This window comes from Sinorhizobium fredii NGR234 (assembly GCF_000018545.1).
GTDB lineage: Bacteria > Pseudomonadota > Alphaproteobacteria > Rhizobiales > Rhizobiaceae > Sinorhizobium > Sinorhizobium fredii_A.
On the sequence record NC_012587.1, the window covers coordinates 2,760,001 to 2,817,210 of the forward strand.

52 protein-coding genes and 1 tRNA gene (2 of these 53 cut by a window edge) are annotated in these 57,210 nt (G+C 63.3%); 28 read left to right on the top strand and 25 right to left on the bottom strand.

The window, feature by feature from the left end; genetic code table 11:
* On the top strand, positions 1-679 hold the 3' end of the coding sequence (locus tag NGR_RS24405; RefSeq protein ID WP_012709160.1) for a M23 family metallopeptidase. It extends 1,277 nt beyond the left edge of the window; 679 of the gene's 1,956 nt are visible here — the last part of the coding sequence; its start codon lies beyond the left edge, outside the window; its stop codon occupies positions 677-679.
* 70 nt (positions 680-749) lie between these two features.
* Here NGR_RS24405 and clpB read toward each other — a convergent pair whose 3' ends face one another.
* From clpB to NGR_RS24435, 6 genes are all read right to left on the bottom strand, one after another.
* Entirely contained in the window at positions 750-3,356 is a 2,607-nt protein-coding gene (clpB, locus tag NGR_RS24410) for an ATP-dependent chaperone ClpB (protein WP_012709161.1), read from the bottom strand.
* A gap of 288 nt (positions 3,357-3,644) precedes the next feature.
* Positions 3,645-4,283, bottom strand: a complete 639-nt coding sequence (locus NGR_RS24415; protein WP_012709162.1) for a DUF4167 domain-containing protein — start codon at positions 4,281-4,283, stop codon at positions 3,645-3,647.
* A 316-nt stretch (positions 4,284-4,599) separates the two neighbouring features.
* Positions 4,600-5,496, bottom strand: coding sequence for a peptide chain release factor N(5)-glutamine methyltransferase (gene prmC, locus NGR_RS24420; RefSeq protein WP_012709163.1), 897 nt, complete (start codon positions 5,494-5,496; stop codon positions 4,600-4,602).
* A 7-nt stretch (positions 5,497-5,503) separates the two neighbouring features.
* Positions 5,504-6,586: a peptide chain release factor 1 gene (prfA, locus tag NGR_RS24425; RefSeq protein WP_164924465.1), complete on the bottom strand. Its 1,083-nt coding sequence runs from the start codon at positions 6,584-6,586 to the stop codon at positions 5,504-5,506.
* Between the two features lie 85 nt (positions 6,587-6,671).
* Positions 6,672-8,939 (bottom strand): phosphoenolpyruvate--protein phosphotransferase, encoded by a 2,268-nt coding sequence (gene ptsP, locus NGR_RS24430; protein ID WP_012709165.1) that lies wholly within the window; start codon positions 8,937-8,939, stop codon positions 6,672-6,674.
* A 92-nt stretch (positions 8,940-9,031) separates the two neighbouring features.
* Positions 9,032-10,306 (bottom strand): aspartate kinase, encoded by a 1,275-nt coding sequence (locus tag NGR_RS24435; protein WP_012709166.1) that lies wholly within the window; start codon positions 10,304-10,306, stop codon positions 9,032-9,034.
* Positions 10,307-10,596: 290 nt separating this feature from the next.
* On the opposite strand from NGR_RS24435, the gene NGR_RS24440 reads away from it, so the two are divergent.
* Positions 10,597-11,142 carry a dihydrofolate reductase family protein gene (locus NGR_RS24440; protein WP_012709167.1) on the top strand — a complete coding sequence of 182 codons (546 nt, stop codon included), beginning with the start codon at positions 10,597-10,599 and terminating at the stop codon, positions 11,140-11,142.
* 122 nt (positions 11,143-11,264) lie between these two features.
* Positions 11,265-12,011: a bifunctional 2-polyprenyl-6-hydroxyphenol methylase/3-demethylubiquinol 3-O-methyltransferase UbiG gene (ubiG, locus tag NGR_RS24445; RefSeq protein ID WP_012709168.1), complete on the top strand. Its 747-nt coding sequence runs from the start codon at positions 11,265-11,267 to the stop codon at positions 12,009-12,011.
* 19 nt (positions 12,012-12,030) lie between these two features.
* Here ubiG and NGR_RS24450 read toward each other — a convergent pair whose 3' ends face one another.
* From NGR_RS24450 to NGR_RS24465, 4 genes are all read right to left on the bottom strand, one after another.
* A complete protein-coding gene (locus NGR_RS24450; protein ID WP_012709169.1) occupies positions 12,031-12,459 on the bottom strand; it encodes a DUF1178 family protein in 429 nt (142 codons plus the stop codon).
* The gene (locus NGR_RS24455; protein ID WP_012709170.1) at positions 12,456-13,313 is read right to left on the bottom strand and encodes a carbon-nitrogen hydrolase family protein; all 858 of its coding nucleotides are present in this window, start codon (positions 13,311-13,313) and stop codon (positions 12,456-12,458) included. The genes NGR_RS24450 and NGR_RS24455 overlap by 4 nt, the downstream gene beginning before the upstream one ends.
* A gap of 101 nt (positions 13,314-13,414) precedes the next feature.
* Complete coding sequence (gene grxC, locus NGR_RS24460) at positions 13,415-13,699, bottom strand: glutaredoxin 3 (protein ID WP_193377886.1); 285 nt, start codon at positions 13,697-13,699, stop codon at positions 13,415-13,417.
* 21 nt (positions 13,700-13,720) lie between these two features.
* The gene (locus tag NGR_RS24465) at positions 13,721-14,566 is read right to left on the bottom strand and encodes a ComF family protein (protein ID WP_012709172.1); all 846 of its coding nucleotides are present in this window, start codon (positions 14,564-14,566) and stop codon (positions 13,721-13,723) included.
* Between NGR_RS24465 and NGR_RS24470 the strand changes: the two genes are divergently transcribed.
* Positions 14,556-15,455, top strand: coding sequence for a methyltransferase domain-containing protein (locus NGR_RS24470; protein ID WP_164924467.1), 900 nt, complete (start codon positions 14,556-14,558; stop codon positions 15,453-15,455). The two genes, NGR_RS24465 and NGR_RS24470, sit on opposite strands and share 11 nt — an antisense overlap.
* A gap of 36 nt (positions 15,456-15,491) precedes the next feature.
* Here the strand turns inward: NGR_RS24470 and NGR_RS24475 are convergent, their stop codons facing one another.
* From NGR_RS24475 to NGR_RS24500, 6 genes are all read right to left on the bottom strand, one after another.
* Complete coding sequence (locus tag NGR_RS24475) at positions 15,492-15,665, bottom strand: Flp family type IVb pilin (RefSeq protein ID WP_164924468.1); 174 nt, start codon at positions 15,663-15,665, stop codon at positions 15,492-15,494.
* A gap of 72 nt (positions 15,666-15,737) precedes the next feature.
* Entirely contained in the window at positions 15,738-16,058 is a 321-nt protein-coding gene (locus NGR_RS24480; RefSeq protein ID WP_012709174.1) for a hypothetical protein, read from the bottom strand.
* A 266-nt stretch (positions 16,059-16,324) separates the two neighbouring features.
* The gene (gene mutT / locus NGR_RS24485) at positions 16,325-16,738 is read right to left on the bottom strand and encodes an 8-oxo-dGTP diphosphatase MutT (RefSeq protein ID WP_012709175.1); all 414 of its coding nucleotides are present in this window, start codon (positions 16,736-16,738) and stop codon (positions 16,325-16,327) included.
* A gap of 3 nt (positions 16,739-16,741) precedes the next feature.
* A complete protein-coding gene (locus NGR_RS24490) occupies positions 16,742-17,551 on the bottom strand; it encodes a GNAT family N-acetyltransferase (RefSeq protein ID WP_164924469.1) in 810 nt (269 codons plus the stop codon).
* A 134-nt stretch (positions 17,552-17,685) separates the two neighbouring features.
* Positions 17,686-18,927, bottom strand: a complete 1,242-nt coding sequence (argJ, locus tag NGR_RS24495) for a bifunctional glutamate N-acetyltransferase/amino-acid acetyltransferase ArgJ (RefSeq protein ID WP_012709177.1) — start codon at positions 18,925-18,927, stop codon at positions 17,686-17,688.
* A 136-nt stretch (positions 18,928-19,063) separates the two neighbouring features.
* A complete protein-coding gene (locus NGR_RS24500) occupies positions 19,064-19,918 on the bottom strand; it encodes a peptidylprolyl isomerase (protein WP_012709178.1) in 855 nt (284 codons plus the stop codon).
* Between the two features lie 248 nt (positions 19,919-20,166).
* Between NGR_RS24500 and secA the strand changes: the two genes are divergently transcribed.
* From secA to NGR_RS24515, 3 genes are all read left to right on the top strand, one after another.
* Positions 20,167-22,872, top strand: a complete 2,706-nt coding sequence (gene secA / locus NGR_RS24505) for a preprotein translocase subunit SecA (RefSeq protein WP_012709179.1) — start codon at positions 20,167-20,169, stop codon at positions 22,870-22,872.
* Between the two features lie 171 nt (positions 22,873-23,043).
* The gene (locus tag NGR_RS24510) at positions 23,044-24,438 is read left to right on the top strand and encodes a lipopolysaccharide biosynthesis protein (RefSeq protein WP_193377887.1); all 1,395 of its coding nucleotides are present in this window, start codon (positions 23,044-23,046) and stop codon (positions 24,436-24,438) included.
* On the top strand, positions 24,435-25,709 hold the full coding sequence (locus NGR_RS24515; protein ID WP_012709181.1) for a GNAT family N-acetyltransferase: 1,275 nt from the start codon (positions 24,435-24,437) through the stop codon (positions 25,707-25,709). The genes NGR_RS24510 and NGR_RS24515 overlap by 4 nt, the downstream gene beginning before the upstream one ends.
* 9 nt (positions 25,710-25,718) lie before the next feature.
* On the opposite strand, the gene NGR_RS24520 is transcribed toward NGR_RS24515, so the two are convergent.
* Complete coding sequence (locus tag NGR_RS24520; protein ID WP_012709182.1) at positions 25,719-27,368, bottom strand: AMP-binding protein; 1,650 nt, start codon at positions 27,366-27,368, stop codon at positions 25,719-25,721.
* Between the two features lie 401 nt (positions 27,369-27,769).
* Between NGR_RS24520 and NGR_RS24525 the strand changes: the two genes are divergently transcribed.
* From NGR_RS24525 to NGR_RS24545, 5 genes are all read left to right on the top strand, one after another.
* The gene (locus NGR_RS24525) at positions 27,770-28,441 is read left to right on the top strand and encodes a CBS domain-containing protein (RefSeq protein WP_012709183.1); all 672 of its coding nucleotides are present in this window, start codon (positions 27,770-27,772) and stop codon (positions 28,439-28,441) included.
* 66 nt (positions 28,442-28,507) lie between these two features.
* Positions 28,508-29,536 (top strand): alcohol dehydrogenase AdhP, encoded by a 1,029-nt coding sequence (gene adhP, locus NGR_RS24530; protein ID WP_012709184.1) that lies wholly within the window; start codon positions 28,508-28,510, stop codon positions 29,534-29,536.
* Positions 29,537-29,601: 65 nt separating this feature from the next.
* On the top strand, positions 29,602-33,474 hold the full coding sequence (locus tag NGR_RS24535) for a GH36-type glycosyl hydrolase domain-containing protein (protein WP_012709185.1): 3,873 nt from the start codon (positions 29,602-29,604) through the stop codon (positions 33,472-33,474).
* 2 nt (positions 33,475-33,476) lie between these two features.
* On the top strand, positions 33,477-33,620 hold the full coding sequence (locus NGR_RS24540) for a hypothetical protein (RefSeq protein ID WP_164924470.1): 144 nt from the start codon (positions 33,477-33,479) through the stop codon (positions 33,618-33,620).
* 52 nt (positions 33,621-33,672) lie between these two features.
* A complete protein-coding gene (locus NGR_RS24545) occupies positions 33,673-36,021 on the top strand; it encodes an ethanolamine ammonia-lyase (RefSeq protein ID WP_012709186.1) in 2,349 nt (782 codons plus the stop codon).
* A 172-nt stretch (positions 36,022-36,193) separates the two neighbouring features.
* Here the strand turns inward: NGR_RS24545 and NGR_RS24550 are convergent.
* Positions 36,194-36,279, bottom strand: a tRNA-Leu gene (locus NGR_RS24550).
* A gap of 210 nt (positions 36,280-36,489) precedes the next feature.
* Here NGR_RS24550 and NGR_RS24555 point away from each other — a divergent pair.
* Positions 36,490-36,999, top strand: a complete 510-nt coding sequence (locus NGR_RS24555) for a disulfide bond formation protein B (RefSeq protein ID WP_164924672.1) — start codon at positions 36,490-36,492, stop codon at positions 36,997-36,999.
* Between the two features lie 93 nt (positions 37,000-37,092).
* On the opposite strand, the gene NGR_RS24560 is transcribed toward NGR_RS24555, so the two are convergent.
* Positions 37,093-37,650, bottom strand: a complete 558-nt coding sequence (locus tag NGR_RS24560) for an HNH endonuclease (RefSeq protein WP_012709188.1) — start codon at positions 37,648-37,650, stop codon at positions 37,093-37,095.
* A gap of 106 nt (positions 37,651-37,756) precedes the next feature.
* Positions 37,757-38,404, bottom strand: a complete 648-nt coding sequence (locus tag NGR_RS24565) for a DNA-3-methyladenine glycosylase family protein (protein ID WP_012709189.1) — start codon at positions 38,402-38,404, stop codon at positions 37,757-37,759.
* A gap of 156 nt (positions 38,405-38,560) precedes the next feature.
* On the opposite strand from NGR_RS24565, the gene gluQRS reads away from it, so the two are divergent.
* On the top strand, positions 38,561-39,457 hold the full coding sequence (gluQRS, locus tag NGR_RS24570; protein WP_164924673.1) for a tRNA glutamyl-Q(34) synthetase GluQRS: 897 nt from the start codon (positions 38,561-38,563) through the stop codon (positions 39,455-39,457).
* 7 nt (positions 39,458-39,464) lie between these two features.
* Here the strand turns inward: gluQRS and NGR_RS24575 are convergent, their stop codons facing one another.
* On the bottom strand, positions 39,465-40,352 hold the full coding sequence (locus tag NGR_RS24575) for a YihY/virulence factor BrkB family protein (RefSeq protein WP_012709191.1): 888 nt from the start codon (positions 40,350-40,352) through the stop codon (positions 39,465-39,467).
* 154 nt (positions 40,353-40,506) lie between these two features.
* On the opposite strand from NGR_RS24575, the gene NGR_RS24580 reads away from it, so the two are divergent.
* The 7 genes from NGR_RS24580 (at position 40,507) to NGR_RS24610 (ending at position 46,048) form a co-directional block, all read left to right on the top strand.
* Positions 40,507-41,340, top strand: a complete 834-nt coding sequence (locus NGR_RS24580; RefSeq protein ID WP_012709192.1) for an SDR family oxidoreductase — start codon at positions 40,507-40,509, stop codon at positions 41,338-41,340.
* A gap of 78 nt (positions 41,341-41,418) precedes the next feature.
* Complete coding sequence (locus tag NGR_RS24585) at positions 41,419-41,622, top strand: twin transmembrane helix small protein (RefSeq protein ID WP_012709193.1); 204 nt, start codon at positions 41,419-41,421, stop codon at positions 41,620-41,622.
* 18 nt (positions 41,623-41,640) lie between these two features.
* Complete coding sequence (locus tag NGR_RS24590; protein WP_012709194.1) at positions 41,641-42,219, top strand: cob(I)yrinic acid a,c-diamide adenosyltransferase; 579 nt, start codon at positions 41,641-41,643, stop codon at positions 42,217-42,219.
* Between the two features lie 31 nt (positions 42,220-42,250).
* Positions 42,251-43,042 (top strand): rhomboid family intramembrane serine protease, encoded by a 792-nt coding sequence (locus tag NGR_RS24595; protein ID WP_164924471.1) that lies wholly within the window; start codon positions 42,251-42,253, stop codon positions 43,040-43,042.
* 286 nt (positions 43,043-43,328) lie between these two features.
* Positions 43,329-44,078 carry an electron transfer flavoprotein subunit beta/FixA family protein gene (locus NGR_RS24600; RefSeq protein ID WP_012709196.1) on the top strand — a complete coding sequence of 250 codons (750 nt, stop codon included), beginning with the start codon at positions 43,329-43,331 and terminating at the stop codon, positions 44,076-44,078.
* 25 nt (positions 44,079-44,103) lie between these two features.
* On the top strand, positions 44,104-45,033 hold the full coding sequence (locus tag NGR_RS24605; RefSeq protein ID WP_012709197.1) for an electron transfer flavoprotein subunit alpha/FixB family protein: 930 nt from the start codon (positions 44,104-44,106) through the stop codon (positions 45,031-45,033).
* Positions 45,034-45,175: 142 nt separating this feature from the next.
* Positions 45,176-46,048 (top strand): 3-hydroxybutyryl-CoA dehydrogenase, encoded by an 873-nt coding sequence (locus NGR_RS24610; RefSeq protein ID WP_037394722.1) that lies wholly within the window; start codon positions 45,176-45,178, stop codon positions 46,046-46,048.
* A 25-nt stretch (positions 46,049-46,073) separates the two neighbouring features.
* Here NGR_RS24610 and tlpA read toward each other — a convergent pair whose 3' ends face one another.
* Positions 46,074-46,748, bottom strand: a complete 675-nt coding sequence (gene tlpA, locus NGR_RS24615; RefSeq protein ID WP_012709199.1) for a thiol:disulfide interchange protein TlpA — start codon at positions 46,746-46,748, stop codon at positions 46,074-46,076.
* A 26-nt stretch (positions 46,749-46,774) separates the two neighbouring features.
* Here tlpA and argH point away from each other — a divergent pair, with 26 nt between their 5' ends.
* From argH to NGR_RS24635, 4 genes are all read left to right on the top strand, one after another.
* On the top strand, positions 46,775-48,178 hold the full coding sequence (argH, locus tag NGR_RS24620; RefSeq protein WP_012709200.1) for an argininosuccinate lyase: 1,404 nt from the start codon (positions 46,775-46,777) through the stop codon (positions 48,176-48,178).
* Positions 48,179-48,432: 254 nt separating this feature from the next.
* A complete protein-coding gene (gene lptM / locus NGR_RS24625; RefSeq protein ID WP_012709201.1) occupies positions 48,433-48,627 on the top strand; it encodes an LPS translocon maturation chaperone LptM in 195 nt (64 codons plus the stop codon).
* A 14-nt stretch (positions 48,628-48,641) separates the two neighbouring features.
* Positions 48,642-49,910 (top strand): diaminopimelate decarboxylase, encoded by a 1,269-nt coding sequence (gene lysA, locus NGR_RS24630; protein WP_012709202.1) that lies wholly within the window; start codon positions 48,642-48,644, stop codon positions 49,908-49,910.
* 159 nt (positions 49,911-50,069) lie between these two features.
* A complete protein-coding gene (locus tag NGR_RS24635) occupies positions 50,070-52,685 on the top strand; it encodes a TIGR02302 family protein (RefSeq protein ID WP_012709203.1) in 2,616 nt (871 codons plus the stop codon).
* 127 nt (positions 52,686-52,812) lie between these two features.
* Here NGR_RS24635 and NGR_RS24640 read toward each other — a convergent pair whose 3' ends face one another.
* The 3 genes from NGR_RS24640 to NGR_RS24650 form a co-directional block, all read right to left on the bottom strand.
* Positions 52,813-53,172 (bottom strand): response regulator, encoded by a 360-nt coding sequence (locus NGR_RS24640; RefSeq protein WP_012709204.1) that lies wholly within the window; start codon positions 53,170-53,172, stop codon positions 52,813-52,815.
* Positions 53,173-53,510: 338 nt separating this feature from the next.
* Positions 53,511-54,056: a hypoxanthine phosphoribosyltransferase gene (hpt, locus tag NGR_RS24645; protein ID WP_012709205.1), complete on the bottom strand. Its 546-nt coding sequence runs from the start codon at positions 54,054-54,056 to the stop codon at positions 53,511-53,513.
* Positions 54,057-54,221: 165 nt separating this feature from the next.
* Positions 54,222-54,875 (bottom strand): hypothetical protein, encoded by a 654-nt coding sequence (locus NGR_RS24650; protein WP_012709206.1) that lies wholly within the window; start codon positions 54,873-54,875, stop codon positions 54,222-54,224.
* Between the two features lie 497 nt (positions 54,876-55,372).
* Here NGR_RS24650 and ftsE point away from each other — a divergent pair, with 497 nt between their 5' ends.
* From ftsE to NGR_RS24665, 3 genes are all read left to right on the top strand, one after another.
* Positions 55,373-55,996, top strand: a complete 624-nt coding sequence (ftsE, locus tag NGR_RS24655; protein ID WP_240545215.1) for a cell division ATP-binding protein FtsE — start codon at positions 55,373-55,375, stop codon at positions 55,994-55,996.
* Positions 55,989-56,996 (top strand): cell division protein FtsX, encoded by a 1,008-nt coding sequence (locus NGR_RS24660; RefSeq protein ID WP_164924473.1) that lies wholly within the window; start codon positions 55,989-55,991, stop codon positions 56,994-56,996. The genes ftsE and NGR_RS24660 overlap by 8 nt, the downstream gene beginning before the upstream one ends.
* A gap of 110 nt (positions 56,997-57,106) precedes the next feature.
* Positions 57,107-57,210, top strand: the start of a protein-coding gene (locus tag NGR_RS24665; RefSeq protein ID WP_240545171.1) for a YdcF family protein. 595 nt of this gene lie beyond the right edge of the window; the window shows 104 of its 699 coding nt (coding positions 1-104); its start codon is at positions 57,107-57,109; its stop codon lies beyond the right edge, outside the window.

Below are 57,210 nucleotides of genomic sequence, written 5' to 3' on the forward strand. Positions count from 1 at the left end.
TTCACTGGAAGCCTTCTTCTCCGTCACCGATGAGAGTGGGCAGGCGACGGAGGAATCCGAGCTTCTCTATGTCGATGCCAAGTTCGGCGATGCCGAGACGCGGTTCTACCGCTTCCAGGATCCGGACGACAATTCGATCGATTATTTCAACGAGGACGGCAAGAGCATCCGCCAGTTCCTGTTGCGCAATCCGGTTCCAAACGGCCACTTCCGGTCCGGCTTCGGCATGCGCCGCCACCCGATCCTCGGGTTCTCGCGCATGCATACGGGCGTCGACTGGTCGGCGCCGCGCGGAACACCGATCATCGCCGCCGGCAATGGCGTCGTCGATAAGGCCGGCTGGGACTCCGGCGGCTATGGCAACCAGACGCTGATCCGCCACGCCAACGGCTATGTCTCGTCCTACAACCACCAGAGCGCCATCGCCAAGAACGTCAAGCCGGGCGCAAAGGTCGTGCAGGGCCAGGTAATCGGCTGGGTTGGCACCACCGGCCTGTCGACCGGCCCGCACCTCCATTACGAACTGATCGTCAACGGCAACAAGGTCGACCCCTTGCGCATCCGCCTGCCGGGCGGCAAGTCGCTGTCCGGCGACGTCCTTGCCAAGTTCGAGATCGAGCGCGCGCGTATCGACGAACTCCTCGGCAAGGACGATCCGAGTGAGGTCGCAAGCCAATAAAGTCCTTCGCAACGGACCAAAGAGAAAGGCTGCCGTCTGACGGCAGCCTTTCTTACTTCGAGAAACAGGACTACGCGGCTTCCTTTGCAGCCGGCGTGCCGCGCTTGAAATTCAGCCGGTCGGAGCCGGCGATGATCTTGATCGCCGATCCGTCCGGGAACTCGCCCTGCAGCATTTTCTCCGCCAACGGGTCCTGGAGATATTTCTGGATCGCCCGCTTCAAGGGCCGCGCGCCGTAGGCCGGGTCATACCCCTTGTCGGCGAGGAAGGCGCGGGCCTCGTCCTCGAGTTCCAGCGTGATCTTGCGCTCGCCGAGCAGCTTGCGCAGTCGTTCGAGCTGGATATCGACGATCGCGCCCATTTCCGAGCGGCGCAGCCGATGGAACAGGATGATCTCGTCGACCCGGTTCAGGAACTCCGGCCGGAAAGCGGCTCTGACCACCTCCATGACCTGGTCGCGGACAGCGTCGCTGTCCTCGTTCTCGCCGAGCCCGGTCAGGTATTCCGCACCGAGATTCGACGTCATGATGATCATCGTGTTCTTGAAGTCGACGGTGCGGCCCTGGCCATCGGTCAGGCGTCCGTCGTCGAGCACCTGCAGCAGCACGTTGAAGACATCCGGATGCGCCTTTTCGATCTCGTCGAACAGCACGACCTGATAGGGTCGGCGGCGGACGGATTCGGTGAGCGCGCCGCCCTCCTCATAGCCGACATAGCCGGGCGGTGCGCCGATCAACCGGGCGACCGAGTGCTTCTCCATGTATTCCGACATGTCGACGCGCATCAGCGCCGTCTCGTCGTCGAAGAGGAAACGGGCAAGCGCCTTGGTAAGCTCCGTCTTGCCGACGCCCGTCGGGCCGAGAAAGATGAACGAGCCGATCGGCCGGTTCGGATCCTGAAGCCCGGCGCGGGCGCGGCGGACGGCACGGGACACGGCCTGGACGGCGTCGCCCTGGCCGACGACCCATTTCGCCAGCTCATCCTCCATTCTCAGCAGCTTTTCGCGCTCGCCTTCGAGCATCTTGTCGACCGGAATGCCGGTCCAGCGCGAGACGACATGGGCGATGTTGTCGGGTGTGACCACCTCCTGCACCATGGCATTGGCGCTCGATCCATCCTGGCTCTCCGCCTCGGCAAGCTCCTTCTCGAGCGTCGGGATGACGCCATAGGTCAGCTCGCCCGCCCGCTGGAATTCACCCTTGCGCTGGACGATCTGAAGCTCGTTGCGGGCCTCGTCGAGCTGCTTCTTGAGGTCGGCAGCTCGCCCAAGCTTCTGCTTCTCCGCCTGCCAGCGGGCCGTCAGCGCCGCCGCTTGCTCCTCGAGCGCCGCAAGGTCGAGCTCCAGCTTCTCCAGGCGGTCCTTCGAGGAGGCATCGGTTTCCTTCTTCAAGGCCTCGCGCTCGATCTTCAGCTGGATGACGCGCCTGTCGAGCTCGTCGAGCTCCTCCGGTTTGGAATCGACCTGCATCCTGAGCCGCGATGCCGCTTCGTCCATGAGGTCGATCGCCTTGTCGGGCAGGAAACGGTCGGTGATGTAACGGTTGGATAGGGTCGCGGCGGCGACCAGAGCCGAATCGGAGATCCGTACCTTGTGATGCTGTTCGTATTTTTCCTTGAGACCGCGCAGGATGGAGATCGTGTCCTCGACCGTCGGCTCCTCGACCATCACCGGCTGGAACCGGCGGGCCAGCGCCGCATCCTTCTCGACATGCTTGCGGTATTCGTCGAGCGTCGTCGCGCCGACGCAGTGCAATTCGCCGCGCGCCAGCGCAGGCTTCAGGAGATTCGAGGCGTCCATCGCCCCATCCGCCTTGCCGGCGCCGACCAGCGTATGCATCTCGTCGATGAAGAGGATGATCTCGCCCTCCCCGGCGCGCACCTCGTTGAGCACCGCCTTCAGCCGCTCTTCGAACTCGCCGCGGTATTTCGCGCCGGCAATCAGCGCGCCCATGTCCAGCGCCATCAGGCGCTTGTCCTTGAGGCTCTCCGGCACGTCGCCATTGACGATCCTCAGCGCCAGCCCTTCGGCGATCGCCGTCTTGCCGACGCCCGGTTCGCCGATCAGCACCGGATTGTTCTTGGTGCGGCGCGACAGCACCTGGATCGTGCGGCGGATTTCGTCATCGCGGCCGATCACCGGATCGAGCTTGCCGTCCCGCGCTTCCTCGGTGAGGTCGCGCGCATATTTCTTCAAAGAATCGAAGCCCTGCTCGGCATTGGCGCTGTCGGCGGTCCGGCCCTTGCGGATCTCGTTGATGACCTGGTTGAGTTTCGTCGGCGTGATGCCCGCCTTCGCGAGAATCGTCGCCGTCGCGGCCGAGCTCTCGATCGCCAGCGCCAGAAGCAGCCGCTCGACGGTCACGAAGCTGTCGCCGGCCTTCTTGGCCGCCTCTTCCGCCGCGGTGAAGACCTTGGCAAGCGGTTGCGACAGATAGACGGAACCGCTGCCGCCCGTCACCTTCGGAAGCTTCGCCAACGCCGCGGCCGTGCCGGCACGTGCCTCGCGCGCATCACCGCCGGCGCGCTCGATGAGCGAAGCCGCCATGCCTTGGTCGTCGTCTAGCAAGACCTTCAGCACGTGCTCCGGCGTGAATTGCTGGTGCCCTTCGGCCAACGCATGGGTCTGCGCGGATTGAAGGAAGCCGCGGACGCGCTCGGAATATTTCTCGATATTCATTCTTACCTCCATGGCCCGGCTAGCCCATCGTTGTGGCACTGGCCGGCGTTTCAGGATCAGGCTCCCGCATTCGGCAAGCCTGTGACTGATCTCCCGTGGCGAGGGATCAGGTCTTCGAAGCGAATATGGGGCGATATTTTCGGAAATTAAAGGGCGTCGGAAGGTGGCGTTCGGCGAAATCCCTTCTCACCGAACCGCGCCGCTGCGCACGTTTGGGCGACATTGAAAAGCGCGAAGCCCGGCCGTGGGGCCGGGCTTCGAAAAGAAGAAAATCGGAAAGCCTGCTGTTTATTCCGATGCCGCCAGGGCGGCAGCGTCGCCGGCCGGTTGCCCTTCCGCGGCAGGCTCGTCCGAGGCATTGCGGCGCGGCTGGCGGCGCGGCCGGGAGGCGCTGCGGCGCCGGGATGCCGAGCGGCCGGAAGCCGCAGACGTTTCCTCGTCCATGGCGACTTCGGCGGGCATGCCTTCGATCACCGGCTGCGGGCCGGAGCCGTCGATAACCGGTTGCGGCTCGCCGGCTGTCGGCGCCGCCGCAGGCTGAGCCGCCGCCGGAGCCGGTTCGGCATAGACCTGGTCGAGATCATCCTGATCGCGGTCGATATCGCGATCCTGGTAGTCCTGGCGCTCTTCGCGCTGGAAGCGGTCCTGCATCTGGGCCTGTGCCGCCGCAATGATGCGGTTGTAGTGCTCGGCATGCTGCAGGTAGTTTTCCGCGATCACACGATCGCCGGAGCTCTGGGCATCGCGTGCAAGCGCTGAATATTTCTCGGCGATATGCTGGGCGGTACCGCGAATCTTCACGTCCGGACCGGAGCTGTCGTAGGTCCGCGTCAAGGGATTGGATCCCTTGCGGTTGTTATTGTTGTTATTGTTTCCGTTGTTGTTATTCCGCCCACGGCCGCGCTTGTTCTGCTGTCCTGGCCTCATAGTCCATTCACCTGAATTTTCTTGCTAATGATGATCATATGGTTCCGTATCCCGGCCGGATTGTCCGCGCCCGAGAAAACACGCGCCACGGCAGACCGCCTGTTCGCGATCCCGGCGCCGGCTGACGTCAAATTAACAGGTACCCGCACAAGGCACTGTCGAACCCTAGCAACTCTTTCTTGAGAGCAATCCCCGTGGCCAGGTCATACTGGAACGAATCCCGGTCCATGACCTTCTGCCCAGTGCGTGGCCAGAAACTAGCCCGCTTCCTTGGGGATTCCAAGCCCTTTTCTTCGCTCGTCCAGAAAAGAGGGCGCTAGTGCAGCATTTTTTCAACGGTCGTGCTGCCTTTGACGTCCTGCTCGAATATCAGGACCCGGTCGTTGCCGCCGAGATCCATGGCGCTCTCAAGCAGGCGGAAGCCCTGCGCTTGAAACAGCGCGGTCACTGCGTGCTTTTGGTCGAAACCGATTTCCAAGCCTACTACACCGTCCGTCTCAAGATGGCGGCCGGCGTGTTGTGCGATGGCACGGTAAACATCAAGCCCGTCATTTCCGCCATCCAGGGCGGCAGCCGGATCATGATATCTTACCTCCGGCTCAAGCTCACCGACGACACTGGACCGGATATAAGGCGGATTTGAGACGATGATGTCGAACCGCCCTTCCACCGTTTCGAACCAGTCGCTTCGAAGGGTCTGGAATCGATCGGCGAGCCCGTTCCTTTTCGCGTTTTCGCGTGCCGTCGCCAAAGCGTCTTCGGATATATCGGTGCCGAAGCCTCGCGCTTCAAGGGCTGCGGCAAGAAGAGCGAGGCAAATCGCCCCGGTGCCTGTGCCCATGTCGATGAGCCGGCAGCATCCTTTCCGGGCGGCAATCCGCCGCACATAAGGTATCAGGCAATCGACGAGCGTTTCGGTGTCCGGCCGCGGTTCCAGCGTCTCCTTCGAAAGCCTGAAAGTCAGTCCATGGAACTCCCGCTCGCCGAGGATGCGATAGACCGGCTCGCGGGCCGCGCGGCGCTCAATCGCGGCACGGATACGTGCTGCATCTTGCGGGCTGACCGGTTCCCCTCCCCTCGCCATCAGGCCGGCGAGCGAGAGGCCGAGGAGACCGGAGATCAGGTGCCGGGCGTCGATCGCCGCTCCTTCGATGCCGGCTTCCTTCAATCGATCGCGGCTCTCGGCAAGCAGGCTATCCAGTGTCTCGGGCATCGCCGGCTCAATTCTGGCGCTCGCCGAGCAGGGCGAGCTGGCTTGCCTGGTGGTCCGCAAGCAATGCGTCAACGACCTCGTCGATCTCGCCCTCCATCATCCGGTCGAGCTTGTAGAGCGTCAGGTTGATGCGGTGGTCGGTCAGGCGGCCCTGCGGGAAATTGTAGGTGCGGATGCGCTCCGAGCGGTCACCGGACCCCACCTGGCTCTTGCGGTCGGCGGACCGCTCGCTGTCGGCGCGCTGACGCTCCATGTCGAACAGCCGCGAGCGCAGCACCTGCATGGCCTTGGCGCGGTTCTGGTGCTGCGACTTCTCCGAGCTCGTGACGACGATGCCGGTCGGCAGATGGGTGATGCGCACCGCCGAGTCCGTGGTGTTGACGTGCTGACCGCCCGCTCCCGAAGAACGCATCGTGTCGATGCGGATATCCTCGGCCCGGATCTCGATGTCGATCTCCTCGGCCTCCGGCAGGACGGCGACGGTCGCCGCCGAGGTGTGGATGCGGCCGCTCGCTTCCGTCTCCGGCACGCGCTGCACCCGATGAACGCCGGACTCGAACTTCAGCCGCGAGAACACGCCGCGCCCGGAAACCGTCGCGATGATTTCCTTGTAGCCGCCGGCTTCCCCCTCGCTCGCCGAGAGCACCTCGACGCGCCAGCCCTTGGCTGCTGCGTAGCGCTCATACATGCGGAATAGGTCGCCGGCGAAGAGCGCCGCTTCCGAGCCGCCGGTGCCGGCGCGGATTTCGAGGATCGCGCTCTTTTCGTCGGCGGCGTCCTTCGGCAGGAGCAGGATCTGGATCTCCTCCTCGAGCGCCTCGATCCGCTCCTCCACCTCGGGCCTTTCCATCTCCGCGAGGTCGCGCATCTCCTTGTCGGTGGCCCGGTCGGAGAGCAACACTTCGATGTCGGCAAGCTCGGCGGTCGCCTTCTCGTAGGCACGGATTTTCGTCACCACCGGCTGCAGCTCGGAATATTCGGAGGCGAGCTTGACATAGACATCGGCCGAGGGACCTGCGGACATCCGCGCCTCGATCTCTGCGAACCGCCGTTCGAGCTCGCGCATCTTTTCAACGGGAAGCTTTGCCAACTCTCACCTCAAACACATGTCGCTCCGAACGCCTCCGCCCCGTCCGGAACTGGGCCGAACGAGGACAAAGACCCTCTCAATCAATCTATAACGGTATGCCGTTGGCCGCAGCGAAATCGACCAGAAGCTGGCGGACCGGCGTCTCGGATCTCACGTCGTCCAGGGCGGCGTTCAGGACTTCGGCCAGCTTGCCCGCATCGAGCGCAAGCAGCATGGCCTTGACCGGGCCGACGGCGGTCGGCGCCATGGACACCGAGCGGAAGCCGAGCCCGAGCAGCGCCATCGCCGAAAGCGGCTTGCTCGCCATCTCGCCGCAGAGCGTCACCGGCGTATCGTTGCGTTCGCCGGCGCGCACGATGTCACGCAGGATCCTCAGGAACGGGCGACCGAGAGTGTCGAACCGGTCGGAAACGCGCGCATTGCCGCGATCGACGGCCATGGCGAACTGGAACAGATCGTTCGAGCCGACCGAAACGAAATCCACCTCGGCCATCAGCTCGTCGAGCTGCCAGAGCAGGGCCGGCACCTCGAGCATCGCCCCGAACTGCAGCTTGCGCGGCAATTGCTCGCCGATCTTCGACTGCCGCTCGATCTCCTTCTGCAGGAGTTCACGCGCGACCTTTAGCTCCGTCACCTCCGTCACCATCGGCAGCATCAGCTTGAACTCGGCGCCGGCCGCCGCGCGCAGCATCGCCCGGAACTGGGTGCGCAAGAGACCCGGCCGGTCGAGCGAAAGCCGGATGGCACGCCAGCCGAGCGCCGGATTTTCCTCTTCCGCGGCACGGAAATAGGGAACCACCTTGTCGCCGCCGATATCGAGCGTGCGGAAGGTCACCGGCTTACCGCCCGTCTGCTTCAGGACGTTGCGGTAGAAGGCTTCCTGTTCTTCCGCCTTCGGCATCGTCGAGGCGATCATGAACTGCAGTTCGGTGCGGAACAGCCCGATGCCTTCGGCGCCCGCTTCGTTCAAATGCGGCAGGTCGACCAGGAGTCCGGCATTCATCTGCAGCGTGATGCGCTTGCCGTCCTTCGTGAGCGGCTCGACGTCCTTGAGGGCCCGGAACTGCGCTTGGCGGCGAGCGCGGAAGCGCACCTTTTCCTCGTAGGAGCGCTGCAGGTCGGCGACCGGCCGCATATGCACCTTCGCGTCGTCGCCGTCGACGATGATCGCATCGCGGTTTTCCGCAAGCGCCACGGCGCCGGCCGCCTGCCCGACGACCGGAATGCCCATGGCGCGTGCAACGATCACCACGTGGCTGGTGACGGCGCCTTCCTCCAACACCAGGCCGCGGACGTTCTCGCGCGGATAATCGAGCAGTTCGGCCGCACCCATGGCGCGCGCCACGATGATCGCGTCGCTCGGGAAGTCGGCTGCAGAGAGCTTGGCGCCGTAGCCGGAGAGCTGGCGCAAGAGCCGATTGGCGAGGTCGTCAAAATCGTGCATCCGCTCGCGCAGATAGGGATCCGTCAGGCGGATCATCCGCGCCTTAGTTTCGCTCTGCACCCGCTCGACCGCCGCCTCCGCCGTCAGACCGTTGCGGATCGCTTCCTCGAGCTTTCTCACCCAGCCCCGGTCATGCGCGAACATGCGGTAGGTCTCGAGCACGGCGCGGTGCTCGCCCTCCATCGACACGTCGCGCCGGGACAGCATGTCGTCGATCGAGATGCGCAGCGACCCGAGCGCCTCGGCGAGACGCTGAAGCTCGTGCTCCGTGTCCTCGTTGAGCAGGTTGGTGACGACGATCCTCGGCTCGTGCAGCACCACATAGCCAAGGCCGATGCCTTCGCCATAGCTGTTGCCCTCGATCGAGACGGGGCGCGAAAGGTCCAGTTCGAGGCCCGGCTTGGTGATCTTCTTGAGCTCGCCGGTCGCAACCATCTCGGCCAGCACCATGGCGGTCGTCTCGAGCGCCTCGACCTCGTCCTCGCGATAGTTGCGCATCGCCTTGTTTTGCACGACGAGAACGCCGAGCGCGCGCCCGGTGCGCAGGATCGGCACGCCGAGGAACGAGTGGTAGATTTCTTCGCCGGTCTCCGGAAGATAGGTGAAGGCGGGATGCGCCTGCGCGTCGGAGAGATTGAGAGGGCGCGCCGAAGCGGCGATGGTGCCGACGAGGCCCTGGCCCATCTTCAGTTGTGCCAGGTGTACGGCGGTCTTGTTCAGACCTTTGGTCGCGTAAAGCTCGAGCACCCCGTCGGAGCGCAGCACGTAGACCGAGCACACTTCCGCGACCATGTTCTGCGCGATCTGGCGCACGATCCGGTCAAGGCGCTCCTGCGGCTCGAGCGGTTCCGCCATGAGCTCGCGTAACCGCTTGAGGAGAACGCGCGGACCCGCGGAAAGGTCTCTCATCGCGTAGGGTCTCCCGAATAAGAATAAACGACGGCACGTGACGGGAAGCGCGGCCTTTGCCGACCGCGAATCCCCAATCGAATGCCTGCTGTCTAACTCTTATCCAGACCGTAGGCGGAATGCAAAGTGCGAACCGCCAATTCCGCATATGGACCGTCGATCAGGATGGAAATCTTGATCTCGGAGGTGGTGATCGCCTTGATGTTGATGCCCTTCTCGGCAAGCGCGCGGAAGGCGGAGGCGGCAACGCCCGCATGGCTGCGCATGCCGATGCCGATGACCGAGACCTTGACGAGGCCCGATTCCGACTGGACGACGTCGTAGCCGATCTTCTCCTTGTTGTCGGAGAGCACCTTCAGCGCCTTGTTGACGTCACCGGACGGCACGGTGAAGGTCATGTCCGTCTTCGAGCCGTCTTCGGAAATGTTCTGGACGATCATGTCGACGTTGATATGGGCTTCGGCAAGCGGCCCGAAGATCGCGGCGGACACGCCCGGCCGGTCGGCCAGGCGGCGCAGCGAGATCTGGGCTTCATCCTTGGCGTAGGCGATGCCGGTTACGACTTCCTGTTCCACGATCTCATCCTCATCACAAATCAGCGTACCGGGCGGGTTCAGAAGGTCACCCATGCCCGGCGCATCGGGATCCTCGAAAGAAGAGCGCACGAAGGTGCGCACCTTGTGCACCATGGCGAGTTCGACGGAGCGGACCTGCAGGACCTTGGCGCCGAGGGAGGCCATTTCCAGCATTTCCTCGAAGGCGATCTTTTTCAACCGCCGCGCCTTCGGTTCGATGCGCGGGTCGGTGGTGTAGACGCCGTCGACGTCGGTGTAGATATCGCAGCGGTCGGCCTTGACGGCCGCCGCGATAGCGACGGCCGAGGTATCGGAGCCGCCGCGACCGAGCGTCGCCATACGATTGTCCGGACCGAGCCCCTGGAAGCCGGCGACGACCGCCACCTGGCCCTCGCCCATGCGGCGGATGATGTCGGCGCCGTCGATATCGAGGATGCGGGCTGCGCCATGGGCGTTGTCGGTCTTGATAGGCAGCTGCCAGCCCTGCCAGGAGCGGGCATTGATACCCATCGACTGCAGGGCGATCGCCAGCAGGCCGGAAGTCACCTGTTCGCCGGAGGCGACGACAGCATCATATTCCCGCGCGTCGTAGAACGGCGCATTCGAGCCAGCGACCTTCGGCATGTTCTCGACCCAGCCGACCAGTTCATTGGTCTTGCCGGACATCGCGGAAACGACGACCGCGACCTCGTGGCCGGCGTCGACTTCGCGTTTCACATGGCGGGCGACATTGTGGATGCGGTTCAAATCTGCGACGGAGGTTCCGCCGAATTTCATCACGATGCGTGCCATTTCGCCTCTACCGTACCAACATGTTTCGCGACCTGCACCCGACAGTGCCCCCGCCGGCGCTGACGATCAAAAAGCAGAGACTTCTCGGACATCGGCCAGCCACCGCTTCGGGGAGCGGAAAGTCGCGGCGTCTCTTAGCGGATCAGGGAGCGGCGTGCAATGGGAGGAAGCAAGACAACAGAGCGTGTGATCCATTTATAAAACCACTTGCAAAACTGGTTCAGTCTGGCAACATTGGATGCACGGGCGGTGCGAAACCGGAGCGGCCGCTCCCCACGGGAGGAAGGACAATGCGCAAGGTCATCATGTGGGACATGGTCAGCGTCGACGGGTTCTTCGAGGCACCCGGGCACGACATCGACTGGTTCGTCTTCGAGGACGAGCTTGCCGCCTATATCGGCGAGACGCAGCTGGAAGCCGGGACGCTGCTCTTCGGCCGCGTGACCTACGAGATGATGGCGGCCTATTGGCCCTCGGCCGAAGGCGACATCGCCACGTTCATGAACGGCGCCGAGAAGTTCGTCTTCTCCAGGACGCTTACGAGCACCGATTGGAACAACACGACGCTCGTCTCCGGCGACGCCGTTGCCGAGGTCGAGCGTCTAAAGCGGCGCGATGGTGGCACGATCTTCATCTTCGGCAGCGCCGACTTCGCCGCCACGCTCATCGCCAGGGGATTGGTCGACGAGTACCGTCTTGGCATCAATCCGGTGCTGCTCGGCAAAGGCACGCCGCTCTTTCAGAACATTCCCGAACGCACCAAGCTGGAGCTCACCCACGTCCGCCCGCTGAACTCCGGCGTCGTCATCCTGCACTACCGGCCTGCCAAGGCTTGATCCGGTCGGACAGCCGCCCCTTGACATCGCCGGTCGATCGTCCGACTTCACGGACAGATGAGGCGAGGGTCGGGCAAGTCAGGCTGCCCCGCGCCCGAACTGGACAAGGCGAGGAGGCTCCGATGAGCGAGACGGCACGCACGACGATCGACCAGAGCGAGGTGGACCGTTTCTCGGCGATGGCGGCCGAATGGTGGGACCCGACCGGCAAGTTCCGCCCGCTGCACAAGTTCAATCCGGTGCGCCTCGCCTATATCCGCGACAAGGTGTGCGAGCAGTTCGGCCGCGACCCGAAGAGTCCGCAGCCGCTGAAAGGCCTGCGTCTGCTCGACATCGGCTGCGGCGGCGGGCTGTTGTCCGAGCCGATGGCCCGCATGGGAGCCGACGTCTTGGGGGCGGACGCTTCGGAAAAGAACATCGGCATCGCCAGGACGCATGCGGCGGGCAGCGGCGTCAACGTCGACTACCGCGCCGTGACCGCCGAGGCCCTGGCCGAGGCCGGCGAGAGCTTCGATATCGTCCTCAATATGGAAGTCGTCGAGCATGTCGCCGATGTCGATTTCTTCATGACGACCTGTGCCCATATGGTGCGGCCGGGCGGACTGATGTTCGTCGCGACCATCAACCGCACACTGAAGGCCGCGGCGCTCGCCATCTTTGCGGCCGAGAACGTGCTGCGCTGGCTGCCGCGCGGCACGCACCAATACGAAAAGCTGGTCCGCCCGGAAGAACTTGAAAAGCCGCTCGAAGCCAGCGGCATGCAGGTCACCGACCGCACCGGCGTGTTTTTCAACCCGCTCGCCAATCAGTGGAACCTGTCGAAGGACATGGACGTCAATTATATGATTGTCGCCAAACGGCCGCTCTGAAGCGGTCCAGAACGCACCGTCAATTCGTGTCGTCCGGAAGAACCGGCAACGGCGCGATCTCGATGCCCTCCTCAATTAGCGCGCTCGCCTCATCCGCGGTCGCCTTGCCGATCAGGCCGCGCTGCTCGGCCTCGCCGTAGTGGATCTTGCGGGCCTCCTCGGGAAAGCGCTCGCCGACGTCTTCGGCATTGGCGCGGATCGTCTTCACCATGTCCCTGAGCTTGGTGATCGTTTCCTTCTGCGCCTGGTCCATGACGAGGGCCTGCCGGGCATCCTTCTTGCGTGCGGTGGAAACGGTCGGCGCCATCAGCTGCTTGCCGACGGAAGCGGAACCGCAAGTCGGACAGGTGACGAGATGACCCTTGGACTGCCGGTCGAAGTCGTCGCTCGACGAGAACCAGCCTTCGAAACCGTGGCCGTTGTCACAGGAGAGATTGTAGCGGATCAAGCTGCAACGCCCCCCTTCCCCGCCGCGACGACTTGATCGAGCACGAAATCGCGGGCGTTCCTGAGATTGGGAATGCGCGCCCGTGCACCGTTGACCGCCGTCACGTCGATCTCCGCGATGAGGACCGCTTCACCAGTCGGGCCAGCCTGGGCGAGCACCCTGCCCCAGGGATCGACGATCATCGAATGTCCGAAGGTCTCTCGCCCGTCCTCGTGCTGCCCGGCCTGTGCTGCGGCGATGACGAACAGGCCGTTCTCGATGGCACGGGCCCTGAGCAGGATTTCCCAATGCGCCTCGCCGGTCTGGCGCGTGAAGGCGGCCGGCACCGACATGACCTCGGCGCCGGCGACCGCCTGCTGGCGGAAGAGCTCCGGGAAGCGGACATCATAGCAAATCGCGAAACCGAGTTTGCCGAAGGGGAGGTCGACCATGCGCGCCGTCGCGCCGGGGCGATAGACGGCGCTCTCGCGCCAGCTCTCGCCATTGTCCAGATCCACGTCGAACATGTGAATCTTGTCGTAGTCGCAGATTTTCGCCCCATCCGGCCCGAACAGGAAGCCGCGGTTGGCAACCTTGCCGTCCTGAAGATCGATCGGCGTGGAACCGACATGTAGATATACGCCCAGTTCGCCGGCAAGACGCGCCGCCTCCCGGACGATGAGGTCGTTGGCTTCGTCTCTCAGCACCGAACGCAGCCCCGCCCGGTCCCGCTGGATGGCCCCGGTCATTTCCGGCGTCTGGATGTAGCTGGCGCCTTCGGAAGCGGCCTTGCGCACCAGCCTCGCCATCGTTTCCGCGTTCCTTGCCGGATCGACGCCGGAGCACATCTGAACGGCGGCAGCCCTGAAAGTCATTGTCCTTTTCTCCCGAGCCGAAGGATCAGGTCGACGCGACCCGGATCATGCCTTCTGGCCCTCCTGCAATACTGAGCGCCGTTCAGGCACATCACCTTAACTCAAGCCGCGAGCATCGCGTCGAGCTTGCCGGCACGATCGAGCGCATGCAGATCGTCGCATCCGCCGACCGGGACGTCGTTGATGAAGATCTGCGGAAAGGTCCTGCCGCCATTGGATTTTTCAATCATCGTCTGGCGAAGCGACGGGTCGTAGGTCGCGTCATGCTCGACGAATTCGACCCCCTTGCTCTCCAGAAGGTTCTTCGCCCTTGTGCAATAGCCACAGAACTGACGCGTATAAATGACCACCGAAGCCATGATTTCGAACTGCTCCTTCACCGGCATTTCTTGCCGGACATTTTTTCGTCATATAGGCCCGGACAGCGCCATTGCAAAGGTCAAAACCGTGATGTCGCCGGCTCTCGCCCGCTTCAAGGCGCGGGTGGCGGCCGAGACAGTTGCGCCCGTCGTATAGACGTCATCGACGAGCACGATGCGTTTTCCCTCGATGCCGGACCTGGCGCTTTCAGGTACGGCAAAGGCGCCGCGGACGTTCTCCTCGCGTGCCCGCGCCCCAAGCCCGATCTGCCGGCGGGTGCGCCTGATACGGCGAAGCGCCTCAGGCCGGTAGGGCTTGCCGGCGCGCTCCGAGATGCAGCGCGCAAGCTCCGCCGACTGATTGAACTTTCGCCGCCAGAGCCGAAATGCGTGGAGCGGGACCGGTACGATCATGTCCGCCGCCGCGACGGCACCGTCGCTGGCCCGGATCATCCATTCGGCCATCATCGGGGCGAGATCGGTGCGGTCGCGATATTTCAGGCCATGCACCAGATCGCGGGCAATCCCCTCGTGAAGCGAAGCCGAACGCAACCGGTCGAAGTCCGGCGGGTTGGCTATCGCTTGGGGCGAAACGGCGCCCGGCCCGGGATCGAAGGCGAAGGGTGAGCCGAGTATTTCGCAATAGGGTCGCTCTATCAGGCGCAGCCCCGCCCAACAGGAGGGGCAGACGGCGTGCGCGTCGCCGGTCAGCCGGCCGCAGCCGCAGCAGACAGGCGGAAAGACGAGATTGACCGCTGCCGCACCCAATCCCCCGAAAAGGGATCGCCAGCGCTTCGCCCGATTTCTCCAACCGTCCCGTTCCATAAGGTTGACTTTGTCCCCTTCAGGGTTTCTTTGCATCCGTGATTTCGGAGAGAGTATCGTGGAAATCATCTTTGACCAGAGCCTCGTCGAGGCGCACCGCCGCCGCGCGCTCCAGGGTGGCGACGCCAAGGCGACCTTTCTGCTCGATATCGTCGCCCAGGAGCTGGCCGACCGTGTCGCCGTGGTGGAACGGCATTTCGACAAGGCCATGGAATTGCACGGCTATACGGGCGCCACGGCGGCCCGCCTTGCCGAGACCGGCAAGGTCGGCACCATTGAGCGGGTGGAAACGGACGAAGGCTTCGGATCGTCCACTACTCCGGTTACCGTGGCCCCGCTCGAGCGCATCCCGGCCGAAGCGCAATCTCTCAATCTGCTGGTGTCGCCGCTGTCGCTGCATCTGACCAACGACACGCCCGGCGTCTTCATCCAGGCGCGCCGCGCCCTGAAGCCGGACGGGCTGTTCCTTGCCGCGATCCCGGGCAACGGCACGCTGCAGGAGCTTCGCGAATCGCTGCTGGCGGCCGAAGCGGAACTGACCGGCGGGGCAAGCCCAAGGGTGGTTCCCTTTGCCGACGTGCGCGACATGGGCGGGCTTCTGCAGCGGGCGGGATTTGCCCTGCCGGTCGCCGATGCCGAGACCTACACGGTTCGCTACGATTCGCTCTTCGGGCTGCTCAAGGACCTGAAGGCGATGGGGATGGGCAACCCGCTCGCAGCGCGAAGCCGCAGGCCGATGCCACGCCGCTTCTTCCTGAGAGCGGCCGAAATCTATGCGGAGCGCTTTTCCGACCCGGACGGCCGGATCCGCGCGACCTTCTCGATCATCTTCGTCTCGGGCTGGGCACCGCACGAAAGCCAGCAAAAGCCGCTGAAGCCGGGATCGGCGAAGCAGAGGCTGTCGGAAGCGCTCGGGGCAAGCGAGCACGCGCTGAAGGATTCGGGGAAGCCGTCTTGATCGGCGGTACGTTCGGCTAATTCCTGTCGAATTCGCTCAGGTCCACGAGTCTTCGATCGCATCGGCGATCAAGTTCAGGACATTCAGCAGTTCGTTCGAGAAGCCTTGGAGGCCGACGAGGAGGGCGACGGAAATCAAGGCCGCAAGGAGCCCATACTCCACGATGGTGGCGCCGTCTCGGTTGCGAACGAGAGATCTCAGCTTGTCCATGCGTCCTCCGGCCCCTCACGGTGGCCCGTTAATGGAGAGCGAAAGACGCCGGCCTGCACCTATTCGCTCGAACTAGCACCCGCTCTTGCTGCCGTTTGCATCGATGATGCAGACGGCGCCCGGCATTTCCTGAAGCACGCTGCGGCGAACGGTGTAACGCTTCGCGCTGCCGCCGGAGGGAATCGAGCCGGTGGAGATATTGTCGTAGTCGATCGGCGTATTTGCGAGCATCCGCTTGTCGCTCTTGGACGAAAGCATCGGCGTCAGGATCAGCGTCAGCGCGAACACTGCCGTTCCGAACAGCAGCGACAGATTGAGCACGCCCGTCCGGCGGGACTGGCTCGCCACCAGATCCTTGTCCTGAACTGTCCTCCAGAAATCCTCGTCAACCATTCCAGCCTCACAAACACCTCAGAGAGCGGGGCGAAGCACCCTTCCCAAGCTTCGACCTCACCACAGCTGCTCGAAACCGGCGCGGCCGGATGGCCGGTGCGCCGAAACTGATAGGCTCGATTGTGGATGAGGGTGATAAACTTTTGATTAATAAATCTTAGAATTTAGGGGAATTGATCGTCTGGATTGTCGGATTCTCCGCCGATCACAGGCAAATTTATTAATGAGAAGCCGGCCGCGGCCGGACGGGCTTGCGCCACTGCTTCTCACAGCAAATCCATCAGGAAGGGGATCAACGGTTCGTCCGCCGGCGGCATCGGGTAGTCCCGGAGCGCCTTGGGACGGACCCATTTGATCACCTGACCCTCCCGACCCTCGGCAAATCCCTCGTAGCGCCGGCAGACATAGAGCGGCATCAGCAGATGGAAATCGTCGTAGCTGTGGCTCGCGAAGGTCAAGGGGGCGAGGCAGGCGACCTTGGTGCGAATTCCAAGTTCCTCTTCGAGTTCGCGGATCAGCGTCTCCTCCGGCGTTTCGCCGGCCTCGACCTTGCCGCCCGGGAACTCCCATAGACCGGCAAGCGACTTCCCCTCGGGCCTTTGCGCCAGGAGAATACGCCCGTCCGAATCGACCAGCGCGCAGGCAGCAACGAGCACGATCTTCTTGCCTTGCATATCCATGCCCTACACCCTTGGCGTGCGATAAAGATATCGATAGACCTCGACGAAGCCGGCCTTGCGGTAAAGCGCGATTGCCGCCTCGTTGGCAGCCTCCACCTGCAGCCAGGCTTTTCTTGCGCCGCGAAGGCGCGCCCAACGCAGCGACGCGTCGAGCAGCGCCCGACCGACGCCCTGGCGCCGGACGGACTCGGCAACCGAAAACTGCATGATGCCGGCAAGATCGTTGTCGTGAACGACGAGCGACACGGCCGTCGGCCCGATGTCGCGATCCTCGAACAGAAACAGTCCGCATTCGGGTTTGATCGCGGTGATGATTTCGGTCAGCGCCGGCTTTGTCGCCGGATCCTCCTTGCCGATCTGAATCCGGGCGTCGACGAAACGGCCGAGATCCTTGATCGGCAGATGGTCCATGCCCTCGCCGAGCTCGCCCTGCGCCAGATCGCGCTCCAGCACGAGACTGTCGCTGAACCCTGTCCAGCCTTCGCCGTCCATGTAGGCAATGAGCTGCGGCGGCGTCAGCGGCGTTTGCCGAACCGTGAGCGGGCGGTCGTGCTCGGCAAAGCGCCGCGCCGCCTTCTCGAGCCGGATGGCAATGTCGCGGGAATCCGACGGATCGAGCGGATTGATCGAGTTCAGGCGCTTGGAGGAATGTCCGGCTGTGAGCCGGATCAGCCAGCTGCCGTCATAAAGGACCGTCGAGGCGGGCCAGGCGCGGAAGCCCACCGCTTCCAGTCGCCGCACACTGGGAAGATCAACCATGCTTGCTCCAACCGCCCCGCCATCGACCGGCGGCGGTCTGTCGTTCGATGTCATGTTCCTACAGCGCCGCGCGTCTCATCAGACGCGCAAAGGTCGCTGTAGCGCTTTGAATTGCTGCACGTTTCTATCCATTGACCGGCTACGATTTAAGGAAAACATGCAGCAGCCTCGATGCCGGCGCGGACGCGTCAGCTTCTGTAGTCGCCGTTGATCTCGACATATTCCTTGGTGAGGTCGCAGGTATAGACCGTGGCCCGGCCCGGGCCGAGGCCGATATCGACGCGGATCGGAATGTCCTCACCCTTCATCACGGCGGTCGCTGCCGCTTCCGAATAGGCCGGATCGCGCTCGCCCTCGACGGCGACGCGCACGTCGCCGAACCAGATCGCCAGCCTGTCGCGCTCGGCCATCTCACCGGACTTGCCGACCGCCATGACCACGCGGCCCCAATTGGCGTCCTCGCCGGCAACGGCCGTCTTGACGAGCGGCGAATTGGCGATCGAAAGGGCGATGCGCTTGGCCGCAGCGTCGTTCTCGGCCCCCTCGACGGTCACTTCCACCATCTTGCGTGCCCCTTCGCCGTCGCGCACCACCTGCAGCGCCAGGTCGCGCAGCAGATCGTTGAGAGCGACCCGGAATGATTGAAGGCGCGGATCCGCTGCATCTTCGACCTTTGCCTGGCCGTCCTTTGCCGCGGCGCCGGTCGCAAACAGCATCAGCGTGTCCGAGGTCGACGTATCGCTGTCGACCGTCACGGAATTGAAGGTCGGGCCGACGCCGGCCGAAAGCAGCGCCTGAAGTGCCGCCGGTGCGATATCGGCATCGGTGACCACGAAGGAGAGCATGGTCGCCATGTCCGGCGCGATCATCCCCGCACCCTTGGCGATGCCGTTGATCGCCACCCTGACGCCGCCGATCTCGGCGTTGCGCGTTGCAACCTTCGGATAGGTGTCCGTGGTCATGATCGCATTGGCCGCCTCGAACCAGAAGTCCTCCTTGGCCGATGTCGCAAGCCCGTCGAGCACGCCGGCGAATTTGGTGGCATCCAGCGGCTCGCCGATCACCCCCGTCGACGCTAGGAAGACCTCGCCCTCGCCGCAGCCGACGGCCCTGGCCGCGGACTGCGCGGTGAGCTCGGTCGCTTCCCTTCCCTTCTTGCCGGTGAAGGCGTTGGCATTGCCGGAATTGACGACGACGGCGCGCGCACGGCCGCCGGCAAGATTCTTGCGGCAGAAGTCGACCGGCGCGGAAGGGCACTTCGAGCGCGTGAACACGCCGGCCACCGCCGCCGGCTGGTCGAAGACCATCATCAGCACGTCGGTGCGGTTCTTGTACTTGATCCCGGCAGCCGCGGTCGCCATGCGCACACCGCGGAGAGCCGGCATTTCGGCAAAGGTTTTCGGAGCAAGCGGAGAAACGGTACCGGACATGGCGAACCCTGTTTTGAAAGCGTCGTTGGGTGCGAGAAATGCCCGAACGGCATTCAGCCGCCGGGCATCCCGATCGTCGTTCTTCAATGAGCGGGAGGCGGCGGCGAACGCCTCCGTTCCGCTCTGGCGCCCGAGCCTATTGGGCCGCGCGCGCCTTGCCGGCCTCGTCATAGGCCTTCTTCAGCGCCGGATCGGAAATCTCGACGCCGGTCGCCTTTTTCGCGGTATCGAGCAGCGCAAGGTACTTGTCGCGCATGATCAGCTGACGAACCTGAGGCTCGACCTGCTCGAGCGGCGGCGGTGCCTGCGGGCGCTTGTCTTCGACCAGGATCACATGGAAGCCGAACTGGGACTTGACCGGCGTCTTTGTATAGGTGCCCTTCTCGAGCGCGAAAGCGGCCGTCTCGAATTCCGGTACCATCCGGCCCTTGGTGAAGTAGCCGAGATCGCCGCCATCGTCCTTGTTCGGGTCGGTGGACTTGGCCTTGGCGAGTTCGACGAAGCTCTTGCCGGCGTCCAGTTCCTTGATGATCGCCTTCGCCTCGTCCTCGGTCTTGACGAGGATGTGACGCGCCTTCACCTCTTCCTGGGCGGGAATGGCGGCGATTTCCTTGTCGTAGCGTGCCTTTACCTCTTCCTTCGTCACCGCATCGACGACGTGCTTCTTGAAGAAGGCATTGTGAAGTTCACGCTCGGTGAGAAACGCGACGCGCTGCTTGAAGACCGCGTCGTTCTGCAGCCCTTCCTTCTCGGCATCCTTGACGAGCAGCTTGACGTCGATGACGGCGGAAAGGGCAGCGGCGCGCTTCTGTTCCTCGGGCATCCGCTGGAGTTGCGGATCGAGGCTGGTAATCGCGAGATCAAGCTCCGACTGGCGGATTTCCTGATCGCCGACCTTGGCCACGACCGGATCGGTCCCTTCGGCACGGACGACGCCTGCGGCCATCATCGCGACCAGTGCCGCAGCCGCCAGGGTCTTGTATCTAGACATGTTTCTTACCTTTCACCATTGGCCGCCAGCGCATTGCCTCAGGCCCTTCGAGCGGGCTGCACAACACCAGAATGTGGCGGTTCTGTAGCCGTCCGGCCGCGCAAGTGCGTTGACATAATCCGACCCCCCTCTTATCTGTCACGCAACCTCGCGTCCAGAACAGTTTCCGGGCGTTTCACGGCGTCAGACGGTTTTTCGAGCCGGAACCTGAAACCCCCAGGGCGATAAATAAGGAAAGGACCATTCGGATGGTCAGTCTCGGCGGCCTTGCCCGCAAGTTGTTTGGTTCCGCCAACGATCGCCGCGTCCGCGGCTACCAGGGTCGGGTGGATGCGATCAACGCTCTCGAAGCCGAAATGAAGGCGCTGAGCGACGAAGCGCTGGCTGCCAAGACGGTAGAGTTTCGCCAGCAGCTCGCGGAAGGCAAGACCCTCGACGACCTTCTCGTACCGGCTTTTGCCGTCGTGCGCGAGGCCGCGCGCCGCGTCCTCGGCCTCAGGCCCTTCGATGTCCAGCTCATCGGCGGCATGATCCTGCACGAGCGCTCGATCTCCGAAATGAAGACCGGCGAAGGCAAGACGCTCGTCGCCACCCTGCCCGTCTACCTCAACGCGCTCGCCGGCAAGGGCGTGCATGTCGTCACCGTCAACGACTATCTCGCCCAGCGCGACGCCGGGATGATGGGACGGATTTATGGCTTCCTCGGCCTGACCACCGGCGTCATCGTCCACGGTCTGACCGACGAGCAACGCCGCGACGCCTATGCCTGCGACGTCACTTACGCGACCAACAACGAACTCGGCTTCGACTATCTGCGCGACAACATGAAGTACGAACGCGCCCAGATGGTGCAGCGTGGTCACTTCTTCGCGATCGTCGACGAGGTGGACTCGATCCTGGTCGACGAGGCGCGCACGCCGCTGATCATCTCCGGCCCGCTCGACGACCGCTCCGACCTCTACAACACCATCAACGATTTCATTCCGCTGCTGTCGCCGGAAGACTACGAAATCGATGAAAAGCAGCGTTCGGCCAATTTCTCGGAGGAAGGCACCGAGAAGCTCGAGAATCTGCTGCGCCAGGCCGGGCTCCTGAAGGGCGAGTCGCTCTACGACATCGAGAATGTCGCGATCGTCCACCACGTCAACAACGCGCTGAAGGCCCACAAGCTCTTCACGCGCGACAAGGACTATATCGTGCGCAACGACGAGATCGTCATCATCGACGAGTTCACCGGCCGCATGATGCCGGGGCGCCGTTATTCCGAGGGCCAGCACCAGGCGCTGGAAGCGAAGGAGAAGGTGCAGATCCAGCCCGAGAACCAGACGCTCGCCTCGGTAACCTTCCAGAACTATTTCCGCATGTACGAGAAGCTTGCCGGCATGACCGGTACGGCGGCGACGGAAGCCGAGGAATTCGGCAATATCTACGGCCTCGAAGTGGTCGAAGTCCCGACCAACCTGCCGATCAAGCGCGCCGACGAGGACGACGAGGTCTATCGCACCGCGGGCGAGAAGTACAAGGCGATCATCGACGAGATCAAGGCGGCCCACGAGCGCGGCCAGCCGATGCTCGTCGGCACCACCTCGATCGAGAAATCCGAGTTGCTCGCCGACATGCTGAAGAAGAGCGGCTTCTCGAAGTTCCAGGTTCTCAACGCCCGTTACCACGAGCAGGAAGCATTTATCGTCGCCCAGGCCGGCGTGCCGGGCGCCGTGACGATCGCCACCAACATGGCCGGTCGCGGCACCGACATCCAGCTCGGCGGCAATCCGGACATGCGCATCCAGCAGGAACTGGCCGAGGTCGAGCCCGGCCCGGAGCGCGAGGCCCGCGAAAAGGCGATCCGCGAAGAAGTGCAGAAGCTCAAGGAGAAGGCGCTCGACGCCGGCGGTCTCTACGTTCTGGCGACCGAACGGCACGAAAGCCGCCGCATCGACAACCAGCTGCGCGGCCGGTCCGGCCGCCAGGGCGATCCGGGCCGTTCGAAATTCTTCCTGTCGATACAGGACGACCTGATGCGCATCTTCGGCTCCGACCGCATGGACGGCATGCTGCAGAAGCTCGGCCTCAAGGAGGGCGAGGCGATCGTCCACCCGTGGATCAACAAGGCGCTCGAACGCGCCCAGAAGAAGGTCGAGGCCCGCAACTTCGACATCCGCAAGAACCTGTTGAAATATGACGACGTCCTCAACGACCAGCGCAAGGTCATCTTCGAGCAGCGTCTCGAACTGATGGACGCGGAAAGCGTCAGCGATACCGTCGCCGACATGCGCAACGAAGTGATCGAGGACATCGTCTCCAAGCGCATCCCCGAGCGCGCCTATGCCGAGCAATGGGACGTGACGGGCCTCAAGGCCGACGTCCAGCAATATTTCAACCTTGACCTTCCGGTCCCCGATTGGGCCGCCGAGGAAGGGATCGCCGAGGACGACATCCTGGAGCGCGTCACCGCCGCCGTCGACGCGGCTGCCGCCGAGCGCGCCGAGCGCTTCGGACCGGAGATCATGCAGTATGTCGAGCGCTCGGTCGTGCTGCAGACGCTCGATCACCTCTGGCGCGAGCACATCGTCAACCTCGACCATCTCCGCTCCGTGATCGGCTTCCGCGGCTATGCCCAGCGCGATCCGCTGCAGGAATACAAGTCCGAAGCCTTCGAGCTCTTCCAGGCCCTGCTCGTCAACCTGAGACAGGCCGTATCGGCACAGTTGATGCGCGTCGAGCTGGTGCGCGAGACGCCGCAGGAACCGCAGCCGCTGCCGCCGATGCAGGGCCATCACATCGACCCGCTGACCGGCGAGGACGATTTCGCCGAGGCGCCGCTTCTCGCCGTCGCACCGGCCGATCGCAATCCGGCCGAGCCTTCCAGCTGGGGCAAGGTGGCACGCAACGAGCCCTGCCCCTGCGGTTCGGGCAAGAAATACAAGCATTGCCACGGTATCTACGAAGCCTGACGAAATGCCGCCTCCGGGCGGCATTTCCACATCCGCGAACTGTGACGCCGTGCAGCGCCTCAGCGGCTTGCGGAACCGTTTGTTAACGCTGTTCTGGCAGAAGTGATGCCCTGTATTGCGTAATCTCAGGGTGTCTTCGTGTTGATGGCGGTATGTCAAACGGCCGGACGAATGCTGCCGTCGGCGCTGAGGCACCGCCTGTCCCCTTCGTTGCAGCGGCTTCTCACCGCTCTCACCGGCTCCGATGCCCGCAGCCGCGCCCAGCGCATGGCCGTGATCGCCTTCGTGATCCGCATCCTCAGCGCGGCAATAGCCTTCGTTTCGCAGATCTTTCTCGCGCGTCTGATGGGCGAGTTCGAATACGGCATCTTCATTTTCGTCTGGGTAATGGCGGTCCTGTTCGGCAATCTCTCCTGCCTCGGACTTCACGCGGCCGTCATCCGTTTCCTGCCGGAATACAGCAGCACTTTCGCGCTTGCGCAAATCCGCGGCCTGACGACGACGGCGCGCATCTTTGCGCTCCTTTCCGCCAGCGCCTTTGCCGCGATCGGCACAGCCGGCCTCTGGCTCTTCGGGTGGGCGATCGAAGGCTACTACCTCGTCCCGCTCTATCTCGGTCTCGTCACCCTGCCGATGATCGCGCTGGGCGACGTGATGGACGGCACGGCCCGTGCACATAGCTGGCCGGTCGCCGCAATGAGCCCGACCTTTATTGTGCGGCCCTTGCTGATCCTCGCCTTCATGGTACTGGCGACGGTCGCCGGCCTGCCGCACGACGCAACGACGGCAATGACCGCAGCGCTCGCGGCGACCTATGTGACCACGCTCGGGCAGTTCGCGGCGATGGTCTGGCGACTGGACCGGCACTACGTTCGTGGCCCGATGAAGATCGATCTCGGGCGCTGGCTGCGCGTCGCCATTCCCGTATTCCTCGTCGACGGGTTCGGCTTCCTGCTGACCAATTCCGACGTCGTGATCGTCGGCCTCTATCTGAAGCCCGACGAGGTGGCGATCTATTTTGCCGCGGCGAAGACCATGGCGCTCGTCCATTTCGTCATGTTCGCGGTCAAGGCAGCCGCCGGCCCGCGCTTTTCGGCGGCCATGGCCGCGCACGACCGGCACCAGTTGGCGGAGATCGCCATCGAAAGCGCCCGCTGGTCTTTCTGGCCGTCACTGGCGATCGGCTGCACCGTGGTGCTGGCAGGCCCGCTGCTATTGTCGCTGTTCGGCCCGGCCTTCCCTGCAGGCGCCCCCTTGATGGCGATCCTGCTCACCGGCATCCTCGCCAAGGCCTTCGTCGGCCCCGCCGAGACCCTGCTGACGATGGCCGGGCGGCAAAAGCTCTGCGTTATTCTCTATGCGGCCGCGCTCGGCGCCAATGTCGCACTGAACGTCACGCTCATTCCGCGCTTCGGCCTGACCGGAGCGGCCTCAGCGACCGCCGGCGCGATGTTCGCGGAGGCGGCGATCCTGCATGTCGCGGTCAGACACACTTTTGGTTTTACGCTCCTGGCACTTGCCGGCGCAGGGAGCGGTCATGACAAGAACGAGGCGATCAAGCCATGAGCGGCAATATCCAGTACCCGGGAGATTCGAACGGAAGGGCAAACCGCCTGCTCGGCGGATTGGCGCAACCGGGCTTCGACCCGGCTGAAGCCGAACGGACCTTGACGGTCGGACGGCCCGGTCGCCATCTCGCCATCTACTCGGCCCGTTCCGGCTACGAGCTGCAGCGAGAGCTCGATTTTCTGTCCAACCGGGCGATCGAGCCGAATGTCTTCTTCACCGGCCGCTTCCTGGCCCCTGCCATGCCGCGGCTGGAGGACCGGGTCATCCGGCTCGCCGTCATCCGCGACAACAATGAGCGCAGCAGCCGGCTGCGCTTCCTGATGCCCTTCTCGATCGAGAAGCCGGGCTTCTCGATCGGCGCGCCGATCATTCGCGGCTGGTCCAATCCCTTCGGCCCCCTGGGCGTGCCGCTTCTCGATGCGGAAGGCGCCGCCGAGACGATCAGCAACCTCTATGCAGCGCTTGCCGCTCCCTCCTCCGGCCTGCCGCAGGTGCTGGTGCTCCCGGACGTGCGCCTCAAGGGCAAGTTCGCGCAGCTTGCCCGCGCCGTGGCGATCGGCGAGAACCTGCCGCTGACGGTCACCGACACCTTCGAGCGGCCGATGCTCGAAAGCCTGCTCGACGGACCGACCTACCTGCGCCAGGCGATCAGCCGCGGCCATTTCAAGGAATTGAGACGGCAGTGGAACAATCTCGAAAAGTGCGGCGATCTCGCCTACAGCGTCGCGCGCCAGCCAGAAGAAATCCGCTGGCGCCTCGAGGAGTTCCTGGCACTCGAGGCGTCCGGCTGGAAGGGCCGCGAGCGCAGCGCCATGATCATGGACCGCTTCCGCGCCGCCTTTGCGCGGGAAGCGATCACCAATCTCGCCGAGGCCGACGGCGTCCGCATCCACACGCTCGATCTCAACGGCAAGGCGATCGCCGCGATGGTCGTCCTGATGATGGCCGGCGAGGCCTATACATGGAAGACCGCCTATAACGAGGACTACGCGAAATATTCGCCGGGCAAGCTGCTGCTGGCGGAACTCACCGAATGGCACCTCGACGACGCCAATATCGCCCGCTCCGATTCCTGCGCCGTGCCCGACCATCCGATGATCGCCCGCTTCTGGCAGGAGCGCGACGAGATGGGCACTCTGGTGATCGGCCTGCAGCAGAACCGCGACCGCGACGTACGCCAGGTCGCCGCACAGCTCCACCTCTACCGCAACACCCGCAACATGGCGCGGCTGCTGCGCGAGAAAATACGGGCGCTGGCGGGGCGCTGATCGGCGGAATCAACGCTCGCGCGCTGCCTCCGTCGCTTCAGCAGCCGCCCGTTCCCGTAGCAGCCGCCGGATCACCTTGCCCGAGGTGGTGAGCGGCAGGCTGTCGACGAACTCGATCTCGCGCGGATATTCGTGCATGGAGAGCCGGTTCTTCACCCAGCCGCGGATCGCCGCCGCGATCTCGTCGCTGGCGGCGACACCGGGCTTCAGCACCACATAGGCCTTGACGATCTCGGTGCGGATCGGATCCGGCTTGCCGATCGCCGCGGCCATCTGGACGTCCGGGTGCCCCACCAGGCAATCCTCGATCTCACCCGGGCCGATGCGGTAGCCGGACGAGGTGATGACGTCGTCATCCCGGCCGAAAAAGGTGAAGTAGCCTTCGGCATCCATCACGCCCTGGTCGCCGGTCGTCATCCAGTCGCCGATGAACTTCGCCTCGGTCGCCCTGTTGTTTCGCCAATAGCCGAGGAACATCACCGGATCGGGGCGCCTGACGGCGACTTGGCCCGTCGTCCCCGGCGGCAGCACGCGCCCCTCGCCGTCGATGATCGCCACCGCGTGGCCCGGCGCTGCCTTGCCCATCGAACCGGGCTTCAGCGCGCCGAGATCGGCGGCCGACGAGATGACGATGTTGCATTCCGTCTGGCCATAGAATTCGCTGACTTCGATGCCGAGCGCCTCTTTCGCCCATTCGAAGGTCTCGCGCCCGAGCGCCTCCCCCGCCGAGCCGATCGTCCTCAGATTGAGCCGGTAGCGGGCGCGCGGGCATTCCACTGCTTTCAAGAGCCTCAGCGCCGTCGGAGGAATGAAGGCGTTGCGCACGTCCATCTCTTCCATGATCCGGAAGGCCATGTGCGGATCGAACTTCTGGGCGGGCGAGGAAACCACCGGCACGCCGAAGTAGAGCGACGGCAGCAGCGCGTTCAAGAGGCCGCCTGCCCAGGCCCAGTCGGCCGGCGTCCACATCCGGTCGCCCGGCTGAGGCAGGAAATGATGGTGGAACTGGAAGCCCGGCAGATGGCCGAGCAGCACGCGGTGGCCGTGCAGGGCGCCCTTCGGCGGCCCGGTCGTCCCCGACGTATAGATCATCAGCGCCGGATCGTCCGGACCGGTATCGGCAGCGAGGAAGCGGCCCTCGCCCGCGGCAAGATCGCCGAATCGCACCGTCCCGGGCAGTTCCTCCTCTTCCGCCAGAACCACGAGCCGAAGCTCCGGCAGTCCGTCCCGGATCGCCGCAAGCCTTTCATAGCCGAAGCGATTGGTGACGATCGCCGTCGCCCCCGCATCCTGCAGCCGATAGCTGAGCGCCTCGACGCCGAAGAGCAGCGCCAGCGGCAGGGCGATCGCCCCGAGCTTGTAGATCGCCGCATGCGCGATCGCCACCTCGAACCCCTGCGGCAGCAGGATGGCGACACGATCCCCCGGTTTGATGCCGCGCGCGGCGAGTCCACCGGCAAAGGCCGAGGAACGGGCGGCAAAAGCTCCGTAGGTCAGCGAACGATGCGCGCCGTCCGGGCTGAAATGCTGAAGGCAGACACGCTCCGGATCCCGCGCCGCCCAATCGTCGCTGACGGCGACGCCGATATTGAACCTCTCCGGAATTCGCCAGCGGAATTCGCGATAGAGTTCCTCGTAGGTCTCGATCTTCGGTAGCATGGCCCTGCCGCGACAAAATTGCTGCAGCAGCTAACATCTCCGCCCCCTGGAATTCAATGGGGTGCGGGCGGGGCAGACGTTCAAATCATGCTCCCGGCGTTTCGGGCCCTATCAGCCCCTTGTTGCAGTGGCATGACCGGCTGTGGCCAACACCCGACATGCCCACCGTCAGCGGCTGAGCAGAATGCATTGGTGGTGGGCGGAAGCCGTTGGGTGGTGCTGAGCGACCGCTGTGTCCGGTTGCGAACGTTATCATTTCTTCGGTGACGCGAAGCATTCTTGCGGCTTGCGCCCCCCATGCCGACGCGCCCTCCCAAACCGGTTGTCGAACAGCGGCAACGGGTTTAATTTATGTTGCCTAATGACGGTACCCTGGGGGTTCATACCGGAGTTAGATCGACATGCTGGTCAAAGATGTGATGACGACGAAGGTCGTCAAACTGTCACCTGACAACAGCGTCAGACAGGCAGCCAAGCTGATGTTCGACCACCACGTAAGCGGCGTCCCTGTCGTTGACGATGGCGGACGCTTGCTCGGCGTCATCAGCGAGGGCGACCTGATTCGGCGGACGGAACTCTGCAGTGGAGCATCCGTGTTGATGGCGGACATGGCAATCGATCCCGATGACAGGGCGAACGCCTTCGTCAGGCGATGCTCGTGGCGTGTTGGCGACGTCATGACGGCCAATCCGGTGACCATCGAGGAGGAGGCGCCCCTTGCACGTGTCGCAGGGCTCATGCAGGAGCACGGCATCAAGCGCATCCCCGTAATGCGGAATGGCGAACTGGTCGGCATCGTCAGCCGCGCCGACCTGCTGCAGGCAATTTTTTCAACAAAGCCAGATGAGACAGCGGCGGGCGACGACGCCATTCGACGCAGCATCCTTGTTCGCCTCGGCGAGAACACGGGTCTGGAAGGATTGGACGTTACTGTGACGGTCACCGAGGGGATCGTGCACTTCTGGGGCCAAGTCGACACGGCCGCTCGCCGGAGAGCCGCGCGGATCGTGGCTGAGAGCGTCCACGGTGTCAGGGGCATCGTGGAGCATTTTCCGGATCCTTATACGCAATAGCGTGCTGCCGGTTCACAATTAAATCCCCTGGCCAACCCGAAACCATACGAGATGGAGGGGCATGAAATGGCACAGACAATGAAGGCGGCTGTCGTTCGACAGTTCCGCGCTCCGCTGACCATCGAGGAGATGGCGGTTCCAACTCCTGGAGCGGGGCAGATCCTCGTGAAATATGAAGCGACGGGCGTGTGTCATACCGACCTGCATGCGGCAAACGGCGATTGGCCGGTGAAGCCGAGCCCGCCCTTCATTCCAGGGCACGAGGGTGTTGGCTTCGTCTCAGCCGTGGGCGCCGGCGTGAAGAGAGTGAAGGAAGGTGACCGGGTTGGAGTGCCGTGGCTCCATACCGCTTGCGGCTATTGTCCCTATTGCCGGACCGGCTGGGAAACGCTGTGCGCTTCGCAATCGAACACCGGATACTCGGTGAACGGCACGTTCGCGGAATTCGGGCTGGCGGATCCCGAGTTCGTCGGCAGGCTTCCCGATGAATTGGAATTCGGAGCTGCCGCTCCCGTTCTCTGCGCGGGAGTGACCGTCTACAAGGGTCTGAAGGAAACGGAAGTCCGCCCCGGCGAATGGGTGGCCGTCTCGGGCGTCGGCGGTCTGGGCCACATGGCGGTGCAATATGCCAAGGCGATGGGCATGCACGTGGTCGCCGCCGACATATTCGAAGACAAGCTGGCGCTCGCCAAGCAACTTGGCGCTGACATAGCGATAAACGGCAAGGCAGAGGATGCCATTGAAAAGGTAAAGAAGGCCACGAATGGTGGCGTTCACGGCGTACTCGTGACCGCCGTCTCCCCCGCCGCCATGGAACAGGCCTTCGGCTTCATGCGGTCAAAGGGCACGATGGCCCTCGTCGGCCTGCCGCCCGGAAAGATAGCGCTGCCAGTTTTCGAAACCGTGTTGAAGCGCATCACCGTACGCGGCTCTATCGTCGGCACGCGCCAGGACCTGGAAGAATGCCTGCAGTTCGCCGCGGAAGGCAAGGTAAAGCCGCATTTCTCCTGGGAGAACCTGGAGAGCATCAACGACATCTTCCATCGCATGGAAGCGGGCAAGATCGACGGTCGCATCGTCATGCGACTGCAATAGCGTGCATCTGAGCAAGCCGGTAGCTGGCGAAGGAGCGTGCCCGCATCGATTGAGGGATCAGTCTGATGGTCCAGTCGATTTACAAATCTGAGGAAGTCAGTGCGGCGCATCCGACGGGCGCGCCTCCCGACACCGCCTTGCTTTCGAACGGTAGATACAGCGTGCTTCTTACCGAGGCTGGCTCCGGCTACGGTTCCTGGCGTGGCCTCGATGTGACGCGTTGGCGGGAGGACGGCACGCGAGATTGTTGGGGCCAGTTCTGCTACATCCGGGATATCGCGGACGACAAGGTTTGGACAATCGGCCGGCAGCCGATCTGTCGGAAGGATGCCACTTACGAGCACGGCTTCCGCGGCGATCGGGCCGAGTTTCGCTGTTCGGTCGGGGACATCGACATTTGCTGGGAGGTTTGCGTCGCAACGGACTGCGATGCCGAAGTGCGTTTGCTGCGGCTGTCGAACAAGGCAACGGCGGCGAAAGAGCTTGAGCTGACGAGCTATGCTGAAATCTGCCTCAACGGTCGACGCGCCGACGCTGCACACCCGGCCTTCGCCAAGCTCTTCGTCGAAACCTGGTTTGACGCCGAAACCACCGCATTGTTCGCCCGGCGTCGACCGCGAAGTGGCTCGGAGAAGCCGATCTGGGCGGTACACGTTTCGGCATCAAGCGAAAACGGTCGGGTCTCAATCGAGTACGACACCGACCGACACACGTTTCTTGGGCGAGGACGGACACCATCGAACCCCGGCGCATTGGCGCCTGGAAGAAGCCTGGCAGCGAGGACGGGTCCCGTGCTCGATCCCATCTTCAGCTTGCGCAGAAGAGTGGTTCTGAACCCCTCCGGAACAGAAAGTATCGCATTCGTGACCGGCGCAGCTGACAGTGAAGCCGACGTCGAAGCCATTGCAAGGCGGTTTGCAAACATCGAAGCGGCTGGCCGGGCTTTTTCGGACGCGATGGAAAGCCATGCCAGGGAACTTGCCGCCTCAAAGCTCTCCGCGAACAAGGTCGCCGTCTACAATCGGCTCGCGGGAAGCCTCGCGTTTTCCGATCCCGACTTTCGAGATGGCGGCGCTCTCGGCAGGAATAGGCTCAGCACGGAGAATTTGTGGGCGATGGGGATATCCGGAGATCTCCCCATCCTGCTGCTGCGCATCGACAGGACGGACGAAAGCTCTCTCGTCTCGGATGTCATCGACGCCCACGCATTCATCAGCAGGCGTGGGATTGTCTTCGACCTTGCTCTTCTCGACGAGAGCGGCTCAAGCGAACCAATGCAGTTGAGCGATGAGGTGAAGGCAGAAGTGGAGCAGATGCTCGGCAAGCCCGGCGGCGTTCACGTCCTGCCGGCGGCCGCCGTTCCAGGCACCTCAGCGGAGGCCATCGCGGCTGCCGCACGCGTCGTCCTTTGTTGCAGCCGAGGATCTCTTTCAGATCAGATCGAGGCGAAGCCGACCCCTTCGCTCCCGACTTTGAATCATACCGAGACGCCCCCTCGCGTTGCGCCCGGGCCAGATCGCCGAGCCGCACCGACCGACTTGCTGTTTTGGAACGGTCGAGGCGGGTTCGCTCAAGATGGGCGCGAATATGTGATCGCGACGGGCGGTGGGACGGAAACACCAATGCCTTGGTGCAACGTCATGGCAAATGGCGAATTTGGCTGCCTGACGAGCGAAAGCGGCCTTGGCTATACTTGGGCGCAGAACAGCCAGTTGAACAGGCTGACACCTTGGTCGAACGATCCGGTTTCGAATTCTCCGAGTGAGGTCATCTACTTGCGCGATGAGCAAACCGGAGAACTCTGGACGCCGACGGCTTTGCCGATTGGACAGTCTCTCGAAACCACCGTCAGTCATGGACAGGGTTACAGTCGCTATGAGAGCGCTGGCCGCTCTCTGCATCATGAAATGACGGTCCACATCCCGGCATCCGAACCGATCAAGATCATTCGCCTTGCTATCCGCAACCACGGACCGGAAGTGCGCACCCTTACCGCCACCTATTTTGTCGAGTGGGTTCTCGGTACCCAACGTGAGAACGCTTCCGCGCGGGTCCAGTGTGAATTTGATGGCGAGACCGGTGTGGTCATTGCGCGTAACCTCTGGGAAAATGCCTTCTCCGGAAAATTGGCGTTCGCTGCCTCAAGCATGCCGCCGCGGTCGTTCACCTGCGATCGGCGCGAGTTTCTCGGCAGGAACGGCTCGGTTTTCCAGCCGGTGGGACTGGGGGGCTCCGGCCTTGGCGGGAGGGTCGGCTCGCTGATCGATCCCTGCGCCGCGCTCATGGTCGAAATTTCAATCCCTCCCGCCCGAAGCACCGAGCTGGTATTCGTGCTTGGCCAGGCCGACAGTCGCGACGAGGTTCGCCGGCTCGCCCGTGAATACGCCGAGCCAGGGAGCGCCCGAAACTCGCTGGAGGTCGCCTCCCGCCAATGGGACCGGCTGCTGAGCGCAGTGACGGTTCGAACGCCCGACACCGCCTTTGACGTCATGATGAACCGCTGGTTGCTTTATCAGGTCCTGTCCTGCCGTATCTGGGCGCGAACCGGCTTCTACCAGTCGGGCGGCGCATACGGATTTCGCGACCAGCTTCAGGATGTTGCCGCCCTGGTGCATTGCGCGCCCGACGAGGCGCGCGCCCACATCCTCCGAGCCGCCGAGCGTCAGTTTACGGAGGGGGACGTTCAACACTGGTGGCATCCTCCGTCGGGCGTCGGAGTGCGGACCCGCATGACCGATGACCTCTATTTCCTGCCCTATGTCGTCGAGCATTACGTATCGGCCACAGGCGACTACGGGCTTCTGAGCGAGCAGGTTCCTTTCATTGCATCGCCAGTCCTGAATGACGATCAGGAGGAAAGCTTCGGTATTCCGCAGATCAGCGAGGAGAGCGCGACCCTCTATGAGCACTGCTGCCGCGCTCTGGATTGGGGTCTGCGTCTCGGGTGCCATGGACTTCCGCTCATGGGCACCGGCGACTGGAACGACGGCATGAACCGGGTCGGTGCGGAGGGCAAAGGCGAGAGCGTGTGGAACGGCTGGTTCTTCCTCACCGTGCTGAGATCATTTGCCACGATCGCCTCGGCAATGCGGGATGAAGAACGGGCAGCGTGGTGCCATGAGCGCGCCGAGGCGTTGCGCACGTCGTTGGAGACGCATGCCTGGGACGGTTCCTGGTATCGCCGAGCCTATTTCGATGACGGCACGCCGCTCGGCTCCTCTACAAATGACGAATGTCAGATCGACGCTATCCCGCAGGCTTGGGCGGTCATCTCGAGTGCTGCTGACAGCGAACGCGCTTCGAGCGCAATGCGGGCGGTTTGGGAACGGCTCGTTCGTCCCGAAGGCAAGCTGATCCAGCTTTTCGATCCACCCTTCGACAAGGGCGCGCTGCAACCGGGTTACATAAAGGGATATGTGCCCGGAATTCGGGAGAATGGCGGCCAGTACACCCATGCGGCCGCCTGGGTTGTGTGGGCGACTGCGTTGATCGGCGACGGAGACCGGGCGTTTCAGCTCTGGAGCATGCTCAATCCGATCAACCATGCCCTCTCCGCGGCAGACGCCGAGCGTTACATGGTCGAACCCTATGTCGTCAGCGCTGACGTCTATGGGGCATCTCCCCACACCGGCCGCGGAGGCTGGACCTGGTATACAGGATCGGCAGGCTGGCTGTATCGCGTCGGTCTCGAAGCCATACTCGGCATTCGCAGGCAAGGCGGCCGTCTCTTCGTAGAGCCGTGCATGCCTGCCCAATGGCCCGGATTCGAGGTTGATTTCCGATTTGGAGCGGCCACCTACCGCATCAAGGTGAGCAGGGATGGCGGACCTGAAGGCAGGCGCCGCTCGCTGACCATGGACGGCGAGGAACTCGCCGAGCGGAGCATTCCACTCGTGGACGACGGACAAGATCATGACGTCCACCTGGCGGTCGGCTAGCCATGTCGGAATTGCTGCCGACCGATCCCGAACTGAACCGGATGCCGATCGACAAGCACCTCGCTCGACAGCCCGATACCATCATTCGCACGTTCGCCTCGCACGAAATGGATTTGCGGGCATGGGCCATCGACTGGCGGCGGTAAGCCGTTCGGCGAAATTGCCCATGGCCCCACCTCCTGCAGAAAGGAATCGGCCATGAGCAAGCGCTTGTTCTCTCATCACCGTGACGGGCTCACCAGGAGAGATCTGCTGGTGATGGCGGGAGCGACAGCGACGCTCGCAACCTACAGCCATATTGCCAAAGGCGCCTCTGGCGGACGCCCCATCGTGATCAATGATGTGAAAGACGGCGAGGACGTCTTTGCATATGTCGGCAGGACAAAAGGGGGTTTCGATCAAACCGCTTATCAACAGGTGATCGGCGCTGCGAACGAGTTCAAGGAGGGAGATCAGGCAATCGGCGTGGGAGCCGCAGACGAGGCAAGTCGAAGAAACGCGCGCGCCCTTCTCACAAATACGAAGATCAAGGACCTCTACGAGCACCCGCTGTTCGAGGACGATCTGCAAAGACTGATATGGCAGACCACGGATCAGGCCCAGCACGAAAGGGTCAGGGACTGGTCAATGGGCCAGTTGAAGGAATTTCTTCTCACCGAATCCGAGGAAAATATCAAAGCCCTCATGAATGGCCTGACCAGCGACACGATAGGCTTCGTCCCGAAACTGATGAGCAATGAGGAACTGATCGCCGTCAGCCAGAAAGTCTTCAACGTAATGCCCGGCACCAAGATGGGCTCGAAGGGCTACATGGGGGCCCGAATCCAGCCCAATTCTCCCACAGACCACCCAGACGACATCTTCTGGCAGGTTTTCGATGCCTTCTCCTATGCAACGGGCGACATCGTCATTGGTACCAACCCGGTGGACAGCACTGTAAATAGCGTCGTCGCGGTTGAACGGGCGCTGAAGGACATCGTCGATACTTTCGAGCTTGGCGAAGTGATCCCTTGGTGCGTGCTCGCCCACATCGATGTCCAGTCCGACGTGAGCGAGAGTTTTCCGGGAACGGTCTCCACGATGTTCCAGAGCCTCGCCGGGACGGATGACTGCAACAAGATTTTCGACATTACCAACGAGAAAATCCTGAAGTACGCACGGGCGAAGGAGGGGGAGAGATATGGCCTCTACTTCGAAACCGGACAGGGTTCGGAATTCACCAACGGCGCGGCGAACGGCGTCGACATGATGGTGCTCGAGTCGCGCAAGTACGGCTTCAGCAGAGCGGTCGGCATCGAGCTCGCGAAGGTGCAGCCCAGGGGCGCATGGCTTCATGTCAACGACGTTGCCGGCTTTATCGGGCCGGAAGTCTTCAAGAGCCGGGAACAGCTGGTCCGGTGCTGTCTCGAAGATATGGTCATGGGCAAGCTCCATGGGCTTACCATCGGCCTCGATATCTGCACCACGCTGCACATGACGGTCAGCCTTGAAGACCTGGATTGGTGCCAGGACCAGATCATGCCGGCCAATCCCGCCTATCTGATTGCCCTGCCCACCAAGAACGACCCGATGTTGAGCTATCTCACCACGTCTTTCCAGGATCACGTGCGCGTGCGGGACAAGTTTGGCTTCAAGGTCAATGACGCGATGTGGGATTTCTACAAGCGGATCGGGATCGTCGGCAAGGACAACAGCTACACCGCGAATTATGGAGATCCTCTGTGGGTGTACTACCAGTACCGCCTCGCCAAGGGGGATGGACGGTCCAAGGACGCGATCTACGTCGAGGGCGGCCAGAAGATGCGGGAAGTCGAGGAAAGAGGCGTCGACCTCGCGATAGGGCACGGAGAACAAATCTGGGATCTCAATCCCACGCTTGCGGCCAAGGTGAAGGATCTCTACGACGACGCGAAGCAATCTCTCTGGGCCGAGCTCACGCCGGCGTTTGTCGCCGCCGTACCGGATGTCGTGCCTGTCCGTACCTTGTCGAAGGACCGCAACGATTACATAGCCCACCCCAGCACAGGTGAAGTGCTTAGCCCGGAAGCACTCACGGAGATCGAAAAGATAAGAGCGTCCTGGGGAGACGATATGCCCAAGGGCCAGATCGTCATTTCCGACGGTCTGAACGCCAAAGCCATCATGGACGACGGGCATCTTGCACCCTACCTCGAGGAAATGCGCCGGTTGCTTGCCGAGGCCGGTGTCCCCATGAGCGACAAGAACATCATGGTCACCAGCGGAAGGGTGCGCGCCGGCTACCGGATCGGCGAAGTGCTGTTCGAAAAGGCGGATCCAAACAGTTTCAGGGGAATTCTCCACATCATCGGCGAGCGCCCCGGAACGATGCACCACGCCTATTCGGTCTACATCACCGTTGCCAAAGGCAGGCGCTGGTCGGAGAAGGGTATCGATCACGATATCACGAAGCTTGTGAGCAACGTCGCCGATACGGCCCTGGCGCCAAAAGAAGCCGCCCGGGAAACCTTGACCATTATCAGGGAAATCGTCGGCAAAGCGGTGAGCGGCAGTCGCCGCTACGGGTAGTGATAAATTGCGCAGCAGCTAAATCTGCTTCAATCCCGAACGATTGAAGTCGCGCAAGCGGCACGGGCCCGCACTGGAAATTCCGTTCGGGATCGACGAGCCGCAGCAACGGGTCGAAAACGGTCACGAACAGGACCCACAAATTCGTACGTAAGTCGGAGAGATTGGATGTTGGTGCCCCATGCCGGGGTCGAACCAGCACTCCTTTTGGGAACTCGATTTTGAGTCGAGCGCGTCTACCAATTCCGCCAATGGGGCAAGGCTGGGTGATTTCAGCGGCTTGCGATTTACACGATCGTTTTCGGGCCGGTCAACCGGCAATTTTGTGATTTCGGCCTCGCCGATCACAAAAGCGTGCGGCCCGTCGCATCTGACGGCGATTTACAGCGGGATCGATCCTACATAAGAAGACGGCATCGAGTGAACGGGCTGCGCCACAGCGTCCACGCCGCCCGCTATGAGGTATTGATGATCGAGGCTTCCGTGGCGCAACGCCAGCAATTGCTTTTCGCCCTGCTCGTCACGCTCGGCATGGCGGCGACCGTCGGAGGCGCCCTCGGTTTCGAGCATATCGGCGGCTACATCCCCTGTGCGCTCTGCCTCTTGCAGCGCGATCCCTACTACTACGGCATTCCGCTTGGCATCCTCGCGATCGCCACAAGCGTGCTGAAGCTGCCGGCCTGGACGACCCGTGCGCTGCTCGGGATCGTCGGCGTCCTGATGCTCGTCGGCGCCGGGATCGGCGTCTATCACGCCGGGGCGGAATGGCATTTCTGGGCAGGCCCGTCGACCTGCGCGACGACCGCTGAGGGCATTTCCTCCAATGTCGGCGACCTGCTTGGCGACCTTGACGCCAAGCATGCCCCGTCCTGCACGGATGCGGCGCTGCGCATCCTCGGCCTGTCCTTCGCCGGCTGGAACGTCATCGCCAGCCTGATCCTCGCGGCGATCGCGCTGCGCGGTGCCGCCAAGGCGTAAGTTCGAAACCGCTCAGACCAGCACACCTCGCCTGGCCGAGCACAGGGGCCGGGGAGGTATATTCGCATTCTCGTGAAACAGGGCGCTGCCGCCTTACGGCTGCAGTTCGACATCCCAGTAGAGATAGTCCATCCAGCTTTCGTGCAGATGGTTCGGCGGGAAGAGCCGACCATTGTTGTGCAGGTCCTGCACGGTCGGCTGATAGGGCCTCTGGTGCGGGAACATATGGGCCTGCTTCGGCAGCTTGCTGCCCTTGCGCAGGTTGCAGGGCGAGCAGGCCGCCACGACGTTTTCCCAGGTCGTCTGGCCGCCATGGGCGCGCGGGATGACGTGGTCGAAGGTCAGATCGTCGGGCGATCGGCAATACTGGCATTCGAACTTGTCGCGCAGGAACACGTTGAACCGGGTGAAGGCCGGAAAGCGCGACGGCTGGACATAGCTTTTCAGGCAGACGACGCTCGGCAGGCGCATCGAGAAGCTTGGCGAGGAGACCGAGTGTTCGTATTCGGCAAGGATTGTCACACGGTCAAGAAAGACCGCCTTGATCGCGTCCTGCCAGGACCAGAGCGACAAGGGATAATAACTCAGCGGCCGATAGTCGGCGTTCAGCACAAGCGCCGGCAGGGCCTGAGGTGAGACTGCAATCGTCAAGCGTATTCTCCTGAGCGATTCGGCATCTGCATCTTCTATATTAGGCGCGTTGCGACAGGATTGTGAAGCCAGAAAGAAAAACCAAACAAAGGATTCGCTTTTTTCTTCAAGGCGTCACGGGAAGCGCATCACGCCGCATCTCACGTGCATAATAGGCCCAGAAGAGCCGCGCCGCGACGCTCCGCCAGGGCGACCACGAGGCAGCAAGCGAATCGACCTCGATCGCGCTCGGACGCAGTTCGAAACCGAAGGCATGACCGACCGCATTCTGCAGCGCCACGTCGCCTGATGGAAAGACGTCCGGATGGCCGGCGCAGAAGAGCAGGTACACCTCCGCCGTCCAGCGCCCGACGCCCTTGATGGCGGTCAACTCGTGGATCGCCGCCGGCGCCTCGATGTTGCAGATGCCGTCGAGATCGATTTCGCCCGCCACCGCCGCCGCCGCGACGCGCCGCAAGGTGTCGGCCTTGGCACGGGAAAGGCCGAATTGCCGGCAGTTATCGTCGTCGAGAGCGAGCACGGCGGCGGCGCTGATCTCGCCGAGCGATCCCTCCATGCGCTTCCAGATCGCCGCCGCACTCGCCTTGGAGACCATTTGCGAAACGATGATATTGGCAAGGCCGCGATAGCCCGGATCGGTGCGCCTGAGCGGCACCGGCCCGGCCCTGTCGATGACGTGTTCGAGGCGCGCGTCGAGCATCACCAGACCGGCGAGGCCGGCGTCAATGTCGTCGCTTGTCCGAATGATCCGCATGCGCCCTCCCGCTGCCTGTGTCCTTAAATAGCAGCCGATTCAAGGATAAGAAGTGCAGCGTACCAAAGTACACAGCGTCCCTTACGCGTCTGAACTGACACCCGGCGCTGTAGAAAGCGGATGACCTTCATGCCGCTTCCATGGCAAAGCAGCACGATGCCCGTTCCTTCGCCAACGCAACCCGTTTTCCGCTTTGCCCCAAGTCCAAACGGCTTGCTTCATCTCGGCCATGCCCTGTCCGCCATCATCAACCACGATATGGCGGCCGCCATGGGCGGACGGTTCCTGCTCCGGATCGAGGATATCGACCGGGCGCGTTGCCGTCCGGAATTCGAAGCGGCGATCTTCGAGGACCTCGCCTGGCTGGGACTGAGCTGGGAACAGCCGGTGCGGCGCCAATCCGATCATCTCGGTCTCTATGCTGCAGCGCTCGAGCGGTTGAGAGAGATGGGGCTTGTCTATCCTTCCGTCATGAGCCGCGGCGAGATCAAGGCGGCGGTGGCCGCCGCGGAGGCACGCGGGCAGGCATGGCCGCGCGACCCGGACGGAACGCCGCGCTATCCGGGCCGCGAGCGTGACCTGTCGGCGAGCGAGCAGGCGGCGCTTGTCGCCGGCGGCCGTCCGCACGCCTGGCGGCTCGACGTGGCGAAGGCGGTGGGCCACCTTGCCGCGCCGCTCGCCTGGTGCGAGGCCGGGGCTGACCCAGCCGGCGAAACCGGCCTGATCGCGGCGGATCCGGCCGCCTGGGGTGACGTCATCCTGTCGCGATCCGATGCGCCCTCGAGCTATCACCTTTCGGTGGTGGTCGATGACGCCCTGCAGGGTATCACGCATGTGGTGCGCGGCCGCGACCTCTACCACGCGACATCCATCCACCGCCTGCTGCAGCAGCTCCTCGACCTACCCGAGCCGGTCTACCATCATCACCGCCTCGTCCTTGGTGCGGACGGCAGGAAACTGTCGAAGAGCAACGGCGACACCGGTATTGCCGCTTTCCGCGCCGCCGGCCGCTCGCCGTCGGACCTGCGCGCCTTGGTGCTTGGCACGACATAAGTCTTCCCTATGGAGAAGGCGGTCCCTCGCCTCGCCCCTGGAAACTGCGTGCCACCATGCGCTTCACCTTGAATTTCAGGATGGCGGCATTGATCTCCGCGCCGATGATGAAGATCGCCCCGACCATGTAGAGGAAGACCAGCACGACGACGATCGAGGCGAGGCCGGCATAGGTTGCCACGTAATTGGAGAAGGTCGCCAGATAGGAGGCGAAGGCATAGGCGCCGATCGACCACAGGAGAAGCGTCAGCAGGACGCCGGGCAGCACGTCGACGATCTTGCGGTGCCCGTCCGGCAGCCACAGATGCGACACCAGAAGCCCGCCGGTCAGCATCACGAGCGCCAATGCCAGCCCCCAATTGTCGACGGTCGCGAGCACGGCGTCGAGCCACGGCAGCCATTGGTCGGCATTGCGGACGGCGAGCGGCACCGCGACCAAAAGAATACTGATGACGGCAAGGATGAGGACGCCAGCAAGCACGAAGCCGAGGCTGGCGAGCCGGGTTATGTACCAGGGGCGGCTTTCGGCCACCCTATAGGCCCTGTTCAGCGCGATCCTCAGCGCCTCGACGCCGTTCGAGGCGAAATAGGCGGCCGCAACGACGGAAAGGGTCAGCACGCCGCCGCGCTGGATGGTCAGCACCTCGACGATCTCGTCGGCGACGGGCTTGGCAATCGATTCGGGCCAGGCGTCGAAGATCAGGTGGACGGCCGTCACGGCGAACTGGTCGGCCCCGAGGAAGCTGCCGAGTGCCGTGCCGAAGATCAGGAAGGGGAAAACCGCCATCAGCGACGACAGGGCCACGTGGCTCGCCATCGCCCAGCCGTCGTCCTCGCTGAAATGCCAGAGCGCATCGAACACGACCTTCCAGATGATGCGAAGCGATGCCGGCATTCCGTCTCCTGTGGTGCCGCGCATTCCGCGTGACCGCTCGCGCGCTATGCCTGTGGCGGCGCGCCGCCACGACCAAAGGCAGTGCGCGCAATTCAATTGTATCCCAACCGTGAATATGGGAAACGGGACGCGTATTTCTACAGGAATCGACCGGATGTCCGAGCGCCCCACCATCATTGTCACCGGCTGTTCGTCCGGCATCGGCGCCTATTGCGCGCGCGCCCTGAAGAGCGACGGCTGGCGGGTCTTCGCGACCGTCCGCCGGCCGGAAGACCAGGTGGATCTCGAACAGGAAGGCATCGAAACCTTCATCATGGACTATACCCGCCCGGAGACGATCGCCGCGCTGGTGGAAGCCGTGATGGCGCTGAGCGGCGGGCGGATCGACGCACTCTTCAACAACGGCGCCTATGGCCAGGCCGGGGCGGTCGAGGACCTGCCGACCGAGGCCCTGCGGCTGCAGCTGGAAACCAATGTGATCGGCTGGCACGATCTGACGCGCCGCGTCATACCGGCGATGCGGGCCCGGGGCCGGGGCCGCATCGTGCAATGCTCGTCGATCCTCGGTCTCGTCCCCTATCGCTGGCGCGGCGCCTACAACGCCTCGAAATCGGCCCTCGAGGCCCTGTCGCTGACCTTGCGGATGGAGCTCGCCGGCAGCGGCATCGAGGTCAGCCTGATCGAGCCGGGGCCGATCAGGTCGAAGTTCACCGCCAATGCCATCGCCTATGTCGAGCGGTTCATCGATCTCAAGAATTCCGTCCACCGGGCGGAGTACGAGAAACAGTTGAAGCGCCTGCGCGGCGAGAGCAAGCCGGCCCGCGGCAAGCTCGGACCGGAGGCCGTTTATCACGTTTTGAAACACGCTTTGACGGCACGCCGGCCAAGGCCGCATTATGTCGTGACAAGGCCCGCCAAACAGGGTGTGCTGCTCAAGAAACTCCTGCCGGCGGCGCTGTTCTATCGTATCATCGGCCGACTCGGATGATCGAGCCCTGCATGTCGCCCGAAAGTGTGCAGCGGTTTCGGGACAACGACATGCACATCAAACGTAAGGAGTTACGACATGCCCAGTTTCCTGACCGCCGTGACGTTGTTCGTCATGGGCCTGGTTGCGATCGTGCTCATCCGCGGCCTGTTGAACATGGCCCGCAAGGGCAGCGGCAATACGTCCAACAAGCTGATGCAGACGCGCATCGCGCTGCAGGCGCTGGCTCTCGTGCTGATCATGCTGACGCTGTGGGTCACCGGCGGCGGCCGGCCGAGCTGAGGACCAAGCGAACTCACGATGGTCAAGCTCAACAAGATCTATACCCGGACCGGCGACAGCGGCACCACCGGCCTCGTCACCGGGCCGCGCCGCTCCAAGAGCGACCTGCGCGTCGATGCCTATGGAAGCGTCGATGAAGCGAACGCCTTCGTCGGCCTGGCGCGCCAGCATACCGGCGACAGCCCGGATCTCGATCCGATGCTGATGCGGATCCAGAACGACCTTTTCGATCTCGGCGCCGACCTCGCGACACCCGAGACCGGCGAGAAGCAGGAATACGAGCCGTTGAGGATCGTCGCGGCCCAGGTGGCACGCCTCGAGGCCGAGATCGACCGGTTGAACGCGGATCTTGAACCCCTGCGTTCCTTTGTGCTGCCCGCCGGCAGCGCCGCTTCCGCAGCGCTGCATGCCGCCCGCACCGTCGCCCGCCGCGCCGAACGGCAGATGGTGGCGCTTGCCGAAACTGAAGGCGAGACCGTCAGCCGCGAGGCGGTCGCCTATATCAACCGGCTCTCCGATTTCCTGTTCGTCGCTGCCCGATGGGCAAACGACAGGGGGCGCGCCGATGTCCTTTGGGTTCCGGGCAAGAACAGATAGAGTCGCGAAAAAATCACGCCTCGGGGATCGCATGTTCATACCGCTGCACGACAGGAACGCCCTGAAGCATATCGACATGCAATATGTGACGGTGACGCTGATCGTCATCAATTTCGCCGTCTGGCTCGTCACAGGACCGATCGCCTCCGATGAATTCGCCAATGCTGCAGTCCTCGGTTTCGGCTACATCCCGGCGGTCGTGTTCGATTACGCCATTCTCGATCCCTCCCTTGCGGTCGTTCCGGACGAGTTCACCTTCGTCACCTATTCCTTCCTGCATGGCGACTTCACGCATCTGGCGATGAACATGCTGTTCCTCTGGGTGTTCGGTGACAATGTCGAGGATGCGCTTGGGCATTTCCGGTTTCTGCTGTTCTACCTGCTGTGCGCCGCCGCCGGGGCGCTGGCGCATGGGCTGATCGACGTCGCTTCGGAGGCGCCGCTGATCGGCGCCTCCGGTGCCGTCTCCGGCGTCGTCGCCGCCTATTTCCTGCTGCACCCCAAGGTTCGAGTGTGGGTTCTCGTGCTTTTCCGCATTCCCTTGCCGCTGCCCGCTGCCATTCCGCTCGCCTTCTGGATCGGCCAGCAGTTCTACATGTTCGCCGTCGACCCCGGCGGCAGCGTCTCCTGGAGCGCCCATGTCGGCGGCATCGTCGCCGGCCTCGTGCTCGTTGTCCTATTGCGACGCCGCGGCGTGCCGCTTTTCGACCGCGCGATCGTCAGCCCACGCGCCGTCGAACATCAATCCGGGCCGCCAGAGGGCACGGATGCGCCCCTGCCGGGCAGCCAAAAGCCGCCTACCCCCTGGGGCCGTCCCACCTGAGGGCTATATGGATCATCTCGATCCGCCGGTATGCGCTGCAATTTCAACAGATTACGCGTTCCGCATGCGCCGACGTAGATTTCCCTCGACGATCCGATTGCCCGCTTGCAAGGCGTTTATCTTACGTGTACGTAAACGTTAATGCCGAACTTGGGCTTATATCGATTTAGCTTCGTGTTCAGCGATTGTAATTGGAGAAAAAACGCGTATCGATGTCGCCAACCGACAATCAGGTCGCTCTGTTAAGGCGCATTTTCCTGCGAAAGCTGCTGGAGGAAAAGTATCCATGAAAATCCTAGTGACGGTGAAAAGGGTCGTCGACTTCAACGTCAAGATCCGGGTGAAAGCGGACGGCACGGGCGTCGAGCTTGCCAACGTCAAGATGTCGATGAACCCGTTCGACGAGATCTCGGTCGAAGAGGCGCTGCGCCTGAAGGAAGCCGGCAAGGCCTCGGAAGTGGTGGTCGTGTCGATCGGACCGGCCAAGGCCGAGGAGACGCTGAGGACCGCGCTCGCCATGGGCGCCGACCGGGCGATCCTCGTCGAGACCGACGAGCAGGTCGAGCCGCTCACTGTGGCCAAGATCGTCAAGGGTGTGGCCGAGGCCGAACAGCCGGGGCTGATCATCGTCGGCAAGCAGGCGATCGACGACGACAGCAACCAGACCGGCCAGATGCTGTCGGCGCTGCTCGGCTGGGCGCAGGGCACCTTCGCCTCGAAAGTCGAGATCGGCGACGGCAAGGTCAATGTCACCCGCGAGGTCGACGGCGGCCTGCAGACGGTCGAACTGAAGCTGCCGGCCGTGGTGACCACCGACCTCAGGCTCAACGAGCCGCGCTATGCCTCGCTGCCGAACATCATGAAGGCGAAGAAGAAGCCGCTCGACAAGAAGAGCCCGGCCGACTTCGGGGTCGACACGGCGCCGCGGCTGAAAGTGTTGAAGACCGAGGAACCGTCCGGCCGCAAGGCCGGCATCAAGGTCAAGTCGGTCGCCGAGCTCGTCGAGAAGCTCAAGTCCGAAGCCGGTGTTCTCTAAAGTTTAGGAAAGGGAGACTTTCATCATGGCCATTCTGCTGCTGGCTGACCACGACACCACCCACCTTTCCGACCAGACGGCCAAGGCGCTGACGGCGGCCCAGAAAATCGGCGGCGACGTGCACATCCTCGTTGCCGGCTCCGGCGCCAAGGCGGTTGCCGAGCAGGCGGCGAAGCTTGCCGGCGTTTCCAAGGTGCTGGTCGCCGAGGACGCCTCGCTTGCCAACAACCTCGCCGAGCCGCTCGCCGCGCTGATCGTCTCGCTGGCAGGCAGCTACGACACGCTGGTTGCCGCCGCCACCTCGGTCGGCAAGAACGTCCTGCCGCGGGTCGCCGCGCTTCTCGACGTCGCCCAGATCTCGGAGATCGTCGAGGTGCTTTCTTCGGACACCTTCAAGCGGCCGATCTATGCCGGCAACGCCATCCAGACGGTGCAGACCAGCGAAGCCAAGAAGGTCATCACCGTCCGCACCGCCTCGTTTGCGGCTACCGGCGAAGGCGGATCGGCAGCGATCGAGACCGTTTCGCCCGCCGCCAATCCGGGCCTCTCCAGCCACGTTTCCGATGCGCTGTCGTCCTCCGACCGTCCGGAATTGACCTCGGCGAAGATCATCATCTCCGGTGGCCGGGCGCTCGGCTCGTCGGAGAAGTTCAAGGAAGTCATCCTGCCGGTCGCCGACAAGCTCGGCGCCGCCGTCGGCGCGTCGCGCGCCGCCGTCGATGCCGGCTATGCGCCGAACGACTGGCAGGTCGGCCAGACCGGCAAGGTGGTCGCCCCGGATCTCTACATCGCCTGCGGCATCTCCGGTGCCATCCAGCACCTCGCCGGCATGAAGGATTCCAAGGTGATCGTCGCCATCAACAAGGACGAGGAGGCGCCGATCTTCCAGGTCGCCGACTACGGCCTCGTCGCCGATCTCTTCGACGTCCTGCCGGAGCTGGAGAAGGCGCTCTGAGCGAGCGGCACCCGGCACGAAAAAGGCTGGAAAATCTGCCGGCTTGGCATTAACAATCGTACCGGGCCGACCCATCGGCCCGGTTTTTTTACATCCTCGGCAGCGCCGCTGCCGGGATTTCTCAAAGTGGATGTTCGCTTCGATGATCAAGACGATCGGAATTATTGGCGCGGGGCAAATGGGCTGCGGCATCGCCCATGTTTCAGCCGCGGCCGGTTACAAGGTGCAGCTCTACGATATTGCTGCAGACCGCATCGAGGCAGGGCTCGCCACCATCAATGGAAACCTCGCCCGGCAGGTTTCCTCCGGCAAGATGAGCGACGACGACCGCAAAAAGGCGCTGGCGCTGATGAAGGGGTCGACGGACATCAACGACCTTTCGCAGGCTGATCTCGTCATCGAGGCGGTCACCGAAGACGAAACCGTCAAGCGCAAGATCTACGGCCAGGTTTGTCCGGTCATGAAGCCGGACGCGCTTCTCGCCACCAACACCTCGTCGCTGTCGATCACCCGGCTCGCCTCGGCAACGGACCGCCCCGAACGCTTCATGGGCATCCACTTCATGAACCCGGTTCCGGTGATGAAGCTGGTGGAACTGGTGCGCGGCATCGCCACCGACGAAGAGACCTTCCGGACGGCCAAGGAATTCGTCGCCCATCTCGACAAGACCGTGACCGTCGCCGAGGACTTCCCCGCCTTCATCGTCAACCGCATCTTGCTGCCGATGATCAACGAGGCGATCTATACGCTCTACGAGGGCGTCGGCACGGTCGATGCCATCGACACGGCGATGAAGCTCGGGGCCAACCATCCGATGGGTCCGCTGCAGCTTGCCGACTTCATCGGCCTCGACACCTGCCTGTCGATCATGCAGGTCCTGCATGACGGTCTGGCCGATTCCAAATACCGTCCCTGCCCGCTGCTGGTGAAATATGTCGAGGCCGGCTGGCTCGGTCGCAAGTCCGGCCGCGGCTTCTACGATTACCGCGGCGACGTTCCGGTCCCGACGCGCTGAGGTCTCGGCCGAGCAGCGAGACCCTTCAACTGGCTGGAGGTGGGGCGAGCGCCGCCTCTATGAGCCGTTTCGCATCATCACTGTCCCAGGCGGCCGGCCCGTTCATCGAGCCGATCAGGCAGCCCTTCTCATCGATGAGCAGGGTGGCGGGCAGGCCGAAGGCAAGCCCCTCTTTCTTCATCGTGTTGAAGACGCCCATCGAGGCGTCGCGATAGTAGCTGAGTTCATGCACCGCGATCTCGTCCAGGAACGCCTTCGGCTTTTCGTCGCCGCTCGTATCGATATTGATGGCGACCACCTCGAAGCGGTCGCCGCCGAGGGCCGTCTGCAGCGCGTTGAGCGCCGGCATTTCTTCCCGGCAGGGCAGACACCAGGTCGCCCAGAGATTGATGAGCAACATCTTGCCGGCGAAGGAGGCAAGGGTCCGCGGCTTTCCATCCGGCCCGACGAAGTCGAGACCGCCGATCGGGCGCGGATTGGCGGCCGGCGTCATGGCGGCCACCTGGCCGCGCATCAGCGGCGTCAACGTCGCAAGCTTTTCGCCGGCGAGCGGGCAGCTGGTATCGGCCGTCGGCGGCGCGCCGCCATTGCCAGACCCGGTCTCCTTCACGTATACCGCAGCCGCACCGGCGATCACGCCAAACAAGGCGGCGAGCGCGAACAATTTCACGGCCGGAGGACGCTTCTTCTGGTCTTGCATTTCATTCTCCAAAGGCGGGCATCCCGATGGCTGACGGCAGTTCCGAAACGAAATCCTCCAACCAGATGTGGGGCGGACGCTTCGCCTCGGGTCCGGATGCGATCATGGAGGAGATAAATGCCTCGATCGGCTTCGACAAGAAGCTCTATGCCCAGGATATCCGCGGCTCAATAGCGCATGCCACCATGCTGGCACATAAGGGCATCATTTCCGCCGAAGACAAAGACAAGATCGTTCACGGCCTCGAGACGATCCTGTCAGAGATCGAAAGCGGCGCCTTCGACTTCTCGCGCCGCCTCGAAGACATTCATATGAACATCGAGGCGCGGCTGGCGTCGCTGATCGGCCCCGCCGCCGGCCGCCTGCATACGGCACGCTCCCGCAACGACCAGGTCGCACTGGATTTCCGTCTCTGGGTGAAGGAAGAACTGCAGAGGACCGAAAAGGCGCTGACGGGGCTGATCGGCGCCTTTCTCGACCGGGCGGAGGAGCATGCCGGTACGGTGATGCCGGGCTTCACGCATCTGCAGACGGCCCAGCCGGTGACCTTCGGCCATCATTGCATGGCCTATGTCGAAATGTTCGGCCGCGATCGCTCGCGCGTCCGACACGCGATCGAGCACATGGACGAAAGCCCGATCGGCGCTGCAGCGCTTGCCGGCACTGGCTTCCCGATCGACCGGCACATGACCGCCAAGGCGCTCGGCTTCCGCGAGCCGACCCGCAACTCGATCGATACGGTCTCCGACCGGGACTTCGCGCTCGAATTCCTGTCGATCGCGTCGATCGCCGCCACGCACCTGTCGCGGCTTGCCGAAGAGATCGTCATCTGGTCGACGCCGCAATTCGGCTTCATCCGCCTGTCGGATGCCTTCTCGACCGGTTCTTCGATCATGCCGCAGAAGAAGAACCCCGACGCGGCCGAGCTCGTGCGCGCCAAGACCGGCCGTATCAACGGCTCGCTGATTGCGCTTCTGACGGTCATGAAGGGCCTGCCGCTCGCCTACTCCAAGGACATGCAGGAAGACAAGGAACAGGTCTTCGACGCCGCCGAAAGCCTCGAATTGGCGATCGCGGCAATGACCGGCATGGTGCGCGATATGACCGTGCGCGCCGACCGGATGAAGGCCGCCGCCGGCTCCGGCTACTCGACCGCCACGGACCTTGCCGACTGGCTGGTGCGCGAGGCGGGCCTCCCGTTCCGCGACGCCCATCACGTCACCGGTCGCGCCGTGGCACTCGCCGAACAGAAGGGCTGCGACCTGGCCGATCTCTCGCTTGCCGACCTGCAGGCGATCAATCCCGCCATCACCGACAAGGTCTTCGACGTGCTGACCGTCGAAGCGTCGGTCGCGAGCCGCACCAGTTTCGGCGGCACGGCACCAGCCGAAGTGCGCAAGCAGATCGCCTGGTGGCGGGCACGCAATTGATGGTTTCGCTTCCGCCGGCGCGCCCCTCATCCCGCTGCCGCGACCTTCTCCCCGCAGGCGGGGAGAAGGGGGATGCCGCGCCGGCTCAAGTCCCCTCTCCCCGCCTGCGGGGAGAGGGCTAGGGTGAGGGGCAGCGATATGCGTGAAAACGTATAGATCTGCTCACACAAACAGGGTGCACAAGGCATTGAAAAACCGATAAGAGATCGCTCTATCTAGGAACAATCGGCTTCAACTTCGGCGAGGAAATGACGATGACATTGACGAAGGCGGCCCGGCTTGCGCTGCTGCTGGCGATTCCGGGCCTGGTGCTCACCGGTTGCGGGCGCAAGGGCGACCTCGACCGGCCGGGCGCCACGACCTCGATCAACACGAAAGCGCCCGCCGGGACCGCCGAACCGAAGGAGACGGTCGAGGACCGCCCCTTCCTGCTTGATCCCCTCCTCTGAGCGAGCGACACCCCGTGAACCATTTCGACTATCGCGACGGAATCCTCTACGCCGAAGACGTGCCCGTTACGGATATCGCCCGCGCCGTCGGCACGCCGTTCTACTGCTATTCCACTGCCACGCTCGAGCGCCACTATCGGGTCTTCGCGCAAGCCTTCGCCGATGTCGATGCGATGGTCTGTTACGCGATGAAGGCCAATTCCAATCAGGCCGTCCTGAAGACCCTCGGCCGGCTCGGCGCCGGCATCGACGTGGTCTCCGAAGGTGAGTTGCGTCGCGCTCTTGCCGCCGGCATTCCTGCCGAGCGGATCATGTTTTCCGGCGTCGGCAAGACCCCGCGTGAAATGGATCTGGGGCTGGAAGCCGGCATCTATTGCTTCAACGTCGAGTCCGAGCCGGAGCTGGAAATCCTCAACCAGCGGGCCGTGCGCGCCGGCAAGCAGGCGCATGTTTCCTTCCGCATCAATCCGGACGTCGACGCCCGCACCCATGCGAAGATCTCGACCGGCAAGAAGGAAAACAAGTTTGGTATTTCCTGGGAGCGGGCGCGGGCCGTCTATGCCCATGCGGCGACGCTCCCGGGTATCAAGGTGACCGGCATCGACATGCATATCGGCAGCCAGATCACCGAGCTGCAGCCCTTCGATGACGCCTTCAAGCTGTTGCGCGAACTGGTCGATACGCTGCGCTCCGATGGCCACGCCATCGACCATGTCGATATCGGCGGCGGCCTCGGCATTCCCTATCGGGAAGACAACAATCCGCCGCCGCTCCCCGATGCCTATGCCGATATCGTCAAGAACCAGCTCAAGGGCCTCGACTGCAAGATCGTCACCGAACCGGGGCGTCTGATCGTCGGCAACGCCGGCATTCTCGTCACCGAAGTGATCTATGTGAAGGATGGCGGCGAAAAGACCTTCGTCATCGTCGACGGGGCGATGAACGACCTGATCCGGCCGACCCTCTACGAGGCCTATCACGAGATCAGGCCGGTGAAGATTTCCGCCGCCAACGCGCCGCGCATCAAGGCCGACGTGGTGGGTCCTGTCTGCGAGACGGGCGACTATCTGGCGCTCGACCGGGAAATGGCAATGCCCAAGCCGGGCGACCTTTTCGCGATCGGCTCGGCAGGCGCTTACGGCGCGGTCCAAGCCGGCACCTATAACAGCCGACTTTTGGTGCCCGAGGTTCTTGTCAAGGGCGATCGTTTCCACGTGATCCGCCCGCGCAAGGACTACGATGCCCTGATCGACCTCGACTCGGTGCCGGACTGGCTTGACTGAGTTCGACGCGGCTGCGCTCGAAACGGCGCCCTTCCTGGCGATCACGTTTTGTTTTGCGTGTCGCCCTCGCCTTCGCCACAAAGGATGTTATCCTGACCTTTGACCGCCAAACGGCTGAGGGGACTGGCGGTCAAAGGAATGGAAAGGGAATATGGGCGGATGACGCTTTTCCGGCAGGATGAAACGCCACGACCGAGGTCATTCGCCAGGATGCTGGCGACGAAGCGGTTCCTGGCACGCCTGATCCTGCTGGCCGAGCAGCTCCTGCCCCGTGCGCTCGCACCCGCTTCGCTCGGTCTCCTGTTCCTCTCCGCCGGCTGGCTCGGCTTTTTCCGTGCGGCACCATTCTGGCTGCATGTCGTCGTTCTGCTCGCCTTTGTCGCCGGGCTTTTCCTGACGCTCCTGCCTCTTACCCGCGTTCGTTGGCCGGAGATCGCCGAAGCCGACAGGATGCTCGAAGACCGCAACCAGCTGCCCCACCAGGCGATCCGCGTGCAGGACGACGCGCCGGCAACCGAGGGGGCCGTCGGCGCGGCGCTCTGGCGTGAGCACCAGACGCGCATGGCGCGTCTCGTCCACGGTCTCGACACCGGTCTACCGCGGCCCGACGTGGCGCGACACGATCCTCTGGCGCTGAGGGCCGTACCGATACTGCTTGCCTGCGTCGCCTTCGCCTATTCCTATTCGAATCGCGCCGGTCTGGTGTCCGACGCGTTTCGACTGCCCGAGCGCCAGATCGCCGCTCCCGACATCCGCATCGACGCCTGGGTGACTCCGCCGGCCTATACCGGCCGCGCACCGATTTTCCTGACCGGCCGGGAGGATATGACAGCCTCCGACCGGCAGGCCGCAATCACCATACCGCAGTTCAGCGACGTCACCGTTCGCATAACAGGCGCCGGCCAGGAGACGCAGGTCAGCTACGCTGACACGGGCAACCCGCAGCCGACCATCATCCCGGCTGCGGCCGGCAAGCCGTCGCCGCAGCAGGCCGAGGCAGCGCAAGCGGTCGGAACGTCCCCGAACGGCGCCCGGAATCATCTCTTCAAGATCACCCGGGACGGCACGCTTTCGGTCGCCGGACAGCGCTGGAACTTCAAGATCATTCCCGACAGCGTGCCGGACATCGCCTTCGATGGCGCACCCCGTCCGACGGCGAACGCGTCGCTTGAGATGAGCTTCCTCGCCCATGACGACTACGGCATTTCCCAGGCCTGGGCGGAGATAAAGCCTCTGGACGAACCGGCTGCCGACGCCAGGCCGCTCTATCCGCCGCCGGAATATCGCCTCGATCTGCCGCGCCGCAATCCGCGCGAAGCCAAGGGAACGACCAGCCGGAACCTGAGCGAGCATCCGCTTGCCGGGAAGCGCGTAGAGATCACCCTCGTCGCCCGCGACGCCGCCGGCCAGGAGGGTCGAAGCGTCCCGGAGGAAATGGTGTTGCCGGCGCGGCGGTTCTTCGAGCCGCTTGCCGCGGCGGTCGCCGAACAGCGCCAGGTCTTCGCTCTCGACGCCAACCAGTTGCCCCGCGCCATCGACCTCAACGACGCCTTGACGCTCTACCCCGAGGCGACGATCCCGAACCTCACGCATTTCCTGTTGATCCAGTCGGCCCGGACGCGCATGAAGCTCGCCCGCAACGACGATATGCTGCGCGACGCGGCCGACCATCTCTGGGAGATCGCGCTCGGCATCGAGGACGGCGACCTGTCGCTCGCCGAGCGCCGGCTGCGCGATGCCCAGCAGGCCCTGTCCGATGCGCTCGAACGCAATGCCTCGGATGAGGAGATCGCCAGGCTGATGCAGGAACTGCGCCAGGCAATGCAGGAATATATGCGCGCGCTCGCCGAGCAGGCAGCCAAAAATCCGGCGATCGCCGCCAATCCGGACATGAACAATATGCTGCGTCAGCAGGATCTGGAAAAGATGATGGACCAGATCGAAAACCTGGCGCGCTCCGGCGCGCGCGATCAGGCGCGCCAGCTCTTGTCCGAACTGCAGCGGATGATGAACAATCTGCAGGCCGGCCGCATGCAGCAGGGCGGCGAGCAGAACAGCGCGATGCGCCAGCAAATGGACAAGCTCGGCCAGCTGATGCAGCAGCAACAGCAGCTGATGGACGAAACATTCAAGCTGGACCAGGCGCTGCGCGACCGGATGCAGCGCGGCGACCCGCTCCAGGGCGAGGACAATGAGCTGTTCGGCCAGGATATGCCCCAGGATCCCGGACAGCAGGGCGACCCGAACGGACAGCCCAATCCGCTCGACGAGATGACCGCCGAGCAATTGAAGGAGGCCTTGAAACAGCTCAGGCAGCAGCAGGAGGCGCTCGGCAAGCAGCTGAGTGAACTGCAAAAGGGCCTGGAGGATCTGGGCATAAAGCCCGGTAAGGGCTTCGGCCAGGCTGGGCGCGAAATGGGCGACGCCGCCGGCGCACTGGGCGAGGGTCAGGGCGAACGAGCCGTCGGCAGCCAGGGCCGGGCGTTGCAGGCCCTGCGCGAAGGCGCCCAGGACATGATGAACCAGATGCAGGCCCAGGGTCAGGGACCGGGTCCCGGTCAGGGCGTGCCGCAATACGGCCAGAACGGCCGCGACCCGCTGGGGCGGCGCCAGCAGAACGCCGGACCGGACTTCGGCAACCAGGTGAAAGTGCCGGACGAGATCGACACCCAGCGCGCCCGGCAGATCCTCGACGCGATCCGGCGCAAGCTCGGCGACAACCTGTCGCCGGAGGTCGAGCGGCAATATCTCGAGCGCCTGCTCGATATGCGATAGTGGATTTCCAGGAAACGCGCGGAACGGTTTTCCGTCCGGAATTGTCTCATTTCCAAGAGCCAGATCAGTTCACCGTTTCGGCGAAACGGTGAACTGATCTGAAGCTCTGCCGGAGCGTCAGGAGCCGTCAGGCAGCCAAGGCGTGGGCCACCGCCTTGCGGATATCCGGCAGGGAAAACGGCTTGGAGATCACATCCACGACCTTGCCGGAAATATCGTCGGCGCGCTCGCGCTGCTCGGCATATCCGGTCATCAGCAAGATCTTCAGCTGCGGAAAGGCGGCCGATGCCTGATGCACAAGCTCGATGCCGTCCATGACCGGCATGCGGATATCCGATAGCAGCAGGTCAAAGCGCTGGTCCTTGAGCCGGGCGAGCCCGTCGGCTCCATCCCCTGCCTCGACCGTCTCATGTCCATCGAGCTGCAGCGCCCGCGCCACAAATGAGCGCAACGCGTCCTCATCCTCGGTAATCAGGATTCTCGCCATCATGGCCTCCCGTGTTCGCTCTCACAGAGCGTCGGCGTCGTTCGCAAGAAGACGCTCTACGTCGTTGAACATCCGTATCCCGCGCCGCCTGCGGCCGTGACACGGTTCCAACCAAACAGCTTTGTGTTTGCTTTCGGTAAACGCGATAGCTTCGATTTTCAGTATTTTACAGCGCCGCGCGCCTCGTCAGACGTGCAAGGGGCGCTGTGCACTTTGAATTTCTGCATGTTTTTCTCCTTAAACACCTACGATTTAGGGAAACATGCAGTCGCGTCGCCAGGTAGAAAATCGACAATTCTTCGCCCATGGAGCGAAGGCGCCGCAACCGATCGGCACGGTTACTCGGCGTCACCGGTGACGACGCCGACGAACGGGAGTTCTCGAAAGGCATAGGCGACATCCATACCGTAGCCGACCACGAAGTGGTCGGGGCATTCGAAGCCGACATAGTCCGCCTCCAGATCGACACGGCGCTTGACGCGCTTGTCGAGCAGAACCGCGATCGTGACATTGCGTGCGCCGCGCTCGTAGAGCAGTTCCTTGGCAAAGCGCAGTGTCCTCCCGGATTCGAGAATATCGTCGATCAAGAGCACGTCGCGATCATGCACGTCGCTGTCGATATCCTTGGTGATCTTCACGCCTTTGGATTCGGTTCCCGTGCCGTAGCTGGAAAGCGTGATGAACTCGACCTCCGGCGCAAGTCCGGCCCCGTGCATGGCACGGATCAGATCGGCCGCAAAAATGAAGGAGCCCTTGAGGATCGAGATGACGAGGAGGTCCTTGTGCGGCCCGCGCATGATCTCGTCCGCCATTTCCCGATTGCGGGTGGCGATCGCCTCGGGGCTGTAAAGGACCTCGATATTCTTGCCGCGAACGACGGGCATGACGGTTCTCCATTTTCCTACAGCGCCGTCCCGTCTTTCGAGACGCCCAAAGGTCGCTGCAGCATTTTGAATTGCTGCATGTTTTTGTCCTTAGATCGAATTCGATTTAAGGACACATGCAATCGGAAGAACGCCTGCCCTCCCTTCAAGAGCCGATTAGCACAATCAGCGAGGCGAAACACCGTTTTCCGCGAAGGAGACGGTGACGTCGGGCATTTTTCCACCCGCATAGGGGAGCCGAGTGACGAAGCGGCGGCTTTCGCCCGGTGCAATGGCAGCGCCCTCGGGCAACAGGCGCGTCGACGTCACGGCCCGTCCGTTGTGCATGACTTCGACGATCACCGGCGGCAGGCGCTGATCGAGGTCCGATCGGTTGTCGATGGCCCCGTAGACGGAAAGCACGCGCATGCCGCCGGTATCGTCGAGCGAGGCGGTGACCCCCTCGATGGCGAGCGGACGGGCATCCGCCTCACCATGACCTCCGAGGCCTGCCATCAGCAGGAAAGCCGTCAAGCCGAGGCCGGCGGCGAGGCCGGCGAAGCGGCGCGCCGGCATTGCGCGCAGCCTCGCCTCCGCGATCGCCAACAACCGGGCCACGGCTCCTTGACGGATGGTGGTCGTCGGACGCGGCGCGGAACGCGTCGCCGGGCGCTGGTTGTCGTTGAAGACCGGATAGGGGCTGCGCCGCGGATCAGCTGCCACGGTCTCGAATTCGACGTCGACATAGTCGAGGTTCCTGGCAGCGGGGGCGTCCGAGCGCGGCACGCGCTCCGGCGGAATGAGGTCGATCCCGGCTGTCTTCGTGCGAAATGCCTGCATGGGGCTCTCCCATCGGAGTGCCGCGCCCTCGACAGCGCCGGGCGACCTCTAGAGGCACAGAGGTCGCTGTAGCACATCAGGTGCTGCATGTTTTATCCTTGAATCGGCTCCGATTTAAGGAAACATGCAGTGGGCGCGCCAAACTCGCTGCGGCAATACCCCTGCAAGAAACAGGGCATTGCATCAAATCCTGACGGAACGTAAACCGAAATGGTTAATGTTTCGGAAAGAGCCGCGAAAGCGGCGCCTTTCCCTGGGACATTAACTGTCGCTTAACCATGGTTCCGCACTCGGTTTTGCCTTGGCAGGCGCGCTGTCCTACTGCATGGTCCTTCAATCGGCACCGCAGTTCAAAGCGATGCAGCGCGCTTCGTGCGTCTGGCGAGACGGCACGACGCTGGATGTGCGAACGACGGTTGAGGCGGTTGCTGAGCGTCGTGACGAGAGATTGGGCTGTCCCGTTGATTCATTTTGAGAATGTCGGATTGCGCTATGGCATGGGACCGGAAATTCTTCGGGACCTGACGTTCGACATACCGCGCCGGTCCTTTCAGTTCCTGACCGGGCCGTCGGGGGCCGGCAAGACGACGCTGCTGCGGCTGCTGTTTCTTTCGCTGAAGCCGACCCGCGGGCTCATTCGCATGTTCGACCGCAACATCTCGTCCATTCCGCGCGAGGAATTTCCGATGCTGCGCCGCCGCGTCGGCATCGTCTTCCAGGACTTCCGCCTTCTCGACCATCTGACGACTTACGAGAATGTCGCCCTGCCGCTCAGGGTGCGTGGCAAGGAGGAGACGAGCTACCGCTCGGACGTGCTCGAGCTTCTCAAGTGGGTTGGTCTCGGCGAGCGTATCAACGTGCTTCCACCGGTGCTTTCCGGCGGCGAAAAGCAGCGCGCTGCGATCGCCCGGGCACTGATCGACCGCCCGGAAATCCTTCTCGCCGACGAACCGACCGGCAATGTCGATCCGCCGATGGCGCGGCGGCTGTTGAACCTTTTCCTGGAACTGAACAAGCTCGGTACCGCCGTGGTGATCGCCACGCACGACCTGTCGCTGATGGACCAGGTCGAGGCCCGGCGCATGATCCTTTCACAGGGGCGGCTTGACATCTATGAATGAGCAGCGACCCCACCGCGAACCGGATCCGCCGCCGCAGCAGCGCCGCGCCGAGATGCGGGTGCGGCCGACCGGGCCGATCGTCCCCTCGGCCAATGTCTCCGGCCATGCGCTGATGTGCGTCATTGCCATCATGTCCTTCCTCGCCTGCCTGACGCTCGGCGGCGTCAGCATGGTTCGGGCGACGGCGCAAAGCTGGCAATCGCAGATCTCCCGCGAGATCACCATCCAGATCAAGCCGGACGAGAACCTGGACATGGAGAAAGCGCTCGCGGACGCACGCGATCTCGCCTTGACCTTCTCCGGCACCACCGGCGGCAACATCATCGACCGCGCCGCAACGGCCCGGCTGCTCGAACCCTGGCTCGGCGGCGGCCTCGACCTCGACGAACTGCCTGTGCCGCGGCTCATCGTCATAACGATCGACGAAAACAATCCGCCGGACTTTGCCGCCATGCGCAAGGCGCTGACGGAGACAATCCCGGAAGCCTTCCTCGACGATCACCGCACCTGGGTCGACCGGCTTGTCGCCATGGCGAACACCACGACGATGATCGGTACCGGCGTGCTGGCGCTCGTCTTTTCAGCCATGGTACTCACCGTCGTTTTCGCCACCCGCGGGGCGCTGTCCGGCAATCGCCACATCGTCGAGGTGCTGCACTTCGTCGGGGCGGAGGCGAGCTTCGTGGCGTCCGAGTTCCAGAAGCACTTCCTCAGAATCAGCCTCAAAGGCGCCGGCGCCGGCGGTCTCCTCGCGGCATTCTCCTTTGCCATCGCCAGCTTCTGGCAATCGCGGACGCTCGCAACTCCCGAGACAGACCAGGCGACCGCTCTCTTCGGCACGTTCGCCATTGGCTATACCGGCTATCTGGGCATCTTCGCGATCATCATCGTCATTGCCCTGTTGACGACGCTGACGGCGCGGCTGACCGTCACGCGGACGATTTACGAGATCGACCTGATCCGGTCGGACCCGGGCCGGACGGATACCTATCAGAGCTAGCGGCCGTTCATGGATCAAGCCGTGAATCTTCCCCCAAGCGATCTATCCCCTGCCGCAATCGGCGGCTATGTGAGAGAATCATGATGGGTGAGGAGCTTCGCGAGAGCGGAATGACCGATAGGGGCAAATGGCGAGACAGGGCCGCGCGCCGCCGTCGGTCGCGTAGCCGGCTGCGCAAGATCCTGCGGCGCGGCTTTTTCGTGCTGCTCGCCTT

Coding starts and splice junctions, on each gene's coding strand:
- NGR_RS24605 (WP_012709197.1), top strand. CDS start 44,104: ATGGCCATTCTGCTGCTGGCTGACCACGACACCACCCACCTTTCCGAC.
- clpB (WP_012709161.1), bottom strand. CDS start 3,356: ATGAATATCGAGAAATATTCCGAGCGCGTCCGCGGCTTCCTTCAATCC.
- NGR_RS24510 (WP_193377887.1), top strand. CDS start 23,044: ATGCTGCCGTCGGCGCTGAGGCACCGCCTGTCCCCTTCGTTGCAGCGG.
- NGR_RS24490 (WP_164924469.1), bottom strand. CDS start 17,551: ATGACATCGAACGACAGACCGCCGCCGGTCGATGGCGGGGCGGTTGGA.
- NGR_RS24520 (WP_012709182.1), bottom strand. CDS start 27,368: ATGCTACCGAAGATCGAGACCTACGAGGAACTCTATCGCGAATTCCGC.
- NGR_RS24545 (WP_012709186.1), top strand. CDS start 33,673: ATGAGCAAGCGCTTGTTCTCTCATCACCGTGACGGGCTCACCAGGAGA.
- NGR_RS24600 (WP_012709196.1), top strand. CDS start 43,329: ATGAAAATCCTAGTGACGGTGAAAAGGGTCGTCGACTTCAACGTCAAG.
- NGR_RS24555 (WP_164924672.1), top strand. CDS start 36,490: ATGATCGAGGCTTCCGTGGCGCAACGCCAGCAATTGCTTTTCGCCCTG.
- NGR_RS24610 (WP_037394722.1), top strand. CDS start 45,176: ATGATCAAGACGATCGGAATTATTGGCGCGGGGCAAATGGGCTGCGGC.
- grxC (WP_193377886.1), bottom strand. CDS start 13,699: ATGCCGGTGAAGGAGCAGTTCGAAATCATGGCTTCGGTGGTCATTTAT.
- argJ (WP_012709177.1), bottom strand. CDS start 18,927: ATGTCCGGTACCGTTTCTCCGCTTGCTCCGAAAACCTTTGCCGAAATG.
- lptM (WP_012709201.1), top strand. CDS start 48,433: ATGACATTGACGAAGGCGGCCCGGCTTGCGCTGCTGCTGGCGATTCCG.
- prmC (WP_012709163.1), bottom strand. CDS start 5,496: ATGCCCGAGACACTGGATAGCCTGCTTGCCGAGAGCCGCGATCGATTG.
- NGR_RS24640 (WP_012709204.1), bottom strand. CDS start 53,172: ATGGCGAGAATCCTGATTACCGAGGATGAGGACGCGTTGCGCTCATTT.
- gluQRS (WP_164924673.1), top strand. CDS start 38,561: ATGCCCGTTCCTTCGCCAACGCAACCCGTTTTCCGCTTTGCCCCAAGT.
- NGR_RS24595 (WP_164924471.1), top strand. CDS start 42,251: ATGTTCATACCGCTGCACGACAGGAACGCCCTGAAGCATATCGACATG.
- mutT (WP_012709175.1), bottom strand. CDS start 16,738: ATGGATATGCAAGGCAAGAAGATCGTGCTCGTTGCTGCCTGCGCGCTG.
- NGR_RS24565 (WP_012709189.1), bottom strand. CDS start 38,404: ATGCGGATCATTCGGACAAGCGACGACATTGACGCCGGCCTCGCCGGT.
- NGR_RS24575 (WP_012709191.1), bottom strand. CDS start 40,352: ATGCCGGCATCGCTTCGCATCATCTGGAAGGTCGTGTTCGATGCGCTC.
- NGR_RS24440 (WP_012709167.1), top strand. CDS start 10,597: ATGCGCAAGGTCATCATGTGGGACATGGTCAGCGTCGACGGGTTCTTC.
- NGR_RS24580 (WP_012709192.1), top strand. CDS start 40,507: ATGTCCGAGCGCCCCACCATCATTGTCACCGGCTGTTCGTCCGGCATC.
- tlpA (WP_012709199.1), bottom strand. CDS start 46,748: ATGCAAGACCAGAAGAAGCGTCCTCCGGCCGTGAAATTGTTCGCGCTC.
- NGR_RS24415 (WP_012709162.1), bottom strand. CDS start 4,283: ATGAGGCCAGGACAGCAGAACAAGCGCGGCCGTGGGCGGAATAACAAC.
- secA (WP_012709179.1), top strand. CDS start 20,167: ATGGTCAGTCTCGGCGGCCTTGCCCGCAAGTTGTTTGGTTCCGCCAAC.
- NGR_RS24535 (WP_012709185.1), top strand. CDS start 29,602: ATGGTCCAGTCGATTTACAAATCTGAGGAAGTCAGTGCGGCGCATCCG.
- NGR_RS24660 (WP_164924473.1), top strand. CDS start 55,989: ATGAATGAGCAGCGACCCCACCGCGAACCGGATCCGCCGCCGCAGCAG.
- hpt (WP_012709205.1), bottom strand. CDS start 54,056: ATGCCCGTCGTTCGCGGCAAGAATATCGAGGTCCTTTACAGCCCCGAG.
- NGR_RS24480 (WP_012709174.1), bottom strand. CDS start 16,058: ATGGTTGACGAGGATTTCTGGAGGACAGTTCAGGACAAGGATCTGGTG.
- NGR_RS24585 (WP_012709193.1), top strand. CDS start 41,419: ATGCCCAGTTTCCTGACCGCCGTGACGTTGTTCGTCATGGGCCTGGTT.
- NGR_RS24540 (WP_164924470.1), top strand. CDS start 33,477: ATGTCGGAATTGCTGCCGACCGATCCCGAACTGAACCGGATGCCGATC.
- NGR_RS24500 (WP_012709178.1), bottom strand. CDS start 19,918: ATGTCTAGATACAAGACCCTGGCGGCTGCGGCACTGGTCGCGATGATG.
- NGR_RS24525 (WP_012709183.1), top strand. CDS start 27,770: ATGCTGGTCAAAGATGTGATGACGACGAAGGTCGTCAAACTGTCACCT.
- ftsE (WP_240545215.1), top strand. CDS start 55,373: ATGGGACCGGAAATTCTTCGGGACCTGACGTTCGACATACCGCGCCGG.
- NGR_RS24455 (WP_012709170.1), bottom strand. CDS start 13,313: ATGACTTTCAGGGCTGCCGCCGTTCAGATGTGCTCCGGCGTCGATCCG.
- NGR_RS24590 (WP_012709194.1), top strand. CDS start 41,641: ATGGTCAAGCTCAACAAGATCTATACCCGGACCGGCGACAGCGGCACC.
- NGR_RS24650 (WP_012709206.1), bottom strand. CDS start 54,875: ATGCAGGCATTTCGCACGAAGACAGCCGGGATCGACCTCATTCCGCCG.
- NGR_RS24515 (WP_012709181.1), top strand. CDS start 24,435: ATGAGCGGCAATATCCAGTACCCGGGAGATTCGAACGGAAGGGCAAAC.
- ptsP (WP_012709165.1), bottom strand. CDS start 8,939: ATGAGAGACCTTTCCGCGGGTCCGCGCGTTCTCCTCAAGCGGTTACGC.
- NGR_RS24435 (WP_012709166.1), bottom strand. CDS start 10,306: ATGGCACGCATCGTGATGAAATTCGGCGGAACCTCCGTCGCAGATTTG.
- argH (WP_012709200.1), top strand. CDS start 46,775: ATGGCTGACGGCAGTTCCGAAACGAAATCCTCCAACCAGATGTGGGGC.
- NGR_RS24465 (WP_012709172.1), bottom strand. CDS start 14,566: ATGATTTCCACGATACTCTCTCCGAAATCACGGATGCAAAGAAACCCT.
- NGR_RS24635 (WP_012709203.1), top strand. CDS start 50,070: ATGACGCTTTTCCGGCAGGATGAAACGCCACGACCGAGGTCATTCGCC.
- adhP (WP_012709184.1), top strand. CDS start 28,508: ATGGCACAGACAATGAAGGCGGCTGTCGTTCGACAGTTCCGCGCTCCG.
- ubiG (WP_012709168.1), top strand. CDS start 11,265: ATGAGCGAGACGGCACGCACGACGATCGACCAGAGCGAGGTGGACCGT.
- NGR_RS24475 (WP_164924468.1), bottom strand. CDS start 15,665: ATGGACAAGCTGAGATCTCTCGTTCGCAACCGAGACGGCGCCACCATC.